Annotated in this window: 57 protein-coding genes, 2 tRNA genes and 1 pseudogene (2 of these 60 cut by a window edge); 23 read left to right on the forward strand and 37 right to left on the reverse strand. The window is 43.1% G+C overall.

The window, feature by feature from the left end:
• The 17 genes from rplN to I6E86_RS11925 form a co-directional block, all read right to left on the reverse strand.
• Nucleotides 1-194 carry the 5' portion of a 50S ribosomal protein L14 gene (gene rplN, locus I6E86_RS11845; RefSeq protein ID WP_010196702.1) on the reverse strand. 175 nt of this gene lie to the left of the window's left edge, so 194 of the gene's 369 nt are visible here — the first part of the coding sequence; it begins with the start codon at nucleotides 192-194; the stop codon falls past the left edge of the window.
• Between the two features lie 182 nt (nucleotides 195-376).
• The gene (gene rpsQ, locus I6E86_RS11850) at nucleotides 377-652 is read right to left on the reverse strand and encodes a 30S ribosomal protein S17 (protein WP_021813375.1); all 276 of its coding nucleotides are present in this window, start codon (nucleotides 650-652) and stop codon (nucleotides 377-379) included.
• Nucleotides 649-846, reverse strand: a complete 198-nt coding sequence (rpmC, locus tag I6E86_RS11855) for a 50S ribosomal protein L29 (protein WP_102094164.1) — start codon at nucleotides 844-846, stop codon at nucleotides 649-651. Before rpmC ends, rpsQ begins: the two co-directional genes overlap by 4 nt.
• Nucleotides 846-1,259 (reverse strand): 50S ribosomal protein L16, encoded by a 414-nt coding sequence (gene rplP / locus I6E86_RS11860; protein ID WP_010196693.1) that lies wholly within the window; start codon nucleotides 1,257-1,259, stop codon nucleotides 846-848. The genes rpmC and rplP overlap by 1 nt, the downstream gene beginning before the upstream one ends.
• A gap of 3 nt (nucleotides 1,260-1,262) precedes the next feature.
• Entirely contained in the window at nucleotides 1,263-1,991 is a 729-nt protein-coding gene (gene rpsC / locus I6E86_RS11865) for a 30S ribosomal protein S3 (protein ID WP_194365163.1), read from the reverse strand.
• A gap of 3 nt (nucleotides 1,992-1,994) precedes the next feature.
• A complete protein-coding gene (rplV, locus tag I6E86_RS11870; RefSeq protein WP_010196689.1) occupies nucleotides 1,995-2,324 on the reverse strand; it encodes a 50S ribosomal protein L22 in 330 nt (109 codons plus the stop codon).
• 10 nt (nucleotides 2,325-2,334) lie between these two features.
• Nucleotides 2,335-2,610 (reverse strand): 30S ribosomal protein S19, encoded by a 276-nt coding sequence (gene rpsS / locus I6E86_RS11875; RefSeq protein WP_194365162.1) that lies wholly within the window; start codon nucleotides 2,608-2,610, stop codon nucleotides 2,335-2,337.
• A gap of 12 nt (nucleotides 2,611-2,622) precedes the next feature.
• On the reverse strand, nucleotides 2,623-3,450 hold the full coding sequence (rplB, locus tag I6E86_RS11880) for a 50S ribosomal protein L2 (RefSeq protein ID WP_194365161.1): 828 nt from the start codon (nucleotides 3,448-3,450) through the stop codon (nucleotides 2,623-2,625).
• Between the two features lie 11 nt (nucleotides 3,451-3,461).
• Nucleotides 3,462-3,812 (reverse strand): 50S ribosomal protein L23, encoded by a 351-nt coding sequence (rplW, locus tag I6E86_RS11885; RefSeq protein WP_011279789.1) that lies wholly within the window; start codon nucleotides 3,810-3,812, stop codon nucleotides 3,462-3,464.
• Nucleotides 3,809-4,411 carry a 50S ribosomal protein L4 gene (rplD, locus tag I6E86_RS11890; RefSeq protein WP_197177625.1) on the reverse strand — a complete coding sequence of 201 codons (603 nt, stop codon included), beginning with the start codon at nucleotides 4,409-4,411 and terminating at the stop codon, nucleotides 3,809-3,811. The genes rplW and rplD overlap by 4 nt, the downstream gene beginning before the upstream one ends.
• Nucleotides 4,412-4,425: 14 nt before the next feature.
• Nucleotides 4,426-5,064 carry a 50S ribosomal protein L3 gene (rplC, locus tag I6E86_RS11895; RefSeq protein WP_194365159.1) on the reverse strand — a complete coding sequence of 213 codons (639 nt, stop codon included), beginning with the start codon at nucleotides 5,062-5,064 and terminating at the stop codon, nucleotides 4,426-4,428.
• Nucleotides 5,065-5,112: 48 nt separating this feature from the next.
• The gene (gene rpsJ / locus I6E86_RS11900) at nucleotides 5,113-5,424 is read right to left on the reverse strand and encodes a 30S ribosomal protein S10 (RefSeq protein ID WP_010196670.1); all 312 of its coding nucleotides are present in this window, start codon (nucleotides 5,422-5,424) and stop codon (nucleotides 5,113-5,115) included.
• Between the two features lie 407 nt (nucleotides 5,425-5,831).
• Nucleotides 5,832-7,436, reverse strand: a complete 1,605-nt coding sequence (locus tag I6E86_RS11905; protein WP_197177626.1) for an Rne/Rng family ribonuclease — start codon at nucleotides 7,434-7,436, stop codon at nucleotides 5,832-5,834.
• Nucleotides 7,437-7,553: 117 nt separating this feature from the next.
• On the reverse strand, nucleotides 7,554-8,243 hold the full coding sequence (locus tag I6E86_RS11910; RefSeq protein ID WP_197177627.1) for a Maf family protein: 690 nt from the start codon (nucleotides 8,241-8,243) through the stop codon (nucleotides 7,554-7,556).
• 71 nt (nucleotides 8,244-8,314) lie between these two features.
• Entirely contained in the window at nucleotides 8,315-8,800 is a 486-nt protein-coding gene (gene mreD, locus I6E86_RS11915; protein ID WP_197177628.1) for a rod shape-determining protein MreD, read from the reverse strand.
• A gap of 117 nt (nucleotides 8,801-8,917) precedes the next feature.
• Nucleotides 8,918-9,775 carry a rod shape-determining protein MreC gene (gene mreC, locus I6E86_RS11920; protein ID WP_197177629.1) on the reverse strand — a complete coding sequence of 286 codons (858 nt, stop codon included), beginning with the start codon at nucleotides 9,773-9,775 and terminating at the stop codon, nucleotides 8,918-8,920.
• A gap of 232 nt (nucleotides 9,776-10,007) precedes the next feature.
• Nucleotides 10,008-11,036, reverse strand: a complete 1,029-nt coding sequence (locus tag I6E86_RS11925) for a rod shape-determining protein (protein ID WP_194365154.1) — start codon at nucleotides 11,034-11,036, stop codon at nucleotides 10,008-10,010.
• Between the two features lie 637 nt (nucleotides 11,037-11,673).
• On the opposite strand from I6E86_RS11925, the gene gatC reads away from it, so the two are divergent.
• From gatC to I6E86_RS11975, 10 genes are all read left to right on the forward strand, one after another.
• Nucleotides 11,674-11,985 (forward strand): Asp-tRNA(Asn)/Glu-tRNA(Gln) amidotransferase subunit GatC, encoded by a 312-nt coding sequence (gatC, locus tag I6E86_RS11930; RefSeq protein ID WP_197177630.1) that lies wholly within the window; start codon nucleotides 11,674-11,676, stop codon nucleotides 11,983-11,985.
• Between the two features lie 116 nt (nucleotides 11,986-12,101).
• Complete coding sequence (gene gatA / locus I6E86_RS11935) at nucleotides 12,102-13,598, forward strand: Asp-tRNA(Asn)/Glu-tRNA(Gln) amidotransferase subunit GatA (RefSeq protein WP_197177631.1); 1,497 nt, start codon at nucleotides 12,102-12,104, stop codon at nucleotides 13,596-13,598.
• Nucleotides 13,598-15,124: an Asp-tRNA(Asn)/Glu-tRNA(Gln) amidotransferase subunit GatB gene (gene gatB / locus I6E86_RS11940; RefSeq protein WP_197177632.1), complete on the forward strand. Its 1,527-nt coding sequence runs from the start codon at nucleotides 13,598-13,600 to the stop codon at nucleotides 15,122-15,124. Before gatA ends, gatB begins: the two co-directional genes overlap by 1 nt.
• 114 nt (nucleotides 15,125-15,238) lie before the next feature.
• Nucleotides 15,239-15,315: transfer RNA gene (locus tag I6E86_RS11945), tRNA-Pro, on the forward strand.
• A 161-nt stretch (nucleotides 15,316-15,476) separates the two neighbouring features.
• Nucleotides 15,477-16,715, forward strand: a complete 1,239-nt coding sequence (locus I6E86_RS11950) for a tyrosine-type recombinase/integrase (RefSeq protein WP_197177633.1) — start codon at nucleotides 15,477-15,479, stop codon at nucleotides 16,713-16,715.
• Between the two features lie 117 nt (nucleotides 16,716-16,832).
• Nucleotides 16,833-17,615 carry a hypothetical protein gene (locus tag I6E86_RS11955; protein ID WP_197177634.1) on the forward strand — a complete coding sequence of 261 codons (783 nt, stop codon included), beginning with the start codon at nucleotides 16,833-16,835 and terminating at the stop codon, nucleotides 17,613-17,615.
• A 148-nt stretch (nucleotides 17,616-17,763) separates the two neighbouring features.
• Nucleotides 17,764-18,054 (forward strand): helix-turn-helix transcriptional regulator, encoded by a 291-nt coding sequence (locus tag I6E86_RS11960; RefSeq protein ID WP_197177635.1) that lies wholly within the window; start codon nucleotides 17,764-17,766, stop codon nucleotides 18,052-18,054.
• Between the two features lie 3 nt (nucleotides 18,055-18,057).
• The gene (locus tag I6E86_RS11965; RefSeq protein ID WP_197177636.1) at nucleotides 18,058-18,309 is read left to right on the forward strand and encodes a helix-turn-helix domain-containing protein; all 252 of its coding nucleotides are present in this window, start codon (nucleotides 18,058-18,060) and stop codon (nucleotides 18,307-18,309) included.
• 267 nt (nucleotides 18,310-18,576) lie between these two features.
• Nucleotides 18,577-18,951, forward strand: a complete 375-nt coding sequence (locus I6E86_RS11970) for a hypothetical protein (protein ID WP_197177637.1) — start codon at nucleotides 18,577-18,579, stop codon at nucleotides 18,949-18,951.
• Nucleotides 18,952-19,057: 106 nt separating this feature from the next.
• Complete coding sequence (locus tag I6E86_RS11975) at nucleotides 19,058-21,505, forward strand: DUF927 domain-containing protein (RefSeq protein WP_197177638.1); 2,448 nt, start codon at nucleotides 19,058-19,060, stop codon at nucleotides 21,503-21,505.
• 725 nt (nucleotides 21,506-22,230) lie between these two features.
• Here the strand turns inward: I6E86_RS11975 and I6E86_RS11980 are convergent.
• A pseudogene (locus I6E86_RS11980) lies at nucleotides 22,231-24,171 on the reverse strand (UvrB domain 3-containing protein); the annotation flags it as partial.
• Between the two features lie 264 nt (nucleotides 24,172-24,435).
• Between I6E86_RS11980 and I6E86_RS11985 the strand changes: the two are divergent.
• Genes I6E86_RS11985 through I6E86_RS11995 form a run of 3 tightly spaced genes read left to right on the forward strand, consistent with a single transcriptional unit; the run spans nucleotide 24,436 to nucleotide 28,637 of the window.
• Nucleotides 24,436-25,665 carry an ABC-three component system protein gene (locus I6E86_RS11985; RefSeq protein ID WP_197177639.1) on the forward strand — a complete coding sequence of 410 codons (1,230 nt, stop codon included), beginning with the start codon at nucleotides 24,436-24,438 and terminating at the stop codon, nucleotides 25,663-25,665.
• Nucleotides 25,658-26,329: an ABC-three component system middle component 1 gene (locus I6E86_RS11990; RefSeq protein WP_197177640.1), complete on the forward strand. Its 672-nt coding sequence runs from the start codon at nucleotides 25,658-25,660 to the stop codon at nucleotides 26,327-26,329. The genes I6E86_RS11985 and I6E86_RS11990 overlap by 8 nt, the downstream gene beginning before the upstream one ends.
• A complete protein-coding gene (locus I6E86_RS11995; protein WP_197177641.1) occupies nucleotides 26,304-28,637 on the forward strand; it encodes an AAA family ATPase in 2,334 nt (777 codons plus the stop codon). Before I6E86_RS11990 ends, I6E86_RS11995 begins: the two co-directional genes overlap by 26 nt.
• A gap of 12 nt (nucleotides 28,638-28,649) precedes the next feature.
• Here I6E86_RS11995 and I6E86_RS12000 read toward each other — a convergent pair whose 3' ends face one another.
• On the reverse strand, nucleotides 28,650-29,021 hold the full coding sequence (locus I6E86_RS12000; RefSeq protein WP_197177699.1) for a type I restriction enzyme endonuclease domain-containing protein: 372 nt from the start codon (nucleotides 29,019-29,021) through the stop codon (nucleotides 28,650-28,652).
• A 123-nt stretch (nucleotides 29,022-29,144) separates the two neighbouring features.
• Here I6E86_RS12000 and I6E86_RS12005 point away from each other — a divergent pair, with 123 nt between their 5' ends.
• From I6E86_RS12005 to I6E86_RS12025, 5 genes are all read left to right on the forward strand, one after another.
• Nucleotides 29,145-29,438, forward strand: a complete 294-nt coding sequence (locus tag I6E86_RS12005; RefSeq protein ID WP_197177642.1) for a contact-dependent growth inhibition system immunity protein — start codon at nucleotides 29,145-29,147, stop codon at nucleotides 29,436-29,438.
• A 372-nt stretch (nucleotides 29,439-29,810) separates the two neighbouring features.
• On the forward strand, nucleotides 29,811-30,131 hold the full coding sequence (locus I6E86_RS12010; RefSeq protein WP_197177643.1) for a hypothetical protein: 321 nt from the start codon (nucleotides 29,811-29,813) through the stop codon (nucleotides 30,129-30,131).
• Between the two features lie 63 nt (nucleotides 30,132-30,194).
• On the forward strand, nucleotides 30,195-30,584 hold the full coding sequence (locus I6E86_RS12015; protein ID WP_197177644.1) for a hypothetical protein: 390 nt from the start codon (nucleotides 30,195-30,197) through the stop codon (nucleotides 30,582-30,584).
• A gap of 133 nt (nucleotides 30,585-30,717) precedes the next feature.
• A complete protein-coding gene (locus I6E86_RS12020) occupies nucleotides 30,718-30,897 on the forward strand; it encodes a hypothetical protein (RefSeq protein ID WP_197177645.1) in 180 nt (59 codons plus the stop codon).
• A 102-nt stretch (nucleotides 30,898-30,999) separates the two neighbouring features.
• Complete coding sequence (locus I6E86_RS12025) at nucleotides 31,000-31,959, forward strand: DUF1853 family protein (protein ID WP_197177646.1); 960 nt, start codon at nucleotides 31,000-31,002, stop codon at nucleotides 31,957-31,959.
• A 102-nt stretch (nucleotides 31,960-32,061) separates the two neighbouring features.
• Here the strand turns inward: I6E86_RS12025 and I6E86_RS12030 are convergent, their stop codons facing one another.
• From I6E86_RS12030 to I6E86_RS12060, 7 genes are all read right to left on the reverse strand, one after another.
• Nucleotides 32,062-32,592, reverse strand: coding sequence for a DUF2726 domain-containing protein (locus tag I6E86_RS12030; protein ID WP_197177647.1), 531 nt, complete (start codon nucleotides 32,590-32,592; stop codon nucleotides 32,062-32,064).
• Between the two features lie 311 nt (nucleotides 32,593-32,903).
• Nucleotides 32,904-34,127, reverse strand: a complete 1,224-nt coding sequence (locus I6E86_RS12035; RefSeq protein ID WP_197177648.1) for an SPOR and LysM peptidoglycan-binding domain-containing protein — start codon at nucleotides 34,125-34,127, stop codon at nucleotides 32,904-32,906.
• Nucleotides 34,128-34,389: 262 nt separating this feature from the next.
• On the reverse strand, nucleotides 34,390-35,748 hold the full coding sequence (gene folC, locus I6E86_RS12040) for a bifunctional tetrahydrofolate synthase/dihydrofolate synthase (RefSeq protein ID WP_197177649.1): 1,359 nt from the start codon (nucleotides 35,746-35,748) through the stop codon (nucleotides 34,390-34,392).
• A 200-nt stretch (nucleotides 35,749-35,948) separates the two neighbouring features.
• On the reverse strand, nucleotides 35,949-36,893 hold the full coding sequence (gene accD, locus I6E86_RS12045) for an acetyl-CoA carboxylase, carboxyltransferase subunit beta (RefSeq protein WP_197177700.1): 945 nt from the start codon (nucleotides 36,891-36,893) through the stop codon (nucleotides 35,949-35,951).
• 348 nt (nucleotides 36,894-37,241) lie between these two features.
• Nucleotides 37,242-38,066: a tryptophan synthase subunit alpha gene (trpA, locus tag I6E86_RS12050; protein WP_197177650.1), complete on the reverse strand. Its 825-nt coding sequence runs from the start codon at nucleotides 38,064-38,066 to the stop codon at nucleotides 37,242-37,244.
• 127 nt (nucleotides 38,067-38,193) lie between these two features.
• On the reverse strand, nucleotides 38,194-39,468 hold the full coding sequence (gene trpB / locus I6E86_RS12055) for a tryptophan synthase subunit beta (protein ID WP_227680645.1): 1,275 nt from the start codon (nucleotides 39,466-39,468) through the stop codon (nucleotides 38,194-38,196).
• A gap of 160 nt (nucleotides 39,469-39,628) precedes the next feature.
• Nucleotides 39,629-40,330, reverse strand: coding sequence for a phosphoribosylanthranilate isomerase (locus tag I6E86_RS12060; protein WP_320158539.1), 702 nt, complete (start codon nucleotides 40,328-40,330; stop codon nucleotides 39,629-39,631).
• Nucleotides 40,331-40,501: 171 nt separating this feature from the next.
• Between I6E86_RS12060 and I6E86_RS12065 the strand changes: the two genes are divergently transcribed.
• Entirely contained in the window at nucleotides 40,502-42,130 is a 1,629-nt protein-coding gene (locus tag I6E86_RS12065) for a cryptochrome/photolyase family protein (protein ID WP_197177652.1), read from the forward strand.
• Between the two features lie 21 nt (nucleotides 42,131-42,151).
• On the opposite strand, the gene I6E86_RS12070 is transcribed toward I6E86_RS12065, so the two are convergent.
• The gene (locus tag I6E86_RS12070; protein ID WP_197177653.1) at nucleotides 42,152-42,886 is read right to left on the reverse strand and encodes a DUF4230 domain-containing protein; all 735 of its coding nucleotides are present in this window, start codon (nucleotides 42,884-42,886) and stop codon (nucleotides 42,152-42,154) included.
• Nucleotides 42,887-43,468: 582 nt separating this feature from the next.
• On the opposite strand from I6E86_RS12070, the gene I6E86_RS12075 reads away from it, so the two are divergent.
• The gene (locus I6E86_RS12075) at nucleotides 43,469-45,187 is read left to right on the forward strand and encodes a proline--tRNA ligase (protein WP_197177654.1); all 1,719 of its coding nucleotides are present in this window, start codon (nucleotides 43,469-43,471) and stop codon (nucleotides 45,185-45,187) included.
• An 85-nt stretch (nucleotides 45,188-45,272) separates the two neighbouring features.
• Here the strand turns inward: I6E86_RS12075 and I6E86_RS12080 are convergent, their stop codons facing one another.
• The 5 genes from I6E86_RS12080 to I6E86_RS12100 form a co-directional block, all read right to left on the reverse strand.
• Complete coding sequence (locus I6E86_RS12080) at nucleotides 45,273-45,671, reverse strand: lysozyme inhibitor LprI family protein (protein ID WP_197177655.1); 399 nt, start codon at nucleotides 45,669-45,671, stop codon at nucleotides 45,273-45,275.
• Nucleotides 45,672-45,747: 76 nt separating this feature from the next.
• Nucleotides 45,748-46,620: an NADPH-dependent 7-cyano-7-deazaguanine reductase QueF gene (gene queF / locus I6E86_RS12085; RefSeq protein WP_197177656.1), complete on the reverse strand. Its 873-nt coding sequence runs from the start codon at nucleotides 46,618-46,620 to the stop codon at nucleotides 45,748-45,750.
• 252 nt (nucleotides 46,621-46,872) lie between these two features.
• A complete protein-coding gene (locus tag I6E86_RS12090) occupies nucleotides 46,873-47,646 on the reverse strand; it encodes an ABC transporter permease (RefSeq protein ID WP_197177702.1) in 774 nt (257 codons plus the stop codon).
• 29 nt (nucleotides 47,647-47,675) lie between these two features.
• Nucleotides 47,676-48,638 carry an ABC transporter ATP-binding protein gene (locus tag I6E86_RS12095; RefSeq protein WP_197177657.1) on the reverse strand — a complete coding sequence of 321 codons (963 nt, stop codon included), beginning with the start codon at nucleotides 48,636-48,638 and terminating at the stop codon, nucleotides 47,676-47,678.
• A gap of 317 nt (nucleotides 48,639-48,955) precedes the next feature.
• Nucleotides 48,956-49,600, reverse strand: coding sequence for a c-type cytochrome (locus I6E86_RS12100; RefSeq protein WP_227680646.1), 645 nt, complete (start codon nucleotides 49,598-49,600; stop codon nucleotides 48,956-48,958).
• Nucleotides 49,601-49,972: 372 nt separating this feature from the next.
• Here I6E86_RS12100 and I6E86_RS12105 point away from each other — a divergent pair.
• A tRNA-Arg gene (locus I6E86_RS12105) sits at nucleotides 49,973-50,049 on the forward strand.
• 227 nt (nucleotides 50,050-50,276) lie between these two features.
• On the opposite strand, the gene I6E86_RS12110 is transcribed toward I6E86_RS12105, so the two are convergent.
• Nucleotides 50,277-50,639 (reverse strand): hypothetical protein, encoded by a 363-nt coding sequence (locus I6E86_RS12110; RefSeq protein WP_197177659.1) that lies wholly within the window; start codon nucleotides 50,637-50,639, stop codon nucleotides 50,277-50,279.
• A 35-nt stretch (nucleotides 50,640-50,674) separates the two neighbouring features.
• Between I6E86_RS12110 and I6E86_RS12115 the strand changes: the two genes are divergently transcribed.
• Nucleotides 50,675-51,475 carry an SIR2 family NAD-dependent protein deacylase gene (locus tag I6E86_RS12115; RefSeq protein WP_197177660.1) on the forward strand — a complete coding sequence of 267 codons (801 nt, stop codon included), beginning with the start codon at nucleotides 50,675-50,677 and terminating at the stop codon, nucleotides 51,473-51,475.
• A gap of 87 nt (nucleotides 51,476-51,562) precedes the next feature.
• Here I6E86_RS12115 and I6E86_RS12120 read toward each other — a convergent pair whose 3' ends face one another.
• The 4 genes from I6E86_RS12120 to I6E86_RS12135 all read right to left on the reverse strand — a co-directional run bounded on the left by I6E86_RS12120 (nucleotide 51,563) and on the right by I6E86_RS12135 (nucleotide 55,329).
• The gene (locus I6E86_RS12120; protein ID WP_197177661.1) at nucleotides 51,563-52,561 is read right to left on the reverse strand and encodes an adenosine deaminase; all 999 of its coding nucleotides are present in this window, start codon (nucleotides 52,559-52,561) and stop codon (nucleotides 51,563-51,565) included.
• Between the two features lie 204 nt (nucleotides 52,562-52,765).
• The gene (locus I6E86_RS12125) at nucleotides 52,766-53,290 is read right to left on the reverse strand and encodes a TPM domain-containing protein (RefSeq protein ID WP_197177662.1); all 525 of its coding nucleotides are present in this window, start codon (nucleotides 53,288-53,290) and stop codon (nucleotides 52,766-52,768) included.
• 90 nt (nucleotides 53,291-53,380) lie between these two features.
• On the reverse strand, nucleotides 53,381-54,574 hold the full coding sequence (locus tag I6E86_RS12130) for a TPM domain-containing protein (RefSeq protein ID WP_197177663.1): 1,194 nt from the start codon (nucleotides 54,572-54,574) through the stop codon (nucleotides 53,381-53,383).
• Between the two features lie 125 nt (nucleotides 54,575-54,699).
• On the reverse strand, nucleotides 54,700-55,329 hold the full coding sequence (locus I6E86_RS12135) for a LemA family protein (RefSeq protein ID WP_194365122.1): 630 nt from the start codon (nucleotides 55,327-55,329) through the stop codon (nucleotides 54,700-54,702).
• A gap of 1,023 nt (nucleotides 55,330-56,352) precedes the next feature.
• Here I6E86_RS12135 and I6E86_RS12140 point away from each other — a divergent pair.
• Nucleotides 56,353-57,671: the 5' portion of an alanine/glycine:cation symporter family protein gene (locus tag I6E86_RS12140; RefSeq protein WP_197177664.1), read on the forward strand. It continues 229 nt past the right edge of the window; 1,319 of the gene's 1,548 nt are visible here — the first part of the coding sequence; the start codon lies at nucleotides 56,353-56,355; the stop codon falls past the right edge of the window.

Below are 57,671 nucleotides of genomic sequence, written 5' to 3' on the forward strand. Positions count from 1 at the left end.
GTACGTACAACTACTGCATTCATCACGTCGCCTTTTTTAACACGACCACGCGGAATGGCTTCTTTAACCGTTACTTTAATAATGTCGCCAACTGATGCATAACGACGATGAGAACCACCCAGTACTTTAATGCACTGAACTCTTCTTGCACCGCTATTGTCTGCAACTTCCAGCATTGACTCAACCTGAATCATAGCGTTACTCCACACGTATGAGCAATAAAAACCAGTTGCTGCCGCTAGCACAGTATGAGTAGACGGCATTTTAATATAAATAACCGCGACTTACTCTTAATGTGAGTGATATACGCTCGGCGCAATCAGCATCCTTAAAAAGGCGGCTATTTTAACAGCTTCTGGCTTTTAATGCAATTTACTTAGATTTTTTCTACTTTTTCAACCACATCAACCAAAGTCCAAGACTTGGTTTTTGAGATTGGACGCGTTTCTTTGATACGGACAAGATCGCCTTGTTGGCAAACATTATTCTCATCATGTGCTTTGATTTTTGTAGAACGACGAAGCTGCTTGCCATACAAAGGATGACGAACCAGACGCTCAATCAAAACTGTGATGGACTTGTCCATCTTGTCGCTAACAACTCGACCTGTCAATACGCTAGCATTGGTAGCTGTTTGATTGTTATCGCTCATGAGTCGCCTCGTTGTTTCTCGTTAATCAAAGTCTGAAGCTGAGCAATCGTGCGACGATTGTCACGTACTTCATGGGTATTACCCAACTGACCAGTTGCTTTAGCCATACGAATACGGAAAGCATCAAGTTGCTTTTCATCAAGTAACTGGGTCAGTTCTTCTAATGATTTATCACGTAATTCACTGATCTTCATTACATTATCGTCCGCTTAACAATGGTAGTTTTAAAGGGCAGTTTTGCTGCAGCAAGCGTGAAAGCTTCACGTGCAAGCTCTTCTGGTACCCCTTCAATTTCATATAGCACTTTACCAGGTTTGATTTCGCATACCCAATACTCTACAGGACCTTTACCTTTACCCATACGTACTTCTAGAGGCTTGTTGGTAATAGGCTTGTCTGGGAATACACGAATCCAAATCTTACCGCCACGCTTAATTTTACGAGTGATGGTACGACGTGCTGCTTCGATTTGACGGGCTGTCATACGACCGCGCGTCAATGATTTTAGACCAATTTGTCCGAATGCAACGGTGCTTCCACGATGAGCTAGCCCAGTGTTACGACCTTTGTGCATTTTACGAAACTTGGTACGTTTTGGCTGTAACATAGTTTAACCTCTGTCTGAGTTTCGACGGTTTCCGTTTCCGCGACCACGGCGTTTTGGCGCACGAGCCTGCTCTTCTTTGACCGGATTATAAACGCTGTTCATACCGTCAAGAATCTCTCCGCGGAAAATCCAAACTTTAACACCGATAGTGCCGTAAGTTGTCTCTGCACGAATTGACGCATAGTCAATATCAGCACGGAGTGTATGCAGTGGCACACGACCTTCACGGTACCATTCAGTACGAGCAATCTCAGCGCCGCCAAGACGGCCAGACAGCTCAACTTTAATACCTTTAGCACCAGAGCGCATGCTGTTTTGTACCGCGCGCTTCATCGCACGACGGAACATAACACGACGCTCAAGCTGACTGCTGATACCGTCTGCTACCAAACGTGCATCAAGATCAGGTGACGTGATTTCTTCAATGTTGACCTGAGCAGGTACGCCCATAATTTTGGTCAACTCTTTTTGAAGTCTTTCGATATCTTCGCCTTTTTTACCGATAACGATACCAGGACGCGCAGTGGCGATGGTAATCTTAGCAGCGCCAGTAGGACGCTCGATCATGATGTTGCTGATCATAGCGTTGTCTAGCTTTTTGCGTAGATATTCACGAACACGAATGTCATTGATTAGGTATTCTGAGTATTGTTTAGGGCTAGCATACCAGTTTGCGTTATGCTTTTTTACAACACCAAGACGAATTCCGATTGGATGTACTTTTTGACCCATAACTTATTCTCCTACCTTTATAGTGATGTGACAAGTACGCTTACTGATACGATCAGCGCGGCCTTTGGCACGTGGTAGGATACGTTTTAGCGTAATGCCTTCATCAACGTAGATAGTTGATACTTTAAGCGTATCGATATCTAAACCGTTGTTGTTTTCGGCATTGGCGATGGCTGAGTTAAGACATTTCTTAACAAACACAGCGCCTTTCTTATTGCTATACGTTAGGATATCCAAAGCACGCTCAATAGATTTGCCACGAACTTCATCAGCAACGAGTCTAACTTTTTGTGCCGATATGGCGGCACCGCGTAATTTTGCAGTTACTTCCATGGTAAGCACCTTATCTCTTAGCTTTTTTGTCAATGCCGTGACCACGATACGTACGAGTCGGGGCAAATTCACCTAGTTTATGACCAACCATCTGTTCGCTCACGATAACCGGTACATGAGTACGGCCGTTGTGAACAGATAAAGTTAGGCCAACCATTTGTGGCAGGATCATCGAGCGGCGCGACCAAGTTTTAATTGGCTTGCGTGAGTTGGTTTCTAATGCATTCTCAACTTTAGCAAACAAGTGCGCGTCTATGAATGGACCTTTTTTCAATGAACGAGGCATGAAATTCTTCCTTTATTTCTTCTTGGCGCGGCGGCGGATGATCATGTTGTCAGTGCGCTTATTGCTACGCGTTTTAAGTCCTTTAGACTTCTGACCCCAAGGGCTAGTTGGATGGCGACCTTTGTTACGACCTTCACCACCACCATGTGGGTGATCAACCGGGTTCATAGCGACACCACGAACTGAAGGACGAACACCACGCCAACGTGAAGCACCGGCTTTACCAAGTGATTTCAAGTTGTTTTCAGTGTTAGAAACTTCACCAATAACAGCACGGCAATTCACGTGTACACGGCGAGTTTCGCCAGAACGTAAACGTAGAATAGCATAAATACCGTCACGACCTAATAACTGAACACTAGCACCCGCTGCGCGAGCCATCTGTGCACCTTTACCGATTTTAAGTTCGATATTGTGAATCACAGTACCCAATGGGATATTTTTTAGTGGTAAACAGTTACCTGGACGAATTGGAGATGCTTCGCCTGACATTACTGTATCGCCAACTGCTTGTTTTTTAGCAGCGATGATGTAACGACGTTCGCCATCAGCGTACTTAAGTAATGCAATATGTGCAGTACGGTTAGGATCGTATTCAATACGCTCTACCGTTGCTGGAATATTGTCTTTAGTACGTTTGAAATCGATAATACGATAATGCTGCTTATGACCACCGCCAATGTGACGAGTAGTGATACGGCCATTATTGTTACGACCACCGGTCTTACTTTTTGATTCTAGAAGTGCTGCAAACGGACGACCTTTATAAAGGTGTGGATGCACTACTTTTTCAACAAAACGACGGCCTGGTGATGTTGGCTTTGCTCTTACGATAGGCATGAGTGTAATCCTTATTCGTTATTCGCTGTTTCACTAGTAGAAGCAGTCGTATTAGCGACCTCTTCACCAGCATCAGCCATTTGTACATCTTGACCAGCTTTTAAGGTAACATAGGCTTTTTTGTAGTCATTACGACGGCCGATACTTTTACCAAAACGCTTTGTCTTACCTTTAACATTCAAAGTGTTTACTTTTAAAACTTCAACACCTTCAAACATCATCTCAACTGCTTTTTTAACTTCAAGCTTAGTAGCCTTAGAGTCAATTTTAAATACCTGCACACCAAGTGAGTCGCCAAGCATTTGAGATTTCTCTGAGAATACAGGTCCTCTTAGGATCTGATAAAGTCTTGCGTTATTCATGCTAGTGCTTCCTCAAATTGTTTCGCAGCTTCAACTGACATGATTACTTTATCAAAAGCAATCAAGCTCACTGGATCCACTTCACTTGTACCAAGTACATTGACATGTGGGATGTTGCGAGCAGCTAAGTATAAGTTTTCGTCAACTTCTTTAGTGACGATCAAGGCACGAGGTGCACCAAGCTCATTTAACTTTGCAATCAGCTCTTTGGTCTTTGGACCAGAAACGCTTAGCTCTTCAACCAAAATTAGACGCTCTTGGCGAATCAATTCGGCTAGGATGCACTGCATTGCACCGCGATACATCTTACGGTTAACTTTCTGTGACCAATCTTGTGGTTTAGCCGCGAATGCACGACCGCCCCCACGCCAGATTGGGCTACGAATAGAGCCCGCACGAGCGCGACCAGTACCTTTTTGGCGCCATGGCTTAATACCACCGCCAGAAACTTCGGCACGGGTTTTTTGTGCGCGTGTACCTTGGCGAGCACCAGCTAAATAAGCGGTGACGACTTGATGCACTAGTGCTTCGTTGAATTCACGACCAAATGCCGTATCAGAAAGCTCAACCGCAGCACCTGTAACTGTTTTTAAATCCACGTTAATCCCCTTGCTTAGGCTTTGACTGACGGACGTACGATAACATCGCCACCGGTGGCACCTGGGATAGCACCCTTGATGACAAGTAACCCTTTTTCGGCATCAACCGAAATCACTTCTAGGCCTTGAACAGTAACACGTTTGTTACCCATCTGACCCGCCATCTTTTTGCCTTTGAATACTTTACCTGGTGACTGGTTTTGACCAGTTGAACCATGTGCACGATGAGACACTGAGTTACCATGAGTAGCATCTTGCATACTAAAGTTGTGACGCTTTACAGGACCTTGGAAACCTTTACCTTTACTGTTTCCTGTCACATCAACCATCTGACCTTGTTCGAACAAGTCAGCTAGAATCTCGCCACCAATCTCACGACCTTCAAGATCGCTTTCGTTGGCACGAAATTCCCAAACACCACGACCAGCGGCAACGCCAGCTTTAGCGAAGTGACCTTTTTGAGCTGCTGTTACGCGGCTGTCACGACGGGTACCTGTGGTAACTTGGATGGCTTGATAGCCATCTACATCAGTATTTTTTACTTGAGTAATGCGGTTAGCACTGATCTCAACCACTGTTACAGGGATAGAAGCACCTGTTTCAGTGAAGACACGGGTCATGCCGCATTTTTTACCGACTAAACCGATCGCCATTTTAGACCTCTTTATATCTTATATTAATGGGTTGGGTGTTTATGTGCATTAACCCAAAGCAATTTGAACGTCAACACCCGCCGCCAAGTCAAGCTTCATTAGCGCATCCACAGTTTTGTCGGTAGGTTGCACGATGTCAACCATACGCTTATGGGTACGAATTTCGTACTGATCACGAGCGTCTTTGTTTACGTGTGGTGAAGTTAGAACGTTGAAGCGCTCAATGCGAGTCGGCAACGGTACAGGACCACAAACTTGCGCACCGGTGCGCTTTGCAGTATCAACGATCTCTTGTGCAGATTGATCAATCAGACGATGATCAAAAGACTTAAGACGGATACGGATTCTCTGGTTAGCCATGCCAGCAAGCTCCTAATATGTGCTTTCGTCATTCTTGCGTTGCAAGATCATGATCAAAAGCAGTTTGGTTAAATATTCACTTAAAGCGGCCTTCTGTTCTTAACCAGAATGAGTTCTTTATCCGAACTTGTAGCGTGCCAAAAGCAAAATAGTTTAAAGCCCCGCCGACCCTCCTATAATTGGAAAGCAGCAAAGGCATAATGAAATAGTGCCAGAAACGATGCTCTGGCTGTCATAGCGCCAGCTTTTTTATTCAGCTGCGCATATATAATTCAGTGGTGTATATTATACATAGTATTCTACCGATTGCAAGGGCAATATCTAGAACGACTAAAGATATCAAGTAATTAAGGTAACTTCTTAGATAAGCTAACCTTATAAAAACCGACTTATTCTATTTAATAAAATCAATCTAGCACAATATCATACTGCTCTTGCGTATAAAGGTTTTCTACGTCGAAGGTAATGACTCTGCCAAGCAAATACTCTAAGTCTGCCACTGTGTCAGATTCTGAGGTTAGCAGTAAATCAATGACAGCGGCATGTGCCACGACAGTGAACTTTTTGGGAGAGTTATAAGTACGAGCGCAGCGCATGATCTCACGAAATATCTCAAAGCAGACGGTTTCGGCCGTTTTAACAAAGCCGCGTCCTTGACAGGTTGAACAAGGCTCACAGAGCTGCTGGCCCAGTGACTCTCGGGTACGCTTACGGGTCATCTCTACCAAGCCAAGCTCACTAACCTGCGTAATCTTGGTTTTTGCATAGTCTTGGGTGAGCTGCGACTGTAGACTCTCTAACACATCATCTTTGTGCTGCTGCTCTAACATATCGATAAAATCTAGAATAATAATGCCGCCCAGATTACGCAGACGTAGCTGACGGGCAATGGCATGTGTGGCTTCTAGATTGGTTTTGTAGACCGTGTCTTCTAGCGATCGGCCGCCTACAAAAGAGCCGGTATTGACATCAATCGTGGTCATTGCTTCGGTCTGATCGATAATCAGGTAACCACCCGACTTTAGATCAACGCGGCGTTTTAACGCATCACGTAAATCATCCTCAACACGGTGCACATCAAAGAGAGACTGTTCTGCAGTATAGTGCACGATTCGATCATAGACAAAAGGCACGAATTCTTTGGCAAAGGATCTGACTTGCTCATAGATTTGCGCATTATCAACGATCACCTTTTCGGTATCGGCATGAACCAAGTCACGAATAGAGCGCAGCGGTAGAGCCAGCTCTTGATAGATAAGCTCTGAGCTTTGGTGATGAGTGATCTCTTGACGACGGGCACAGATGGTACGCCACAGCTGTAGTAGGTAATAGATGTCTTCTTCGAGCTTATCGACAGGGACACGCTCAGCGGCGGTACGAGCGATCAGCCCGCCTTTTAGGTTGACGGTCTGCATCAAGCTGCTAAGCTCTGTTTTTAAGCGGGTACGCTCTTCTTCACCATCGATACGTTGCGAGATACCGATATGTTCGCTCGATGGCAAATATACCAGATAGCGTGATGGTAGCGAGATATTGGTCGTTAAACGCGCGCCTTTACTGCCCAACTGGTCTTTGGTCACTTGTACCAAGATACGCTGACTCTCATGCAAACGGTGCTGAATCAGTGTCTTGGACACAGGGATGATCTCAGAACTTTGCGTGCTGACGACTGGCGGCATCATTGCCAAGCTCTCATCAGCTGTCGCTAGGATAGCGTCGCCACTATCAATGTCCTTATTAGCACCTTTGGCAGCTTTGTTTTTATTTTCTGCCACTGGACGAGGTAGTCTCTGCATATCATTGACGTGCAAAAACGCTGTCCGTGACTGACCGATATCAACAAAAGCTGCTTGCATACCTGGAAGGACACGAACGACTGTGCCCAAATAAATATTGCCGACCAACCCCAGCTTGTGATGTCGCTCAATATAGATCTCGCCCAAAATACCGTTGTCTAAAACAGCAACGCGGGATTCCATTGGACTAATATTAATCAGCAGCTCTTCGGACATAGTTTTCTCTTATCTCTTAGCTTTTTATTAGACGTTCATCGTCTATTAGAGTGACAGTGTAACAAATGCGCTTGGCTCTTGCCCATCAGCCTACCGTGTCATTATGTGCATATCTCACTATAACGAGTTTACTGACTTTTCACTGTCTGGGGTTATGTCTTTGATAAGCGCCAGTGTCTGCGCCAGTGGTAATCCAACCACATTGGTATAGCTACCATTGATACGACTAACCCAAGCAGCGCCTAAACCTTGAATCCCATAACCACCCGCTTTGTCAGCTGGCTCTCCACTGTCCCAGTAGTCGCTCATCATCGCTTGTGTCAATGCGATAAAAGTCACTGAAGTGCGCTCAAGAATGTGCTGTTGGTCAATCATTTGAAAAACTGAATCACATTCTGAGGCGTTATCTGATGTACTGCCTGATGTGCAGTCTAACGCTACTAGAGTCGCTTGTACGGCTGTCCATACTTCGTGTTCGGTATCAGACATCTGCTGCCACATCGTATAGGCATGCTCACGATCGGTTGGTTTGACCAATACCGTCTTACCATCTGCCAGTACACCAATAGTATCAGAGGTCAAAATCATGCAAGATGTCGCGCCATCTTGATTGCTGTTTGTGGTCTGATTTAATTGCTGTATAGCAGCATTGGCTTTGGTAGCGACCATGCGCTCGATATAGTCTGTTGGTGATTCATCATTGTGCCATGTCTCATCAACATCGACGCTCAAGATGGTAAAATCTAGCTGCACTCTTTCTAATAGCTCACGGCGGCGTGGCGAACCAGATGCTAGGATAACCTTCATGACGACTCTCTCAATAAATAAATATAGGGTACCGGTACTCGCTAGCTATGGTGCTAATGATAGCTGAGTGATTAACGCGCAAACTTGCGTAAGAACAGCAATATGATTGGCCAGCTGATGATACTGATGATCAATGAAAACGCAGACTTTGTCACAAAAATATTTTGTACAAACATCTGTAGCATCCACAGCGTTAGCTGAAAAACGACCAATCCTAGACTGGCGATAAACCAAGCACTGCCCGTACTGAGCTGCCTGACATAGACACTCGTGATTTTGACAACCAGTGCAACCACAACAGCCGCAAAGGCTTGCTGCCCTAGGTGAGTGTCCATCAACAAATCAGCGATAAGCCCAATGGTAAATGCGGTAAAAATACCGACATAGCGCGGTTGAAACAGTAACCAAAAAATCAGCACCATAATCATGACCATAGGGCGCAGCACAGCCATACTTGGGCTGAGTGGATAGACACTGAGTGATGACGCAATAATAAAGCTCAAGGCAATCACGACAATCAATAGTCCTGTTGCATTCTCAGAATCAGGATACGACATGAGTACTTACCTTAGCGAGTGTGGTGACTGATAGTTTGATTGGTTAGGGATTTACAGGTATTACGATTTGGTGAGCAGATGACTCGGTATTGACCAGCGAGGCGTTATGCAATGAGATTAAGGCACAATTGATGTGTTGTCTTGCTCTAAAAGCTTATCTTGAAGTATCAACACATAAGCATTATCAACGAAGTTTGCTGCTGGCGTGACTTCGATGCTTCTGAAATTGTCAGCTTGCCCATCTCTAACATGAGCGATGCGACCGACGCGATAGCCTGCTGGAATACGGCCGCCTAGCCCTGAGGATACAAGCTCATCACCCACACGCACATCGGAGGTCTTAAAAACATAGTTTAGACTCAAGGATGTTGGAATACCTTCTCCTGTGACAATGGCTCGCTGACCTGTGCGTTTGACCGTAACCGCAACCGACTGCTGCTCATCCGTAATCAGTAGCAAACGGCTGGTATTAGGGTAGACATTGATGATCTGACCCAAAACGCCATTTTCATCAATCACAGTCTGTCCAACTTGCACACCGTCTTGCGCACCTTTGTTTAGCACCACAATCTGGCGGAGCAAATTGGTGTCTGTACCAATGACTTGAGCCAAATTAAGATCAAACTGCTCAGGCTTGGTGGTCGATAAGATACCTTGCAGGCGGGCGTTTTGTGCCAAGATATAGTCTTGCTGTTGCAGCTTGGCGTGCGCATGAATCAGCTGCGACTTTAATTGCATGTTTTCGCGGCGCAGTGCTTCTTTTGACTGCAAGCTACCACTCGCCCAGTGCTTGGCATAGCTCGGTAAGAGCGACAACTCATAGATGGGCTGCATAGCGGCATGACTGGTGCTACGTATAGGATTGAACCACTCTGAATTTTTGCTATCAAACCACATCAGTATTAAGGCTGCTATCAAGACGATGGCAGTCTTACGAAGTGATAATGCTTGGCGCGCAAAAATACTTGGAGTCATAAGGTGTCTAATTTAAAAGATCTAAAATGAGCAATAGCACTTATTTATAGCATGAGTGTTTATCGAGGACATTGGGTTCTAGCATGGATTAATGCAATTAAAGGCAGCACAATCGGCTACCTTTAATTTTATATCTTTATAAGCACATGACATTGCGAGCGACGGATCGATACTGCAAAGTCTACAGCAATAACAAAGTCGTGATAAGCAAACACCATTTAAGCGAAACTGATTAGACAAAAATCATGTTTAAGCTTTTGTTATTGATGAAATCAAGCGCAATACCACCACCGCGGCTGACGCAGGTCAATGGGTCTTCTGCCACAGTCACTGGTAGGCCAGTCTCTTGTGAGATAAGCTTATCTAGGTCACGCAATAATGCGCCACCACCAGTCAGTACAATACCGCGCTCAGCGATGTCTGACGACAACTCTGGCGGCGTTTGCTCAAGTGCTACTTTTACCGCACTCACGATGCCGCTTAATGGATCGGCCAAGGCTTTTTGCACTTCTTCTGAATTAACAGTGAATGTCTTTGGCACACCTTCTGCCATACTGCGACCACGAACTTCAACTTCTAGTTGGCTGTCTTCATTCAATGCAGAGCCGACTTCTTTTTTGATGCGCTCTGCCGTCGTTTCACCGATGACACAACCGTGGGTACGGCGTACATGCGTGATAATGGCTTCATCAAACATGTCGCCACCAATGCGAATCGACTCAGCGTAGACACAGCCCGACAGTGCGATAACCGCAATCTCAGTCGTACCACCACCGATATCGACTACCATAGAACCACTGGCCTCATGAACTGGCAAGCCTGCGCCAATCGCTGCCGCCATTGGCTCTTCTAATAGCAGCACTTTACTTGCGCCTGCTGATGAGACCGCTTCACGAATCGCTTTACGCTCAACCAACGTAGACTTGCATGGTACACAAACCACCACATTAGGCTGTGCCATAAAACGCTTGGCTTTTACTTTTGCAATAAAATGCTTCAGCATTTTTTGCGTGACTTCAAAATCTGCAATCACGCCGTCTTTTAACGGGCGAATCGCGGTGATGTTGGCAGGCGTACGACCCAGCATCTGCTTGGCATCAATACCGACAGCTGCGACGGTCGGGTTTTGAGTACGGTTGCTTCGCAATGCGACTACCGTAGGCTCGTCAAGCACGACGCCTTTATTAGGAATAAAAATGAGGGTGTTCGCAGTACCGAGGTCGATAGCGATATTATTTGATAAAAATCCAAACAGGTTCATGACTAATATATCCAGCGTCTTACGAATGAGGCGAATGAGATTGACTAAAGTGTTACTCGTCAGTGTTTAGCAGGTCGTCGTTAGACATCAACGATCACGAAAATAACGCATCGCAACCAGTCAAACCTAAGCAATAATGATGAAATGAAAAAACTGAGCTAAATTATACCGATTTAGCTCAAAAAAAACATAGGTATTTGCATCAGTAAGTAAGGATTTTTGTCTGAGACGATAAAAGTTGTTACAAAGTTTGAAATAGTAGGGACTATCATTCAACTCAATGGAACATCATTTAATTCTATAACTAACAAGGCTCTACAAGCAGATAATGGTTTTACTTAGTAGCAGGTGCATACTGTAACGTATTTTAGAACCTAATTGGGGCGCAATTGAAAATCAATCATGAATTATAGGGTCAGTTTTGCAAATCTTTGTGCATTTCTGCTTATTGACTGATACTTTGCACCACTAATATGTATTGGTTGATATTGTGCATCAATCAAGCGTCATGTTCTGTAAACTTGGGTCAGATGCTTTATAATAAGCCAACTCTGTAGCCAATTTTGTTTTAAGGCTCATGTATTTTCGTTTTCGCCATTCATTACTCTAACAAAAACTGTCCTTAACTGGAGAAACCATGTCTCAGCAACCAGCAGCGTCTGATCATGTCAGCCGTGAAGAAATCCTAGAAGTGGCCAACCTTGCACGCTTAGGTGTCGATGAAAGTACTGCCGACAGTTATGCCGATGATATCAGTAAAGTATTAAAACTCATGCATACGCTATCCAATGTCGATACTACAGACATCAAGCCACTAGCGAATATCCATGAAGCTTGCCAAGAACTGCGTGTTGACGTGGCCGAACACAATATCAATCGCGAGCGTAATCAGTCAGTTGCCCCAGCGGTTGAAGAAGGCTTGTATCTCGTACCGCAAGTAATCGAATAGCGACTTATTATACAGTCGCCTATTTTAAGTGATCGCTTATTAAATAGCCAATGAACGCTATTGTGACCTCTATCTCATTTTACTTTTGTTATTCACATTTTGACGGACGACACCTTATGTCTGAACTTCATCTATTAAGTACCCAGCAGCTTATTACGGGCTTACAAGACAAACAATTTAGCAGCGCGGAATTAACCGAACACTATATTAAGCGTATCGATGCGCTAGACAGCAAGATTAACAGCTTTATCACTCATACCTCTGAGACTGCACGCGCACAAGCAAAAGCAGCAGATGAGATGCGTGCACAGGGCGATCAACGTCCCCTACTCGGCGTCCCTATGGCACACAAAGACATCTTTTGTACCCAAGGCGTGCTAACCACTTGTGGCTCAAAGATGCTGCATAACTTTGTGTCGCCTTATGACGCGACTATCGTTTCTAACATCGATAAAGCAGGCATGATTAGCTTGGGTAAGCTCAATATGGATGAGTTTGCGATGGGCTCAGACAACAGTAGCTCATACTACGGCACAGTACAAAACCCTTGGAACCTAGAACGTGTCCCTGGTGGCTCATCAGGTGGTAGTGCTGCCGCTGTTGCCGCTGGCTTCGTCCCTGTCGCGACTGGTAGTGATACGGGTGGCTCTATTCGTCAACCTGCTTCATTCTGCGGCTTAACGGGTATTAAGCCTACTTATGGCCGAGTGTCACGCTTTGGTATGATTGCCTACGCTTCAAGTCTGGATCAAGCTGGTAGCATGGGACGCAGTGCTAAAGATTGTGCTTATTTGCTACAGCCAATGATTGGTCATGATCCACGCGATGCGACTTCTATCAAATATGACATGCCTGACTACGTACAAGACATCAATGATGCAGAAGCCGCTGCTGGTGACAAACCTTTTGCTGGCTTGCGTATCGGTGTGGCTAAAGAATACTTCGGTACAGGGCTTGATAGCGAAGTTGAACAAGCAGCACGTGCCGCTCTGAAGAAGTACGAAGAGCTGGGCGCGACCATTGTAGAAGTGAACATCACTGATCCTGAAATCACGCTTGCTACTTACTATATGCTAGCCCCTGCAGAAGCATCATCTAATCTGTCACGTTTCGATGGCGTACGCTTTGGCTATCGCTGTGAGAACCCAACGGATCTGATTGATCTATACACGCGTTCACGTTCTGAAGGGTTTGGTCCTGAAGTACAGCGTCGTATCTTAACCGGCACTTATGCGCTCTCGGCAGGCTACTTCGATGCTTACTATACTAAGGCACAGAAAATCCGCCGCTTAATCGTAAAAGACTTCGATGAAGCATTTGCGAGCTGTGATGTGATTGCCAGTCCAACTGCACCAACTGCTGCCTATAAATTAAGCGACAACCTTGATCCTGCGACCATGTACTTAGGCGATGTTTATACCATCGCGGTCAACTTAGCGGGTCTGCCTGCGCTTAGCCAACCAGTCGGTTTGACCTCAGACGGTCTACCAATTGGCTTGCAATTAATCGGTAAGCACTGGCAAGAGAGTCAACTGCTCACGACCGCGCATCTGTTCCAGCAGCATACGGATCATCATCTACAGCACTCTGCCATCGCAAAGGAGACGGTATAATGAGTACAGCTACTACTGATAACAATGCCGTCCGCGAGCATGCCGTGCGTAAAGAACTGTTCGTTGATGGTTATGAAGTCGTCATCGGCATCGAGATTCACTGCCAGCTTAATACTGAAAGTAAGATATTCTCAAGTGCACCGACTGACTTCGGTCACGAGCCAAACAGCCAAGCTAGCATCGTCGATTTGGGCTTGCCTGGTGTGTTGCCAGTGCTAAATGCTGGCGTGGTCGATCGCGCGTTAAAGTTCGGCATTGGTGTCAATGCTGAATTGGGTCTGTTTAATACATTTGATCGCAAAAACTACTTTTACCCTGACCTGCCGAAAGGCTATCAAATCACTCAGATGGCCAACCCTATCGTGGGTGAAGGTTACATCGATGTCGTAGTCAATGAAGGAGAAAAGAACGAATATCCTAAACGTATGGGTATCACCCGCGCGCATTTGGAAGAAGATGCTGGTAAATCTGTGCATGATGCCGTCGATGGTATGACGGGCGTCGATCTCAATCGTGCTGGTACACCGCTGATTGAAATCGTCTCTGAGCCTGATATGCGCTCTGCTCATGAAGCACTTGCCTACATCAAAGCGATTCATCAGTTGGTCACTTGGCTGGGTATCTCAGATGCCATCATGGCAGAAGGGTCGTTCCGCTGTGATTGTAACGTCTCTGTGCGCAGACCAGGTGATGAGCTTGGTACACGTACCGAGCTTAAAAACTTAAACTCGTTCCGCTTTATCGAACGTGCCATCAACCGTGAAATCGAGCGTCAAATCGATATCTTAGAGGACGGTGGCAAAGTTGTCCAAGCGACGATGCTATATGATCCAGAGCGCGATGAAACTCGTGTGATGCGTACCAAAGAAGACGCCAACGACTATCGCTATTTCCCTGATCCTGATCTGCTACCTGTCCGTATCGAGCAGCATACGGTCGATGCGATTAAAGCGGCCATGCCTGAGCTACCTGTAGCCCGTCGTGCACGTTTCGAAGAAGCGCTTGGTCTGTCAGAATATGATGCTCGTATCCTCACTGGTAGTCGTCAAATTGCCGATTACTTCGAAGATGTGGTCGCTGAAGTGGGACAATCAGATGCCAAAATGGCAGGCAACTGGGTCATGGGTGATTTGCTCGGCGCTCTGAATAAAGATGACAAAGACATCATCGACTCCCCTATCAGCGCCAAGCAATTGTCGGGTATGCTAAAACGTATCAAAGACGATACGCTATCTGGCAAACTGGCCAAGAAAGTCTTTAGTGCTCTATACGAGCGCGAAGGCGGCGATGCTGATGATGCAGCCGATAAGATCATTGAAGAAAAAGGCCTCAAGCAAGAAACTGACACTGGTGCTATCAAAGCCATCGTTGAAGACGTCATTGGGAAAAACCAAGCGATGGTTGATGAGTATCGCGGCGGTAAAGAAAAAGCCTTTAATGGTCTAGTCGGTCAAGTCATGAAAGCCAGTCGCGGTAGTGCCAATCCGCAGCAAGTGAACCAAATCCTAAAAGAATTATTGGGTTAAGGTAAGCTACTGGTTGGTTCAGCTGACTGTAATAGGCAAAATAATGTGATAGATTTTGGCTACTATAAATAGCCCTTGCAATATGCATAATTTTGCGTAAAATAGTCAGTCACTCGGGGCGTAGCGCAGTCTGGTAGCGCACTACACTGGGGGTGTAGTGGTCGCAGGTTCAAATCCTGCCGTTCCGACCAAACATAATATTAGGGCTGACCGTCATTGACCGTCAGCCCTTTATTTTTATAGCTTATAGATAAACCCTCCTCCATGACCCACCGCCTTAATACGTGGCTATCCGTGTAAAAACGCGGTATATTCTACGGTATATTTTATTCCTTCATGGAAATATACCGTCATGTCTTTAACCGATAGTCAAATCAAACGTCTTAAGCCTTCTGAGGCTTGTACACCCAGCCGACCTGACAAATATAGCGACGGTAATAACCTTCGCCTATGGGTTCGTCATACTGGTAGCAAGGTGTGGGTAAGCGACTATAAATACGCAGACAAGCGCCAAAGCCTGACTATTGGTAAATATCCTTCTATGGGTTTAGCCGATGCTCGACAGCACAACCAACAAATAAAGGATTTAATAGGACAAGGTATTAATCCTAAGCAAGAAAAAAAGCGCTTGCTGTCTGATACTGACTGTACGAAATCCTTCGATGCCATAGCGCAACGCTGGCATGATGCTCGTAAAGCACATATTGCTCATACCACCTACAGCCGTGACTACTCACAGTACCAACGAGATATAAAGCCCGCCATTGGTCACTTAAACATAGATGATATAAACGCGCCTGATATTTTAGCTATAGGTAAATCTATAGAAGCAAGAGGTGCTACCGACATGGCGCGGCGGGCAATACGTCAAACAGGGCAGATATTCAAACAAGCAATACGTGAAGGCTTAATAACTCATAATCCAGCCAATGACCTAACCGAAGCGTTACAACCACATAAGGTTAAACATCACAGCCGTATAACTAGCCAGCAATTACCGAAACTACTACAAGATATAGAAGACTATGACGGCGACATCTTAGTGAAATCAGGCTTATGGTTTCTATGCTATACGTTTGTAAGAACTCAAGAGCTTAGACAGATGGAATGGGCAGAGATTGATTACAAAGCTAACGTATGGCGCATACCAGCCGACAAAATGAAAATGGATAGACCGCACTTAGTACCGCTTGCCCCGCAAACAATGGCAATATTAGAAAAAATCAAGGCGCTGGGGTTTTCGGACAAATATGTATTCTTTAATCCATCAACCCGTAAGCCATATAGTACTAATGCTTTTATCACTGCCTTATGGCGCATGGGCTATAAGGGACGAATGACAGGTCATGGCTTCCGTGGGCTTGCCAGCACTACCCTACATGAGCAAGAGTTCATGCACGAAGCTATAGAGCTACAGCTAGCACATGAGAAAGAGAACAAGATAAGTAAAGCTTACAACGGGGCACAACACCTCCCCTATAGAACGAACATGATGTGTCACTGGGCAAAATTTATCGACGACGCTTATGCTGGCAAAATGGATAACTTGATCCGTGCAGACTTTAAACAACAAACACAAAAGCATGGCTAATATCATGCCGTAACGACCATGCAAGGCTAGGACTAATTAACCGAACGATAGCTATTCACACCCTTACGCTGTCACCGCCTTGCACCTATTTTCACTCAAGGGTGTTTGGTTGTGATTATGAGTAATGAAGCTGAAAAATTTACTATGGATGATGTTAATAAAAGTCTATATGTAACGATGAAGCTGAATCTCCGTTATCCGATAAATGAAATAGTAGCGTGGTCAATCTTTGGTGATACAACATCTTTAGAGCCTAACACACTGCTTTATTCAAACTATTCTGAGGGGATTGTAAAGAATATTTCAATCAATAAAGCACATATAGAACTAATGAACAATATTGAACAAGATATAAAACAATATATATCTAAGAATATTCATAACGTTGACTTCTCAACAGTAGATAGCGCTGATGAGGGTATCAATGATCTTTTAGATGACTTTCTTCCAAAAAAGCACAAAGAACTCGCTCTTTTATCATTTGAAAAAAATAGTATTTTTAAGGGCTATCCGATTTGGTGGGCATCTTTAGTAATAGCATATAGAGAAATGGCAATATTCGCTTTTAGTAATGAAAATTATTACGTAGCTATACAGCTGAGTGAATTTTGCAGAGAGTGCCAAGCACAGATGGTCTTTAAAAATGTAGTGTTTATTGATCAGTATAAAAAGAAATTCTCTGGAATGAATAAAAAAGCATCTGACACAAGATGGCAGCCACACAGAGAAGAAAAAAAGAAGCGTAAAAAGAAATATCTTAAAATAATGAAAGATAAAGAATTTAGTACTTATACTGATGCAGCTACATATATTAAGCAGTATATTGATACAGATAAAAAACCTTCGTTTCCAACTGTATTTCGTCTATTGAGTGAAGCTGATAAGGGGAATTTCTCATAATAGATTGTCGTATGCATGCATCGAATACTCTATGCACGTATCAATCATTCTATGCACGCATAAGTATTCTCCTATTTCAATCCAACCAATAAGATGACCCATACAAGCTATTACACACCGTAGTGGCGCATAGTATGGAGTCATTAATATGACAGACCACATAAATATAGACAATCCAGTTATCGCTTTCACTGATAACACATCTAGCAGCACCGAACCAACAATCACTTCTATTAAGCATTTGCCAACACAAGGCATGAGCCGTGCCACCCAACTATTACCTTTTCTACCGTTTGGTAGCAGTACTTTATGGGCATGGTCACGCAACGGGCTTTTCCCAGCTCCTGTGAAGCTCTCACCTACTATGACTGCATGGCGTAATTCTGATGTGATCGATTGGCTAAACAACCCAGCCTCTGCTATTAGTAGTGAGGTGTAAGCCATGAATAACTCACCAAAAAATAAGCAACCAACTCATAGTCAGATAATAATGAGTCATATGCTGGCAGGTCAAACTTTATCAAACATGCAAGCCTACCATTTATATAGCATGACTAGCTCTCTACGTCGCATAAGTGAATTGCGTGCCGCAGGAGTTCCTATAAGAGATAAAGTAATCAAACAGAATGGAAAGAGATTTAAACGATATTGGATAGATCAGCCGACCACTAATAATGACGAGGTGACAGTATGAGTCAGTCTTTGAAAATCTTAGAATCCCATCTCCTCACACGCCATGGTCAAATGCTGTCAGTAGCAAACGACCACATTCAAGACTATTCCAACGATTGTGACAGGCTAGCCGATACACTGAATCTCATTAAAGTTGATGATCCAGAATCAAAGGCTATGATAATAGCTATAAGATCTGCCTTATTCGTTATCAGCGAACACGCAAGCGATTTAAGCGCGGATATCATAGTACAACTTATCTCACTGCCTGCAGTGGAGATATCAAGCCATGAGTAGGAATGACAATAAAACCAAGCTAGAAGCTCTTAGCGGCTTACCTGATAACGCCTTGTCTATCAGTCAAACTAGCCAGCATAAAATAATCGACACGACCACTGATAACGACAGAGAAGTCGTTGTCTTATCAGCACATGATCTATCAGATATTGCCTGTGATATCGAAGGCGTGGTCACTGTATTGAATGATATTGGGCATCTGCTAGCGCTTGTTCACTACGCCAAGATACCACCACATACCGTTGTAACCATGTCACGTTTAACAAATGACTCTGTCAATACATGGATAAATCTATTAAATGCCAGATTAGAGAAAACCAATCAAACCTTAGCATTGACTCGTTACGGCAAAGAGGTACCACGGTGAGAAGCTACCCACCAAAGCAAAGCCGTAAGCACGCCAAGCGTAAGAGCTACTATAAAAAGTACAGAGCCACACGCCAGCCGAATCAGTCGCAAGCAAGGGGGACTAGATGACCACCACACCACAAACGATGGACAATAAAAAAGCCCATGCGGACAACATGGGCGCTAATACTCTCTTACAAGGTTGCAAGCCAGCTACAGAGGAACAACTGGCAAACGATCCATTCTTAACCAAGCTATGCAGCATGATAGAACCTGAACAACTGCTATTTGTTACAGGTGATACTACTATATATCATGGTGATGATATTGGCAAAACCGAAGCGACAGCTGGCACGATAGCACTAGCAATTACCAACAAACAAGGCGATACAGTAGGCGCGGTATTCCACACACCAAACAGCAAAGCAAAGCCTATTGTCATTGATCCTACAGGTTATGGCGCTATCGTCATTGGTGACACTAACAAAGCCAATGAGGTGATAGCACTTGATAACCTAGATGATGGTATTGATATTTATATGCATCTAATGGCTAGTGATAAAACGATCATCATTAGCCCTCACAAAACAAAACAATGCCTTAAAAAGATGGTGCAGCACTGGAGCAGCGGTTCACTTGTTACCGTACCGATGACACTTGATGACAAAGGCATGATGAACCAGCTGGCAGGTGTGAGGGCGCGAGCATTGGTTACTGTGGCTCATATCGTCACTATGCTACAAGATGACAGCTATGAAGCCATACTGGCAGCTGATGACACCCAGCTAATCAACTTACAAGATACTGCCTATTATCCTGAATGGCGCGATGACCCCCAGCTGAATGAACCGATGACCTACAGTGATGGGCGTTTTGAGCTATACCACGATGGGCTATTTTTCGTGAAGTATAACGATGATGACCCATCAAACATTACTTTTAAGTTTAAGGCGTTTGTGTGTTCACCCATTGAGATTATCGCTAAGACACGGGACATAAGCAGCGGTACATGGGGGCGGTTATTACAGTGGCGTGATGATGATAACGAGCTGCATAAATGGGCAATGCCGTTATCTTTATTGCAAGGTGATGCCCGTGAATACCGCAAAGAATTAGCCAGTCAAGGCTTGAACATTACTACCAACCCCAAACAGCGCAGCTACTTAGACGCTTACTTACAAGATTATCCAATCTACAAACGCGCGCGGTGTGTCGATAGACTAGGCTGGGACGGTGAGCAATATATCTTACCTAATGGCGCTATCGGTGGTGATGGTAAAGAACTTATTGTCTATCAGTCTGCAAATAGCATTAACAGCACCCTAGCCCAGCAAGGGACATTAGCCCAATGGCGTGATGAGTTATGCAGACCACTAGCAGAGCAAAGCCGTTTTGTTTTCTCTATTGCTTGCGCATTTGCTGGTCAATTACTCGCGCTATTAGAATCTGACGGGGGTGGTTTTCACCTTTTAGGCTCATCAAGCATGGGTAAATCTTTATCGCTTAAGTTGGCTGCTAGTGTATGGGGTAATCCTGATAAGTATGTTAAGACATGGCGCAGCACTGATAACGCACTTGAGGGCACAGCAAGCGAGCATAACGACAGCTTCTTGCCTCTCGATGAGATGAGCGAATGTGCCCCCAAAATAGTAGGAAAAGCCGTTTATATGCTAGGTAATGGTCAAGGTAAAGGACGTAGCACGACTACAGGACACAACCGCATAGCCAAAGAATGGCGCATTATTTTTTTATCCAATGGTGAAGAGTCGCTGCAAAACATCATGGCGCAAGCAGGACAGAAAACCAATGCAGGTATTGAGGTTCGGGTAGCACATATAGATGCTGATGCTGGCAAAGGTTTAAAGACTTTTGATAGTTTGGTATTGGCACCCACGGGCTCAGCCCAAGCCGATAAGATCAACGAGCTATCACACGCTTATCATGGTGTGGCTGGCATAGCATGGCTTGAACATATCACCACTGACAAGGCAGCGACCACAGCCACCGCTAGAGGGCTTGTCACTGATTTTATGAGCCAATACACAGACCTTGCTCCACAAGCGCATAGAGTGGCTAAACGGTTCGCTATTGTGGCTGCCGCTGGCGAGATGGCAACTCAGGCAGACATCACAGGCTGGCAAGTAGGGCAAGCAACCACAGCCGTGATGACGTGCTTAGATAATTGGCTTGATAACTATGGGCGTGATGGTGAGCATGAGCAGCGCCAAATCATCAAACATATTCAGTCGTTTATTGAACAGCATGGGGCAAGTCGCTTTCAGACTTGTTTCCAGACCACCAGCACCCGCCCCAACTTTGAGGAAAGAACACCCAACCGTGTGGGCTATCGCAACGAGGACACAGGGGACTATTATTTTTCTAAAGAAACTTTCAACAGCGTATGTGAGCCATTTAGTAAAAGAAAAGTATTGCAGGTGTTAGATGAAGCAGGCTTGTTACTTTCAAATCAGGGTGACCGTAAAATTTATAAAACCCCTAATACTCTATTTAGTGGTAAGGTTCGCCCGTCTGTTTACGCGGTTACTGCTAACATACTTTGTTGTAAACCTTAAAAACCGATGGGACAGACGGGACAGCTATTACACAGTAAGGGGTAGAGCTGTCCCGAAAGCAAAAACGGAAACGGTACAAACGGGACAGGGTGTTATGTTGTAACAATCCTGTCCCGTTCTGTCCCGTAGTGAAAAACATAAACGGGACGGTTGAAAGCTAATAACTATGGGGGCTGTCCCGCTTGTCCCGTCTGTCCCATACAAAAAACTAGGTTACAGCAAAAATAATCAAAGGTAGGCGTTTATCGTCTGCCTTTTTTACTGTTTGTACTCTAATGGTATTAGTGAAAAATATTGGAAGCAAAAATAGCAAAAACATAAAAAAGTGGAAGCAAAAAGACCCTAAAATAAACTGCTTCCAACATAAAAAAATCACGCTTAGACCAATCATATAGGGCTGTTTGGCTTGGAAGCAAAAAATCTTGTGGAAGCAAAAAAAATCATAGAAATGGAAGCAGTTTCATTTGATAATTATGTCGATATTACGCCAACTAGCCAGCATGTCCGTACTATTAATCTTGCTGTGAAGTGATATTATTCGCTACAAAATATTGGAACCAAAACAGCCAAATTGTGGAAATTTGGAACCAAAACACGCCTGTTTTCTCTTTGGTTCCAACATAAAAAATCGCGCTTAGCCCAGTCATGGAAAGTGATTCAGCTCGGAACCAGAAATAATTTTGGAACCAAAAAAAAGCTGGAAAAATGGAACCACATTGGTACGATTATAGCGAGAGAACGCTTCTTAAAACCAATCTGAGATATGACATCGTTGCCTCAGCACCCAGCTTCGTATCAAGCATCAATCGAATGAACTGCTTAAACTGATTCGGGTTAGATAGTAGATGCATGGTCATGGCTTCAAACGTACCTTTGGCATCAAACATAGCGTCCTCGGCAGCGTTTGGATAGCCGCCCAGCATAATCTGATCAACACTGTTATTGGTGAACTGCTTGACCACAATCTCGTTCTCCGTGACCTTATCCCAAATAGTATTCATAAAATTCACTTTGTCTTTATCGGTAAAGTCCTCACCAGCAAAAACCTCGTTTAATCTATCAATAACCTGAGACAGTAGCGCTTCTTGTTTATCCTTGGGTGTTGCTGTACCCGCTCCACTGCCACCATCTAATTGATATTCAGACTTGCCCTCTTGTAGCTTTAAGTCCTGCTGGTGCAGCTTTGAGACGCGGTAATGACTCATAACGATGTTACTTAGATCGACGTCTTCTTCATTATCCACGCTTTCACGTAGTAGAGGCTGTAGGTTACGCGCGTATAGGCTTAGTTTCTCTAACTCTTTGTCGTCATAGTCCACAATTTGCGACATAAACTCATATTGGCGGGTAAATGTGCCTAAATCCTTTTTAAATATTTCCAGCGCATCCTGATCGGCCTTAAACCCTTTGTAGTCATTCTCAGCATTGGTCATCAGTACCACATCGCCCGTTGCTTTGGTACGCTCAAGCATCACTTTGGCGTGCTGTGCTTGCTCACGTGCCAGCTTGTATTTCTTCTGCCAACGCTCAACCGCTGGCTTGCAGATATTGCTGATGGCGGCGTTAGACTTGTTCTTACTATAAAACGCCTCAACGAATTGTTCTACCTCATGCCATAAAAAAATACCGCTAGCACGCAGCTTTTCATAAAGGTCAAACACCTGATCAGGGTCAGACACATCCGCTAAGGTTGCGGTCTCATAGTATGGCTGGAAGGCTTCAAAAATATCGTCAGGATCATTGAAGAAGTCGAGAACAAACGTACCGCTCTCTGCTTTGCCCTTATATGTACGGTTCAGCCGTGAAAGCGTCTGTACACAGTCCACGCCCGTCAGTTTCTTATCCACGTACATGGCGCACAGTTTGGGTTGGTCAAAGCCTGTCTGGAACTTATTAGCCACTAACATCACTTGATAGTCATCACTGTCAAAGGCTTTACGTAGATCACGGCCTTTTAGCCCGATATTCATATTATTCTCGGTGAACTTCTCACCAAGTAATGCGCCGCTATCAGGATCATTATCGTTAAAGGTGACTTCACCTGAGAACGCGACCATGGCATTGATGTTTCTATAACCGTAATCAGCAATATAGTTATCAAAGGCGATCTTATAGCGTACCGCCTCTTTACGTGAGCCTGTCACTACCATCGCTTTGGCTTGCCCGCCCAATAAGCCTTTAATATTGTCATTAAAGTGCTCAATGATGATCTTAACCTTCTGGGCGATATTGTGCTCATGGAGTCGCACCCAGTTATTAAGCTTAATTTTGGCGCGGCGAGCATCGACCTCATCATCAGCGGCGGCCAGCTTTTGCTTGAGCTGATAGACTACTTTATAGTTGGTATAGTTTTTAAGTACATCTAGGATAAAACCTTCTTCAATCGCTTGGCGCATAGAATAGACATGATAAGCGGCTGGCAGGTTATCTTTAGAGGCTGGCAAGTCAGGGTTAGGCAGACGTCCGAACAGCTCGATGGTTTTCGGTTTAGGCGTGGCGGTAAAGGCATAGTAGCTGAGGTTTGGACTGCTACGGCGGGCGGCTAACGTAGCGTCCAGTATGTCTTCGCTAGATAGCGGTGCATCATTCTCAGTATTGCTGTTCTCTATATCACCTGAGACCAACACTTCTTTAAGCTGGCGTGCGGTAGAGCCTGTTTGTGAGGTACCAAAAAGAAAAGGAATATATTAAGAGAAACTGGCTGAAGTAGCAAGAATCGATAGAAGCTATATGGGAAGTATTGAGCACAGTGAACAGAAATTAAGCTGGAAAAGGCGTTTGAGATCTGTGATAAGTTAGATATTACATTAATATACAGGATTTGATTTAAAGCAGAGCTTTTCATTAGAGATGTCTTAAGATAAATATAGTGTTATTATCCTAACTTTGGCAAACTATTGTAAATACTTAGATAACAAAGGAGATATTATTTGAACGAAGAAGAAGAAGAACTATATCCTCCTAGCGCTATTTCCTCTTGGAGCGGATTTGTATATCAAGGGAAAATCGCTCTTTATCATTGTTTAAAACTGTTACTTCAGGATGAACTTGATTTCGATCTACAATTGGATAGTACAGAAGATTTTGCAATTTACAGAGATGGGTTACTTATAAGTGCCCATCAAGTTAAAGCGAAAGTTGGGAAGTATAGAAGTAATTATACATCAGCTCTAGAAAAAGCGAGTAATATAGAAGGTGATAGAATTAGAGGCACTACTCGATACATACATGTTTCGGTTGAAATAAATGATACTTGTGACTTCGTTGCACCTAATGAAGAAGTTGTAAGTTTTTATGATTATGGTACCAATAAATATTGTGGGCTAGGAGACATCGAGGACCTTATCAAACAACTAATTATAGAACTATGTCAGAAAGAAGAAGTTCTGTTATCTGAAGTCCTTGTGAACACAAACTACTGTCTAGTATCAGAAATAATAAGCACACAAGCAATAGAGATCCATAGAAGGAATCAGGTGGATGGCTTATCTGAAGACGAAGCAGCATATACTTATACAATTAAGTCTAGCGATGTTCTATCAAATATACTTAACAATAGCCCATACACAGATATCGAATATTTTGCTTTAGAGTTGAAAAATGATTTATACAAGCATTTAGAAATAAAACTAGATTCAGCTCTCCCTACTATGTCAGAAGCCCAATATAGTAGAGCTAAAAATTTATTCTTCCATATATATCAGTTAGAATTAGACGAATTAAAGCATCTTTGCCAATTAATAAAACCTTCGGAAAAGTTTTCAAAAATACAAAAAATGGATATCAGCAGATACTCATCCTTAATTCAAAAAATTTTTATAGATCCAAATTTTAATGGGATACCACATTATACAGATAAATGCCATAATTTTTATTTACCTACAGCAATATCGCTAAATGATTCTGACGAGAGCTTAGACTGTATTAACCAGATTAAGCAAGAAACTAAAAACAATAAAACTTTGTTATTTTTACTATTTGAATATGGAAACCTCATAGCTGCACAGATAACCAGTTCCTTTGTAGTAGAATCAAAAATAACCGATGTTAGTGAGTCAGGCAATGGAAATACTCTTTCAGAAAAAGAAAATAACATTACTAAAGAACTAAACATAAGTGTTATAACATTGGAAGAAGCAGAGGGGAAAATAAATGCTTAAAAAAATAATAGAAGAAGCACTGATTGAAAATAAATTCTCCCTAAAACACCAAATAGAAGATAGTTCGTACTATATTCTCGAAAAAGATGAATCTGTTAGGTTTTCAGTCATACACGAAATATCAGACATACCATATCCTAGTGAGCTAAATACTGAAATCACCAAAAATGCACCTGAAGAATTTCTAAAACATCCAGCATTTAAAAAAAATTGTGATTTAATTTGTATATTAAAAATAGGGAGTCTATCGGAATTTAAAGAAAATGAAGGGAAGATCTTTGCTATAGAAGAAGACCCATATCAATATAAAAAATATATTCTCTATTACAGCGAAGTAGAGAAAGAAATGATTAAAGATAAATGCTATAAAGATATTATAAGAATAATCTCTGATAAGAATCAATTCAGAGCATATAAAATTGATCCTCTTCAGTCTTCGATATACAGTCTAGCAGCAAAAATATTTATTAAATTACCATTTTTAGAGTTGCCTCACGAGAAAAAGGATTTGGTACCACTAAAGTTACAAGCAAAGGAAATAGTAGATGAAGTTGGGCTTTCATCTTTATACGAAAAAATTCAAAATTCTTTATGTAACGGACAAGATGAAGATATTTTTATTAAGGAGCTAATTCAGAATGAATTGGAAAATATCACGGATTGAAATATCTAGCTTTAAAGCTTTCAAACATATAGTACTAAACGTAGATGGTAAATCCCTTCTAACTTTAGATGGACCTAACGGTTTTGGGAAAACTAGTATTTTTGATGCTATAGAGTTATTGTTAACTGGTCGCATAGCTCGAATAGAAAGGTTGTTTAATAAATTGATACCGGGTCAACAGGTAATCTATGAGGACAATCTATATTGGAATACACGCTCATTAAATTCAGATCTTTGCATTAAAATTGAATTCATAGATAAAGAGAAATCTTTTGTACTAGCAAGAAAAGCTAGTTACAACATATTAGAGAACAAAAGAAATAATAAAGCTAATAACTTTTCTTACTTTCTACTATATAAACTTGATAATTTCGAATCTGAAGAATATACATCAGAAAATATATGTTCAGATACTTTTATTTCAAAAAATTTCGGAGAAAGTATTAAAGAAAACTACTCACTTCTTAATTATTTAGAGCAAGGTCAGAATGAGTATTTATTCTCTACAGGAATTCACGAAAGGAAAGACCAACTAGAGAGCTTAATAAGAACTACGGAAGTCAATGAAGAAATAGAAAAATGCAAGTTAGTAGAAAGGAAAATAACAAGATTTATAAATCAGCCTGATAGAATACAAAAGAAAAATGATTTGGAAGAAAAAATTAGAGTCCTTCATACAGCTTCAAATATAGATTTAGATAGCAGTAATTACGAAAAAATAAGCACTACAGATAGTCAGCCTACTTGGGACAAAGAAGATTTCATTAATACTTACTCTAGAGAATTCTATACTGAATGTCTAACTAAAATACAAGAAATTATAGACTTATACCCACTTAAGCAATCAATAATTTCCAGAATCTATAATAATAAAATTGATAAATTCTTAACTCAAGAAAGGGAAACTATTAGAGCCTTAGTGCAACTAGGTAAAAATACTAAAAAAATATTACATTTCGATGAACAAATAAAAATAATTGATTCATTGAACTCTGATATATCTACTCTTCAGAAAGATACAAACTCCATTAGTCAATCCGATATTGAAATTATTGAATTTGAAAGCCCACTTATAATCGAAGAAATCAAAAAAGATATACGGCAACGAGATACTTTCCTTCAGAATATTAATAAAAAATCTGCTTTAGCTTCTGAAATAATAGGGTTAAAGGAAGATTTGATGGGCAAAAAATCCATATTAACTCCTGATGACAGTTTTTGCCCATTATGTGGAACTGACTGGGATTCTCATGAAAGACTATTATCAGCTCTAGAAAACAAGAACAAAGAACTATCCAGTAACTTAGATAACGAAGGAAGCCTTCTTCTTTTAATTCGTAGGTCGATAACAGAAAACATAGCTATCTTGCTAGAAGAAGTAAATAGAACTTACGTTACTGTTAGCTTTGGTTACGATCGAGCATTACATCAAGTTTTACTTAAAAATAGAGAACGAATAGGACAAATAGAAGCTCTAGCTTCGCGTCTTGAACAAATCAACATACATTATTATGATGGTTTCACTATGGATGAAAAAGAGATAGATAGACGTTTAGAGATTTTAGAAAGATCCATTCTAGCTCAAAAGAAAGAGGAAAAAAACCCACTACCAGAAAACTGGGAATCTACTATCAAATCAGCATTCAAAAAACCTGAGGATTTCTATATATTAGAGAGAAGCGCTTTAGAAATGAAAAAGAATTACATTTCTTTCAAAGAGAATGAGTCTAAAAATAATGCTCTTATAAAAATAAAAGATGAACTCTCTAGGTATGAACAAGAAAACCTTGCTGCTAGTACAGTCAAAGAAAATACTACCAAACTCAAAGAGTCATTAGTCAAAATTGAAAAAAACTATGCTGACCAAACAATTTCTGAAATTGAACTCATTTTCCATATTTATAGTGGGAGATTAATACAAAACTATCAACGTGGTCTTGGTTTATTTATTGAGAGCAAAGAAGGTAAACAATTAAGGTTTACAACTGCTGAAAAATCTGAGCATGACTCTATTCTTTCTATGAGCTCTGGGCAGATTTCAGCAATTAGCTTAGCATTCTTTTTTGCACTCAACAAAGTTTATGCTAAGACTTCTATGATATTAATTGATGATCCTTCTCAATCTTTAGATGAAATAAATATCGCATCTCTTACAGATTTATTGCGCTGTGAGCTGAGAGACAGACAACTTATAGTTTCTTCTCATGAAGAAGATATTTCTACTTACATGAGATATCGTTTTTCTAGAGCTGGACTTAGCTCTAAAACAATCAATATGCAGAATCATACAAGAAAAGAGCCAATATAAAACATAGCTAAGCTATCTAGAATCTCTAGATAGCTTAGCTCTAATATCATCGCGCTTGTTCCAGTCAGTGAATTTAGCCCTCTCATCTATGAGCTTTTTCACTTCTCTGGACAGCTCAATCAGCTTAGTTTTTGGATAAGTAAAGCCATACTTATGTGACAGTAGAATGTCATAAAACGCTTTCTCTTCAAAGTCGATACCCATTTCAATCCGTAGCTCATTATACAACTTAATGACCTCATCAGAGAAGTCGCCTATGACTTCGGCGCGCAATATGTCTTGCTCGTTACGGTCGTCATACTTCTCAACGAGCACATTCGTTGTCTTACTAAAATCAATACACTTAACCTTAGGTGCATTTTTTGCGTGTGAAAAAACCTTAATTCAAATTAGAAAATACAGACACTGATGCACACATCAATGATTAGGCAGTACTATAAAGTAAAGACATAAATGTATAAGCGTGGCAAAAATGACGATTACAAAAATAATGTTCGGAGAGATATTATGATTAATACATTTATATATTTGATGAATGCTTACTTCTATCAAGATTGGCGGGCAGAGTACTCCGATTCTAGAGCTAATGATAAAGACGTACTCGTACGTTTTGCGAGTAAGGAAAATATAGAGATATTAAACAGCTTAGTTCAAGACCTTGAATATATACTAGAGAATAATCTTGCAGAGAGAATTTTTGCAAGTAACAGCTTTGATTTCGATCCCTTACTAAATGGTTATTCTAGTGAGCAAGCATTGGTTGAGTCAGCTTATAAAGCTCTTACTACTGAAATAAATTAATGCTTTATTATTATCGTTTTACTTTGTGAAGTTTCTGATTGAACAGGTACTACAATCTGTAGTGACTTTTGCATAATGCGGTATATTTTGCGGTATATTTTTTATTATAAAAACACCAAACCTTTAATATCATTGTACACAGCCAATGCTTTACTTCCTGCCGTTCCGACCAAACATGGCAGTAACAGAGAAAAGCCAATCATTGTTTTCAATGGTTGGCTTTTTTTTGTGCTAAATTTGGCTGATGATTAAAGAAAGAAATAGTAAAATTTGAGCAGGACTAGGATTCATTACTCAAAAGCCAGCCACACACCTTTAGGCTGGTACTGACTTGCAACTACTATAATTTAAGGGTGTGTAAAGGTGTAAATTATGGTTAATTCTAGAGAGGATTTTTCAAATACTGACCTTCAAAAAATTCTCGAACAAGCCGAACGAATAGAGTTTGAAAGATTGCAACATAGAGCAACTATACCCACAGTATTTATAAAAGAATTACTAGATAGCCCACCTAACTTCTTACTAAGTCGTAATTTTTTTGACGTAGGTTATAAAGATAGGAAGAGAATATCAATCATTCATGAGCTAATAGAAAAGATAGAGAATATTGCTATTGAAGACTGCAAAGAACTTTTAGAAGAACAGGGTTATCGTGTAGATTTCGAGAAAGAAGAATCTATTATGTATAGATGATTATCTGCTCATATTATGCTCAGTAACAAAGATATTTATTTAGAGTCAAAGGAGCTTAAATGCTTGAACTTTCATAAACTATGTGACTGTATCAATTTAAAAGCTTTTGCTAGACTTTATTTTGAGAACCAACAATATGAAGCTAGTTTTTACTGTATCAACTTAGTTGGCTATGTTTTTGGTGCAGGAACAAATGAAGTTAGAGGTGATAACGATTTTCAAAAAAAACTATCAAAGTCCAACAAGACAAAAGCAAATAAAAGATGGTCAAAACACAATCAAACCAGACCTGAAAAAAAGAAACTATACCTAGAAATTATGGATCAACAGAACTTCACTACTTTTTCTGAAACAGCCGAATATATTAAACAGCACATTGAAACAGATAAAAAACCATCTTATGACACTATCAAACGATGGTTAAGCCAAGCCAACAAAGGCGATTTTTCATAACCTATTATACTGTGGTATGCAGGCATACAACACACTATGCATGCATAAGTATTTAGCTATAACCACACAACCTATAATATAAATCCATGAACCGTTACGCACCGTTGTGTAACGGCATAACATGGAGCTAAACATGACACAGCAAGATCATACCTCACATAATTTAGAGCAGCAGCCACCGCATAACGCGCCTAGCAACTTATCAAAATGGCTACTCCCGATACTTAGAATAGTACTCAGCATTCTATTACCCTACCTGCTATCACCACCTGATATCAGCATTCATATCCATCACATTAATATCATGTTTTAAAGCCAAAAAACTGAGCACTACCCTAGCCGATACTCGTGTCCTATAGACTTTTATAGAGCGAGCCGTTAGGGTAAATGCTACATCTTCACACTGGTTTATCCTATGTCCGAGCCTATCAATCAGCCTACATTTAATCGCCTCATAGATGATGCACCTTGGGAGCGTTACCGCCGTCCCTATGTGCGTGATTTGGCTTATGCGCTTGCTTGTCCCAATGTTTTGACGCAGTGGTTAGACTTTGCACCGCATGAGAATACACATGCTATTTCAGTGCATAGCGCTCACTTTTGGCAGTCGCAATTCAAGGCGTATGAGCAGCGGTTAACAGAGCTGGATACTACTAATGACTATCAAGCGCTGACTCGCTATTTACTCAAGCGCCCAAGTCCCAATCGATTAGGATTTCACTTTGAAGGGTTGCTGTCATTTTGGTTAGAAGATGGGTTTGCGCGCAAGCTGCATCCGTATGAGACACTTGCGAATAATGTGCAGCTATATAATGGCAAGCAGACCGTTGGTGAGCTTGATTTGATTTTGTATAATCATGATGAGAATCTGGTCGAGCATTGGGAGCTGGCCATCAAGTTTTTTATGGGGTCAGCGCCGTTTGAGCCTGTGAACTGGGTGGGGATTAATGCCAATGACAATCTACAGCGCAAGATGACGCACATGCAGACCAAGCAATTTCGGACAGTATGGGTAGATACCAAGGATAAAGGTCAGGTTAAAATTGATAAGCGTTATGGCATCATAAAAGGGCGATTTTTTCTGCCAATAGATACCAATAACTTTAGCTACCCTACTTGGCTAACACCAAGCTTTCCACTACATGAATGGTGCGATAAGAAAGACGAGGCAGGTCTTGTAACCATCGATATGACGACGTTGCGAGCCGCGCATTATATTGAATGGTTCACCAAGCGCGGCTTTTACGATGAGCGACATGATTATGATGGTCAGCAGCAGTCAGCATGGTCGGATGATGAGCTGATGCTTAGAACAGGATTATATTTTGTGGGTGATAGGCCGATTGTCATTTATCCAAGGCAGCCAAACGAATAGCTGTATTCAACTCGAACAATCGAATGAGTCATCGCTGGTTGCCCTAATCCGTTAAGCGAGGTACGTAGCTAACAAAGATTTAGCAATACTTACCTCACTTGATTAATACCTCTCAATGACATGCATCAGCTCATCTCTGAGTATCTCAGCACTCGGCATACGCTCAGCATGGAAACGCACCATCGCAATACCTGCACTGGCAAGCGCCTTATCCTTTTTATCATCGGCTTTTTGGCGCGCTTTACTGCTATGCGTCCAGTCATCCAGCTCTATAGCCACCAGCGTGTTCTGAGCATCGACATCTACGATCACATAATCAACGCTCTGGCGACAGATACGATTGAACCAAAAGTTACGCTCTGAGGTCTCACTGCTGTTGGCCTCGATGATTCGTGATAGCTGAACTTGGACAAATATATGATACTCAGGCAGTGCCTTTTTTAACTTATCAAAAAATATGACTTCAGTATCAGTCATGATGGGCATGGGCGCAAATGGCCAAATAGCCAACTCATCACCGCGTACCGGTTTTGGATCAGGCTCGGCGGCTGGCGGCTTTGCTAGCAGCTTGGGTAATATTATTACCCCTAAAAACCCAACGGCCAATATTAAAAATATAACACCAAATGACATGGTTTTACCTTATACGATATGAGAGTGATTGGCCGAGTGTTATAACTTCTATTCGTATCATGACTTCTATCAGTATCATGAATCCTAGAAGCTTCATAATTTCGTTGAGCCATTAACTGGCCAATCACAACAGGTCAGCCTCTACAGGCCGACAGGTTATAAAAATAGATAATAAAAATCGTGCTTATCCTAACCAAGTACGCGCCAATCAGCAAACCTAAAAACAAAAAACACGACATTAATTGTCGTGTTTTCATAAAAGGTATCAATGCGCGTTCTAATTCTATAAAACGCTCACTCAAGCTTCTGTATTAACGCCAGTATAATACCCACGCACTGGTCGTATTTACTTTCGGGTCGCTATTGATCTTGTCTTTTAGTGCCAATGCGGCGACTTTTCCGCGTTCAGGCCCGACCACTACACGGACACCGCGGCTGGTTGCACTGGTTTTCACCTGATAGCCTGCCGATTTGAATTTCTTTGCCAACTCATCAGCTTTGGCTTGATTGTCAGCTAGCGCAACTTGTACCCCAAAGCTACCTTTGGCATCCGTCTCTTTAACTTCCTTACGCGCGGCACTGAGCTTTTGCTGGGCATCACGCTTTGCATCGGCAGATTTCTTTGCGAGGGCTTCTTCTTGTTGGCGCTTCTTCTCACGCGCTTGCTCGGCAGCGACTGCTTCACGCTCTAGGCGCTGTACTTGAGCACGTGACGGAATCGTTATACTTTGCCCCAATTGTAATGATGCTGACGGAGAGATATCATTGGCTTGTGCCAACACTTCGACAGGTACATTATATTGTCTTGCTAACTTAATGAGCCCATCACCTCTTTTTACTTCATAATCAGAAGGTGATTTTGGTGGCTCGTTTTTGGCCTGAGCCGCTTCGGCAGCTTCTCGCTTTTGTTCTACCAGTGCTTGTGCTTCAGCCTGCTTTTTGGCCTCTGCTTGCCTCTTTACTTTGGCTTGCTCGTTTGCTTCAGCGGCTTTTTTACTATCCGCTAATTTTTTAGCAGCGGCTTCTGCTTTGATCGTAGCTTGTCGCTTTGCTTCTTGTTGCGCTTGAGCCGCTTTTTGCTTTTCAGCATCACTAGACTTCTTGGCATCGATAGCCGATACATTATCAGTACGAGGCTGAACGGTTAGGTCTTTATTGATATCTTTTGCAGTATCTGTGCTGTCTTCTACGTCAGGTGTGCGACTTGCCACATATTGTTGGCTCTCGGCACGGGCTTTTGCCAACGCCTCCGCTTCTGCCATCTCTTGCTCTGTCAAAAACTCTTTTGCCCGTTTTTCTTGCTCTGCCACACGCGCGGCACGCTCTTTCTGTTTTTGCGCAAGGATGCGCTTTTCTGTTTCGATATCAGTCGTCAACGGCTGTGACGCTGCTTGCTCTACATCTGGCTTATCTACCATCACTGATTCAGGCTGCGGTGTATCACTCTCACCAATCTGTTGCACCATGGCATATAGCATGACGCTACCGCCTATAATCATCCCAATGCCCAATAAGGCTTGTCTCGAAAAGTTCATCCGTTTACGTCTCTTAGTTGGTAATAAGGTTGACCCGGCAGCGCCGAAAATCTCTCAAAGCAACACGATAAATTGCTTTATTCAGACTCTCTTAACGCCAATTACGGTTATCAAGGGTTAGATATGTGCTGACTTTTTATGCGCCCAATTTCTAGACTCAATCTTATAAATCATTTTGATTATAAAGCATATTTTTCTTGCTGTCTGCTATCAGGCGACGACTAAGGTTAACACTAAACACGTCTTACTTTAACTCATATGATCAGAGCTGTAGCGCAGCCAATGCCTCACCAATCGTGTGAAACGAACCACACACGACGATTAAGTCTTGTGGTTCGCTAGCTTCTATTACTGCATTCGTTGCCGACTTTAGGCCATCAAACGCATGTATAGCATCACTATCAATATAATTGACCAAGATGCTCTGTAGTTGCTGGGTACTTGCCGCACGTGGATAATCAATCTCCGCGATGAACCACTCGCTAATGGGCAAACCTGCCTCAGTCAAACGCTGTACCACCTTATCGATGTCTTTATCACCAAGCATAGAGAACAGCATTTTTATCTTTGGCGGGGTGACAGTCGCTGAGCTATTTTGATTCAGTTGACTGTCTACATGCTGCTGCCAAAAAGGTAATAGCTGTGCTAATAAGAACTCAACGCCTTTCTCATTGTGTGCCACATCAAATAGCCAATGACGACTTTGACTCTCACGATAGTCAAAACGCCCTGCCAGCTTGACCCTGTTTAGTGCTTGCTCGATGGCATGGATATCGACATTCAGTGGACTGGCGAGTACTGCTGATAGCGCATTGGCGGTATTGGTTAGTGATAGCGCTGGACGTGGTAATTGCAATGTCACCGCTGCATTACTATATTGCCAAGTATCTGAGCTGATATCACGATAGCTAAAGTCACGCCCTATCTGATAGCAAGTCGCTTGCTGAGTATCAATGGCGTGCTGCACGCTGACTGGCATCTCGCTTGACCCATAGACTACAGAAATCCCATCGCGTAATATACCTGCTTTTTCGCGGCCGATGTCTTCAACATTATCACCTAACCAGTCGACATGATCGATGCCTATATTGGTAATCACTGCCATGTCAGGATCAATGATATTGACCACATCTAGGCGTCCGCCTAATCCCACTTCTAATACCCATACATCGCAGTCTGCTTCAGCAAATATCAACAAGGCTGCGAGCGTTGTCATCTCAAAGAATGACAAGGTCAAATCACATTGTAAGCGAGCTGCTTCTACTTTACTAAATGCAGCAATCAGAGTCTGGTCACTGACCATCTCGCCATTCACACGTACGCGCTCATTGAAGGCACTGAGATGTGGCGATTGGTACAGTGCCGTCTTATATCCTGCGGCTTTACACATTTTGGCGATGACGGCGGTTGTAGAGCCTTTGCCATTAGTGCCTGCCACGGTAAATACATAAGCGTCATCTTTGGCTGATTGCACCACTCCTAATGCCTCTGCGACAGGCAACACGCGTGACAATCCCATATCGATCGCCGATACATGAATCTGCTGCATATAGTCTAGCCACTCAGTCAGGCTAGATTCGTTATTAGGGCTACTAGGGTTGGGTGCTAAAAGGTCAGACATGAATAGAACCTATATAAAATTTAATAAGAGATAAAAATATATGTGTTAGCTAAAACCAAAAATAGCACTTATCGTGCAATGACGATAAATGCTATTAGAGGGTCTTGCATATGTAGTAGATGTTAGCACGCGGCTAAGCCGTTATGCACTCAATAAATGACTCGATATACTGAGTAACTTACCTTATCGAGCATCTCACTTTACTGAGCATCTACGTTTGGTACGCGGCATAGTTTTGCAAGCAAACGATAGATCGTATCAATTAGCTGATGACGGTGCACCACTTCATCTACTACGCCGTGCTCTAACAAAAACTCTGCACGCTGGAATGGCTCTTCTAGCGTCTCGCGTACAGTCTGCTCAATCACTCGCTTACCCGCAAAGCCAATCATGGCTTTTGGTTCTGCTAAATGAATATCACCAAGCATCGCGAGTGACGCAGTTACGCCACCATAGACAGGGTTGGTCAATACCACAATATAAGGAATACCAGCGATTCTTAAACGCTCAATCGCGGCAGCAGTCCTTGCCATTTGCATCAATGACAATAGGCCCTCTTGCATACGCGCACCGCCAGAAGCGGCAAAGCATACTAAAGGTATCTTTTGTTCTAGGGCTTTTTCGGCGGCTTGCACAAAACGGTCACCAACGACTGACCCCATTGATCCGCCCATAAAGCGGAAATCAAAGGCACAAGCAACGATATCAAGATTACGCAGTTTGCCATACATAGCAATCAGCGCCTCAGACTCGCCTGTTTTTTCTTGTGCTTCACTCATACGTGCAGGATATGGCTTACTATCCACAAATCCGAGTGGGTCTTTTGCCGTGAACTCTTGCCCTGTCTCGCCTTCTACTTGATCAAGCAACCAATTCAAACGCTCACGAGCGCTCATCGGTAGATGGTGATCACAGTGTGGACAAACATAGCAGTTAAAGATAAGCGCGGTATTGGTAATCATCGAATGACAGTTGCTACACTTAGTCGACGGCTCGGTCTCTACCGCTGTCAGTTGTGCAGTTAATTGCTGCTTGATACCTGGTATCGGACGATTGAACCATGACTGTCCCGCATTGCTGTTTGGCGCGGTGGTAGCAGTCGTGTTATCGGGTGTTGTTATTGTATCAGTCATATTATTTGCCATCATAAAAGGCTTACTGACAAGTTGGCTCATTCGCTTGTCATTGAAAGTGTCATAGTGGTCTGCGCTAAGCGTTACATCCAGTCATAACATGAGCCATCATACAGCGCGATTACGTGTTTAGCTTTTCACTTACGCACCGATAGGTTGACTGTGTGCTTATCGATAGCCGCTCGTAACAAATAGCAGCTACTAGACCCTATGTAATAGTCGTATTAGTTTACACTCGTAAACTAAATTTAGCAAAGTCATTTGATATTGTCTTCGGTCGGCACTGATAGCCATGTAAGCTTATAAATCAAAGATGACCACATTTGGTCATCTTACTATCTATATACTAAAGTTCCACTGCTATGCACTTAAACTGTCTAAAGCACTGCGCAGCTCATCCATTTTTTCCATGATTTTTTGCTGAGCATTTGCAACAGCAGCCGCGTCGTTGGCATCGATATCGGCAAAGTTCTGTACCAACGCACTACCGACGATTACGCCATCTGCATGAGTACCAATTGCCTTGGCTGATGCGCCATCACGGATACCAAAACCAACGCATACTGGCAGGTCTGTCTCTGCTTTAATTGCTTTAACTTGAGTTGCCACAGCATCAGTATCTAGCGTCGCTGAACCAGTCACACCTTTTAGTGATACATAATAAATATAGCCACCACAATGGGTCAATACTTGCTCACGGCGCTCAGGCAAAGTGGTCGGTGATAGCAAGAAAATCTCATTCATCGAATGATCTGTCAAATGCTGAGTAAAGCTACCCGCCTCTGCTGGTGGTAAATCCACCATCAATAAACCATCGACGCCTGACTGTTCGCATAGCGTCACAAAGTTATCATAGCCGATGATTTCAACAGGATTGAGATAGCCCATCAAGATGATTGGCGTCTGCGCGTCCTGCTGACGGAACTCTGCAACCATTTTTAGCGCATCACGAGTACTTGTACCGGCGGCTAATGCGCGCTCGCCTGCCAAAGCAACCACAGGACCATCTGCCATTGGATCAGAGAACGGTAGACCGACTTCGATCATATCTGCGCCATGTTTCACTAAGTCATGTAGCAAGCCGACTGTCGTGGTCGGATTGGGATCGCCTGCCATCACATAAGGAATCAGGGCTTTTTTATTTTGTGCTTTTAAGGTTTCAAAAGTGCTTTCAATTCTGGTCATAATGGTCTCTTAATTATTATAAACTGGCTTGTTTGACCTTTTATTTAATAATCTATATTGAACAATAAAAGGTCAAACAATTTTTCCTATAAAGAATAATCTAGTAACTTATTGCAAATGCTCGTTACTACATCTCAATCCCTTCTGCCTTCATCACTGAATGCAAATCTTTGTCACCGCGACCTGACATGTTGACGATGATCGTCTGATCAGGTGTCATGGTTTTAGCCAGTTTCAATGCATAAGCGACGGCATGAGCAGTCTCAAGCGCAGGGATGATGCCTTCTTTGCGCGTGGCCTCATGGAAGCCTTCTAGCGCCTCTTTATCCGTACAGCCGACATATTCAACGCGCTTCATGTCTTTTAAGAAGCTGTGCTCAGGGCCAACACCAGGATAATCAAGACCTGCTGAGATAGAATGTGTCTCTTGAATCTGACCATCATCATCTGCCATTAGGTAAGTACGGTTACCGTGCAGTACGCCGATACGACCAGCTGCTAGTGGCGCTGAATGGCGACCTGTTTCGATACCATCGCCTGTTGCCTCGACACCGTACATCTTAACGTCAGTATCATTTAGGAAGTCAAAGAACAAACCAATCGCGTTTGAGCCGCCACCGACACACGCAACCAAGGCATCTGGCATTTTTCCTGTTTTTTCTAAATGCTGAATGCGTGCTTCTTTACCGATAATCGCTTGGAAATCACGAACCAATAGCGGATAAGGATGCGGACCTGCAACCGTACCAATAATATAATACGTGCTATCGACGTTGGTGACCCAGTCACGCATCGCTTCGTTCATCGCATCTTTGAGTGTGCGTGAGCCAGAAGTGACTGGCACAACTGTTGCACCAAGTAAGCGCATACGATAGACGTTCATCTTTTGACGTTCGACATCGTCCGCACCCATATAAACGATACATTCTAGCCCTAAGCGTGCCGCAATCGTTGCCGTGGCTACGCCATGCTGTCCTGCGCCAGTCTCAGCGATGATACGTTTTTTGCCACACATTTTGGCAAGCAGTGCCTGACCAATGGTGTTATTTACTTTATGCGCACCTGTATGGTTTAGGTCTTCACGCTTAAAGTAAATTTGCGCACCACCAATCTCATCGCTCAAGCGTTTAGCATGATACAGCGGCGTTGGACGACCGACATAATTGACCAAATCATTATGATACTCTTCCCAGAACGCAGGATCTGCTTTGACTTTAGTATAAAGCGCCTCTAACTCCTCTAGAGCAGCCATTAGCGTCTCAGAGACAAAACGACCCCCATGTACACCGAAATGACCACGTGCATCAGGATACTGGTTAAAATCCTGTACATTTTCAGGATTGGTAAAAGTATTGATAGATTGTGCAGTGGCAGATAAATCTTTGTTTGCGACATGACTCATGATAATTCCTACTGTAATAAGTGGTATTTTTTAGATAACTTTAGATAACTAGAGAGAAAATAATAAAAGGGATAACAACGTAATAAGATTCAAGCAGAAAAATCGGAATAACGAACAACTAAGCAGATTATGTATAGCAAGCAACTTGATACAAACCCACTTAGATGGCGTCAGTGACCGTAGCGTTTTGCCATCGATCGCGCTTGACCGCTTTCATAAAGGCACGCATTTTGGCAGCGTCTTTTTTACCTTTATCAACTTCAATACCACCGCTCACATCGACACCATAAATAGGCAAATCTAATGTCGCGGCAACATTGTCGGCATCGAGTCCACCAGCCAAAACGATCGGCAATGCGCTGTCATGTGGAATGAGACTCCAGTCAAAACGCTGCCCTGTACCGCCGTATGCATCTTGATGATAAGCATCCAGCAAAATACTACTGGCACCTGCGGTCGCAAATTGGTTAATTTGGGCGCGAACGCTATCGAGGGTATCTTGCTCTGTATTGATACGTAACGCTTTGATCCAGCGTTTATTGACCATACCTGCCAGCTTTTGGCACTGCTCAGGTGTTTCATCACCATGGAACTGGATAATATCAAAAGCAACGTTGTTTGCTAATTTGCTCAGCTCATCTTCAGGCATATTGACCACCAACGCCACCACGCTGACAAAAGCGGGCACAGCAGCGCTCAGGGTTTGCGCCTGCTCTATCGTGACTGCACGTGGACTTGGTGGATAAAACACCAAACCCACTGCATCTGCACCTAGCTGTGCCGCAGTCTGTATGTCACTAAGCTGAGTAAACCCGCAAAACTTAACGTGCATTTTGTGACCTTGCGTTTCATGGTACTGAATATGACACCGATTATAGCGGCATCAGATAGGTTCAAGCTAAAGATAAATCGTTAGATGTGATGAGGTTTTGTTAACCAAACGGCAAAGCCATTGCATCCAAAAACTTATCCTAGCATACTTTTATCCTTAGTTTTGTTTATGATTGCGATTGATTAATATAGGGATACTTTGATGTCTAAGACTGCACAGACAGCCGCTACTGATACTGATACTGATACTAACGACAATGCTACTAGCAAAAATCCACCGCATTACTTGATGTGGTTTCGCCGTGACCTACGTATCCATGACAATACCGCTTTAGCAGCGCTTTGCGAACGTGCAAAAGAGGACAACGCCTCAGTATCTGCCGTATTCTTTTTGACGCCTAAGCAGTGGCAAACGCATGACACCTCCCTTGTACAAGTCGATCATATTGCCCGCACGTTACCTATCTTAGCAAAGACATTGCAAGAAAAACTAAACATCACCTTGATCGTTCAAGTTTTTCCAAACTTCTCAGACTGTATCGATGCTCTAACCACCTTGTGTCAGGATAATGGTATTAGCTGCGTTATGGCCAACCATGAGTACGAAGGCAATGAGATTGATCGTGATGAGCAATTAAGCAAACAACTGGCAAAAGACGATATCGAGTTTGTCCGCTGGCATGACCAGTGCATTTTGCCGCCGCAAAGCATCACGACTAATGATGGCGATAGTATGTATAAGGTCTTTACGCCGTTTTATAAAAAGTGGCGACATACGTTAGACGTCAGCACTATTCAAATGCATGAAGCACCTGCAGTGGATAGTGATTATAAAATCGAACTAAAATCATCGCAAACGTTTGCCAATACAATCGACGATATCAAATCACTAAATGAAAAAATGCTCAGTGACTACCAGCAGACATTAGAAAAGAACGACTCTCTGCAACATATCGATATGACAATTCAGCTTAACCAAGCAAGAGACACTTATCCTGCAGGTGAGTCTGCCGCTTGCCAGCGCCTAGCAGCATTCGTCGATGATGATATCAACGACTATGATGTGAGCCGCGATGTACCGCACCTACATGCCACCAGTCAGCTATCGGCTTATCTGACTATAGGATCTATCAGCCCTAGACTTTGCTACCTACAAGCAAATGAAGCGCAAGAAGTTCTACATGGCAATGATGGCGACAATGAAGACATCAATCGCTGGATAAGCGAGCTTGCATGGCGAGACTTTTATCGGCACGTGCTGGTCGAAAAGCCAAACCTGATTCGTCATAAAGCGTATAAAGAAGAGACTGATACCAAGATTAATTGGTCGTATAACACTGATGATTTTGAAGCATGGTGCACAGGCATGACAGGTGTGCCGCTCGTAGATGCGGCGATGCGTTGTTTAAATGCGACAGGGTTTATGCACAATCGCTTGCGTATGGTGACTGCGATGTTTTTGACGAAGGATTTATTGATTGATTGGCGCTTGGGTGAGAGTTACTTTATGCAGCAGCTCATAGATGGCGATTTTGCGTCCAATAACGGCGGCTGGCAGTGGAGTGCTTCAACAGGTACAGACTCAGCACCCTACTTCCGTATTATGAACCCCTTTAGCCAAGCTAATACACATGATCCTAAAGCTCTGTTTATTAAGACGTGGCTACCAGAATTAAAAGATATTCCTAATAGCATCTTGCATAGTGAGGATAAGATACGTAAAGAACTGGCAAAGGGTGGTAAATTTAACGATGTTGATTACCCTCTGCCAATAGTTGAGCATAAAGTGGCTCGTCAACTGACTATTGCCGAATTTAAAAAAGAGGCTTAATTTTAGAAAACAACTAGCAGACTAGCCATTAGTAGTGACTGGCAATTGACATGCGCCTGCACCTTGTGTGGTCACCGTAACGACCGCACCTGTCAGTGCAAACAATTGTTGCAACTGTGTCTGTGCATTTTGTAATGCCATCGTCATCACACCACCGCGACAAGCGCGCTCTAGCACTTCTTTTTTGGCCATGCTCTGTGCTTGGTCAAATATCTTGGGGTCAACTTGCATCATGCCAAATGCCCCTGTCTGCCAATCATAAATCTCGATATCGTCTAGATATACTGAGAATATCTCTGAGGGCGGCAAAGTAATATTGATTTGCGGCATAGCCGTGTTACTCAATGCTCTTGGTTCACCTTCTGTTGTCTCATCAGGTTGAACCGCTGGCACCACTTGTACCATCTCTGGCGTCAATGCACTCAGATCTACCCCTGCTTCTACGCGGCCATGCGCGATGAATAGCCCTTTTTGCTCATCTTGCCACAGCTTTTGCCAACTACCATTGCGCTCACTGGTGATAACCGTATCAACACTGAATGAGACCGTTTCTAAACGATTCAAATTTTGGATTTGTGTGACCACACCTTCACGGGTAATGGTTTCTATCGGCGCTTCTTCTGGTTTGTTTTGCGCACTATAAATAGCAAATACAATGGCAGCTAGGCCAATAAGCAAAACCACCCACGACATCTTAGCGATCGGGGTTTTGGTAGGCTGGCGAGTTGCATTATTATTCATATCAGGACTATTCATAGAAGCTACCCTTATGTTGTATCGTTTTTTATGAGCTATTATAAAACTAGAGTCCGCAAAACCAAAATCGACGTCTAAAACTTAAATGTGACTGCCGAGCTATAACTTCAAGTAATCGCTACCAATCTTCTACATAACGATTTATTAAGTTAAGTTACCGCTGAAATATAGCGCTTTTTTGTCGTAAATTTATATAAACGTCTCCGTTATTTGAGCCTTATTTTCGCCGTTACGTAACGTTCGGTCTGAAAAAACAAAAAGTCATTGCGTCTTAGGCCAACTTTACCTAACATAGTCAGATTGTATGCATAAAATGTCAGTGTAAATGCGTTTGTCGGACTTTTGATCTGAATACTTCGCATTTCGACATGATGATATCTCAATTCAAATCTACCCCTCTTTCATAAGGGTGGTTTTTGCTGATATGCTTTTTATATAAGCATGTTCGTCACTAGGAAATTCCCTAGATTCTTGCTAAGTAATAAAGGTAAGTTTGCCGCGGCAGTGAAACGATTGGCCGTACGCTCAACATCCTACTATTTCTTCTTATTTTTTTATCGTTGATAAGGTTCCGCTTTATTTATGAAAGCCAGTCAATTTTTATTTGCCACACTAAAAGAAACCCCAAGTGACGCCGATATCGCCTCAAGCCAATTGATGGTGCGCGCGGGTCTTATCCGTAAAATCGCTTCTGGATTGTATATTTGGTTGCCCATGGGTCTACGCGTCTTACAAAAGGTCGAACGTATTGTTCGCGAAGAGATGCAAAACATTGGCGCACAAGAAGTGCTCATGCCCATGACCCAGCCTGCTGAGCTTTGGCAAACGACCGGACGCTTCGACGATTATGGCCCTGAATTATTAAGATTCAAAGACCGTCATGATCGCGATTTTGTACTGGGTCCTACGCACGAAGAAGTGATTACCAACCTAGCACAAGGTGAGCTGCGCAGTTATAAACAGTTGCCAATTACGTTCTTCCAAATTCAAAACAAATTCCGTGACGAGATTCGCCCACGTTTTGGAGTGATGCGCGCCCGTGAATTTACGATGAAAGATGCCTATTCGTTCCATGTTGACCAAGCGTCTTTGGCCAAGACTTACGATGACATGTATGAGGCGTATACGCGCATCTTTACCCGTTTGGGTCTAGATTTCCGTGCAGTACAAGCTGACACGGGTTCTATTGGCGGTTTTGCTTCCCATGAATTTCATGTGCTCGCAGACAGCGGCGAAGATGACATTGCATTCTCAGATGCCTCTGACTATGCCGCCAACGTTGAACTTGCCGAATCGGTAAGCACAGCAGAGCGTCAAGCGCCGAGCGTGGCACGTGAAGATGTGCTAACAGAGAATATGACCACTTGTAAAATGGTGGCCGAACATTTGGACATGCCACTCACGAACACAGTTAAAACTCTGATTGTGCATGGTCATACCGAAGACGATCAACCACAGCTGATTGCTATTGTATTGCGCGGTGACCATCAGCTAAACACCATCAAAGCTGAAAAAATCGAAGAAGCCAACGTGCCACTGACATTAGCGTCTGATGAAGAATTAAAAGCTGCCGGTTTGCACAAAGGTTATATTGGCGTTGATTTAGACATGCCAGTTTTCGTTGATCGCTCAGCTGCCACGTTGTCAGATTTTGTGGCTGGTGCCAATACAGTCAACCATCACACCATTGGTATGAACTGGGTACGAGATGCCAGCATCACACGTATTGTTGATGTGCGCAACGTGCAAGAAGGCGACCCTTCTCCTGATGGCAAAGGCTTGCTAAGAATCAAGCGTGGTATCGAAGTGGGTCATATATTCCAGCTAGGTGATAAATACTCACAAGCGCTCAACTGCCGCGTTTCAGGCGAAGACGGCAAACCTGTGACCTTAATGATGGGTTGCTATGGTATTGGTGTGAGCCGTATCATTGCAGCGGCTATCGAGCAGAACAATGATGAAAATGGCATCATGTGGCCACAAACGCCGCATACCGCAGACTCAATTTCGCCTTTTGAAGTCGCTATCATACCCATGAAGTCAAAAGAAGATACTGTCATGCAAACGGCCATGGCACTATACGAAGAGCTAAAAGCTCAAGGTGTCAATGTGCTGCTAGACGATCGTAACGAGCGCCCTGGTGTAAAGTTTGCCGATCTTGAACTGATTGGTATACCGCATCGTATCGTCGTGTCTGATCGCAACTTGGCGGAAGACAAGTATGAATACGTGAATCGCCGCGATACCGAAAAGCAGTTATTAAGCCGCGAAGAAGTACTGGCCACTGTGATGAACAAATAGCATTACCAGTAAAAGCAGCCATATAAAAAGCGCCTATCTCAAATAATGAGGTAGGCGCTTTTTATTTATGGCTAACTGCAAATTGCTATTTGATATGATATTTCTTAGCAATTACCTTACTACGTTTCTGTGTCTCATTAGCTGTACACACATCAGCACCAATCATGGCGTATACCACAGAGTTGTTCATTTCCCCATCATAATCAAAGTCGCATTGATGATTACGAGCCTTTAGCCAGAGTATTTGCTCTTTATCAAGCTGCTGCTTTTGAGTGGGTGATAGCGTACGATAAGCCGTCATATAAACTTTATTTAGCCTGTTTTTTTCTACTATAACGGCCTCTTTGGCACAGTCGTATGACTGCTCCATGTACAGGCTTTCACAAACATACTCATTATCAGCTGCTGCCTGCGCTGATAACATCGTAGAAAGCGATAGCACAGTTACGCCTACTACCGTTACAACATGCGTTCTCAATTTCATACTGGTATCCTTACCTTAGATGAATAAAGTTGATTGATTATAGGGTGTCACCGTGACTCATAACGTCGATATTTACTTACTGACGAATTAAACGGCTTGGCTGTGGCAGTAAGTTTATATCACTCACACGGCAAGGGTTGATATCGATACCGCCGCGGCGCGTATACCAAGCCCGCACTATCAAGGCACTTGGCTCATAATGCTGGCTCAAATCAGCAAATATCTGCTCAACACACTGCTCATGAAAGCCATTATGCTGACGAAAACTCAGTACATAGCGTAGCATTGCAGCGTGATTAACAGGCGCTGTACTAGTGATGGTAACAGAGAGTGTGCCCCAATCAGGCTGATTGGTGACCGGACAATTACTGCGCAATAAATTAGAATAAAAAGTCACTGGGGCACGGTTACTAACCTCTGCTGTGCCATCATATTTATCTGTTTTATTACCATTCAATAGAGAGGCATCAGGGTGAGCCACTAGCGCAACTTTTTCTGCGCTGTCTGTTAAAGCGTTGTCGATACACACACCCTCAGGCTGGGTAATCAGCAACCTTGATTGGCTGTCTTCTAATGCAAATAGCTCAACCGTTACCTCTGCTTGTACGCAAGCAGAGAGATCTTTTGCAACCAATTGTTGTACGATATCCCAACTGGCAAATTCTGTAAAATTAAAGCTATTTAAATACAGTTTCAATGATTTAGACTCAACAATATAAGGCGCGCTTGCTGGAATACTAAAACGTGCCATCGCCACCTGCGAGATACCTTGCAGATTGAGCCAAGATACCTCAAACGCGTGCCACCAGTCGACACCTACAGCCAGCTTGTCATCTTGCCAACCTATGGCATCGCGACCAATACTACGGGCAATGGGATATAACGTTTGCGGGCTATATTCAGTCGGATAATCTGTGGTTTGCTCGCCTAAAATACCGTGTATGCTCATAAATTGCCTTCTAAACTATAGAATATATTCAAATAATAAAGGGGTTATTTTACAGCAATAACACGCTGGTCGATAATGAATTTAGCTTAAGCAAGCATCAGCATTTAACTGCCAATCCGCTTATTAAAGACAGTATTTCCATAGCCTGTCTAGACTGGCTAGCCGAATCAACCCCCAAAGAGGTGCCATAAAAAAGCCCAACAGTGTCAGGCTTTGATAGTAAAACGGTTTGTTTGTTTATAACAATTTTGGTTACAAGCGCACGCGTGAACCGTTGCTGAGTAAGCGATAAGCAATGGTATAAAATATCGCACAGAACACAAAAATAGCAGCCATTGAATACCAAACATTGACATCAGAATAGCCCAAAATGCCGTAACGGAATGAGTTGACCATATAGACGATAGGATTCAATAGAGAGATGTTTTGCCAAAATGGTGATAGGTTTTCCATTGAGTAAAACACGCCACCAAGATAGGTCAGTGGCGTCAATACAAAGCTTGGAATGATAGAGATATCATCAAATGAGCGCGCAAACACCGCATTGATAAAGCCGCCCAGCGAAAACAAGATAGAGGTGCCAAGTACCGTAAATATGGTCACGAATACATGCTCAATACCGAGGTCAGTAAAAAATAGCGCAACGATTGAAACGATAACCCCAATGGCCAGTCCACGGAAGATACCGCCGCTGATATAGCCCATCAGAATCGCATGCTTGGATACTGGAGAGACCAGTAACTCTTCGATACTGGATGTGAACTTAGCACTGAAGAAGCTCGACACGACGTTTGAATAACTGTTGGTAATGATCGACATCATAATCAGGCCAGGTACGATAAACTGCATGTACGGCACCCCGCCCATCTCACCCACCCGCGAACCGATCATCTTACCAAAGATGACAAAGTACAAGCTCATCGTGATGACTGGTGGCAGCAGTGTCTGTGGCCAAATTCGTATTATCCGGCGCCCCTCTTTTAATAAGATGGTGCGAAAAGCAATCCACTTTTTGCTCCATGACATGGTTTTATTAGGATCTATCATGTCCTGACTCATAATCCCGCCTCCTTCATACTGTCTGCACTTTGAATATTTTTATCTACTAAGCGCATAAACAATTCTTCTAATCGATTGGCTTTGTTACGCATGCTGCCCACGGTAATACCCTGCTTCGATAACTGAGTAAAGACGTTATTCATTGACTCGCCTTCTGTCAAAGTTACCTCAATTGTCTGCTCATCAGGTTGCGCAATCCCTGTTACCCCATCCAAAACCAATTGATGAGTAAGCGGTGCTTCCAAATCAAAGACAAACGTCTCAACGGACAGCTGCGCGAGTAAATCTTTCATTTCTGTATTGATACGAATCTCACCATGATCTAAGATGGCGATGCGCTTACACAGTTGCTCAGCTTCTTCGAGGTAATGCGTCGTCAGAATAATGGTGGTGTTTTCCTCGATATTAATCTGCTGCATAAACTCCCACATAGAGCGGCGCAGCTCAATATCGACACCTGCTGTTGGCTCATCCAAAATCAATAATTTTGGCTTATGAATCAGCGCGCGGGCAATCATCAAACGGCGCTTCATACCACCAGATAGCTCGCGTGATTTACTGTCGCGCTTATCCCATAGTCCAAGTGCTGTTAATAACCGTTTTGCCCGAGGTTTGGCTTCTTTGGCTGGAATACCGAAATAACCCGCTTGGGTAATCAAGATATCTTCGACTTTTTCGAACATATTGAAATTAAACTCTTGTGGCACTATGCCAAGATATTGCTTGGCAATCGATGGGTTCTCTAATAGATCCGTCCCAAAAATATGCACGCTGCCTGTGGTCGGCTTGAATAACGAGCTGATAATACCAATCATGGTTGATTTACCAGCACCATTGGGACCGAGTAGCGCAAAGAACCCACCTTGAGGAACGGTTAAATCAACCCCTTTTAATGCCGAAAACCCATTGTCATAGGTCTTGGACAAGTTTTTTATCGTAAGTGCTGGCACATCAGACATGAAGACCTCTTTGTTTGTCATAAATATTTATAAAAAGCGATTTTGGAATAATAGGCCGTGTTGAACATTCGACTATCATTCTCATATAGGCAAAAGCCGTATAAGAATGTTCAACACACTCTACTATCTAAAGGAAACAATGTACTGTACTAAATGAACTAATCTCATAAAATGAGGCTACTCATGGCGAATTTCAACTGCCTTATATTCGAAGTACCATATTAATAATACTCATCATGAAAAAGCGCCTATCTCATCACTGAAATAGGCGCTTTATAGATAACTATCGTAAAAGCTTGGAAGATAATCAACAAAGATTAGCTTGCTTCTGCAACCATATAATCTACGGCATTTTGAACTTCTTCATCAGGGATATCCGCGCCACCTTTGGCAGGCATCGCATTAAAGCCGTTGATAGCATGAGTATAGAGAGTGTCTTTACCCTTTGCTATACGTGGACCCCAAGCACCTGCATCACCAAAGATAGGCGAGCCAAGCAGACCAGCTGCGTGACAAGTATGGCAGACCGCGTTGTATACATCCTTCCCTTCACGAGGCCCGTCACCAGCTGCTGGGCCAGATGAACGTGCTGTCACATCACAGACCTCATCGTCTTCAAAACAGATAGTCGCAACAGGTTGAATACGAGCGATCAAATTAGGATACAAAGCGATCAGCTTTTGTACTTGCGGCGTATCTTGTGGGATTGGTACTTCTTCAGCGGCAGGTGCTGCTGCTGCGGTTGCTTCTCCATCCTTTGCTACGGCGGCGTCATCAGCAGGTGCTTCGCCATCAGTCGTATCTGCGGCAGCTTGAGTCTCGTCACCTAGCATTTGAGGTGCGGCCTCTGCAGCTTCTTGGCCTTCTGCCACGTCTGATACAGTTACAGGAGTCTCTACAACATCTTCAGCTTGGCTCACCGCGATACTAGCGATTCCTAGAATGGCAGCTGCCGATAACATAACTACTTTTCTCATTCGTCACGTTCTCTTATTACGTATACAATGGCTTGCACAGCTCAGACATTCTGTCTGTCCTCGTTCGACGACCTCTAAGTCATCAATAGCAGACAGCCATCCCGCGTGCTAGCACACTTGCAATCGGTGATTATAAATATGAATTCTCCCCAACATTATAAGGGAAAAGGCAGGTAAATTGCCATGCTTGTTTAATAACTTGGCTGTTTTTTCTCAAAAAACATCAATCATGAGCGTCATTTATTGGCTTTATGGCTTTTATTTGGTAGACTAAGCGGTCTTAATTTATCGACACCTAGTACTTTTTATTTATGCTTCTCAGCATGGTTTTATCAGTACAGCATTCAGTCGTTATATGCGCTCGTAGCTCAGTTGGATAGAGTATCGGTCTCCGAAGCCGAGGGTCGTGGGTTCGATTCCCGCCGAGCGCACCAATCATTGTGTTTTACCACTTCCTAGCATTACCCCACATTGCCCATACTTATCAAACACACTTCAAAAGATTTGCAGCTTTTCTGTGCCTATATACTTCTAAATCTCTCACCTATAGTCGGTTCAGTATAATTTGGATACAAGGAAGCCGAGTGAAAGTACTACAAGTAGTAGACTGATCGAGACTGACACCTTACCCAATTTATAGAGGATTGACTATACAGCAAAATTACTCTGCGTCTTGCAAGTTTGCCATCAGCTGAGCGCGACTGGGTACACGGTGATAATTGATCACAGGCACGTCTCCTAACAGTCTCTGACCTGAAGCAATCTTTTTATCAATCGTAATCATTGCAATTTTTCTATTTTGCTGGCTGATAAGCAAATGATTCGATTTGCGTGCAACTTTATAATCGGGAAAATACTGCTTTAGTAAGACAGATGTCTTTTGCAAAGCATCATTAGATGTTGTGTTTTTTGACTTGGCACTACCGTGCTTTTCGCCTGCTTTTGCACCACGTGATTTTGCTACGAACCATAAAACTGCGATGACGACGAACAATATGACAAGCCAACAAATTCCATCTATCATAAGAAAAAATATCCATTATTTGCAAGGGTTGGCTCATGTTAGCAGAATTATCACCAGCGTTAATAGCAGAAGTAAAATTTGCGGCCACACTATTGGCATCGAAACAGCGTATTTGTATTTTGACGGGCGCTGGCATTTCAGCCGAAAGTGGCATTCCAACGTTTCGCGATAAGCAAACAGGATTATGGGAAAACTATGGTGTGGAGGATTTAGCAACACCTGAAGGATTTGCTCGTGATCCAAAGCTGGTATGGTCTTGGTATCAATGGCGCCGGCAGCTGGTTGCCGATAAATCACCCAATCCAGCACACCATGCGCTGGCTCAGTGGCAGTACCACGCTCAGTCTTCTAAGCAGCAGATTACTCTCATTACCCAAAACGTCGATGACTTGCATGAGCAAGCTGGTAGCTCGGTCACTCATCTGCATGGCCAACTTTCACGCAATCGCTGTAGTAGTTGTGAGACGCCCTATCAAGACCAATCAAGCGCTTCCTATGACACCCAAAACGTCTTAAATTTTGATAATACCTTGATTACCTGCTCACACTGCGATGGCTATATCAGACCAGATATTGTTTGGTTTGGAGAGGCACTGCCCGTACAGGCATGGGAGACAGCTGAAACAGCGGCCGCTGATTGTGAGGTATTTATCAGTATCGGCACATCGAGCCTCGTTTATCCTGCTGCAGGACTGGCGCAACTGGCCAAACAAAATGGCGCTCATATCATTGAAATAAACCCTGATCCAACCCCCAATAGCATCGTCGATATCACGCTATCACAGAAGGCTGGCATCGTCTTACCGCTGCTGATAGCAGACATTACGGCTTTATAAGTGTGGGTATCAAATAAATAATAAAAAAGGCTTAACGATTGATATAAATCGTTAAGCCTTATCTACTGCAGCGTCGCTCATGGAGACTTACTGTAATGCAAGATCCACTCTCGCTAAGTAAGCATCTTTTAGCTCATCGCTGATAAATGCTGATCTAAAAGAATTCTTTACTAGCGTGACGATGTCCTCTTCTGTCATTGGCAGATTTTCGCATAAATTGATGAAATTCTGATTCACATAACCTTTAAAGTACGCAGGGTCATCTGAGTTGACACTGATGTTTAGACCGTAGTCCAAAAGCTCTTTGATATTATGCTCTTTGTAAGTATCAAAGACTCTTAGCTCGATATTTGAGTTCGGGCAAACGGTCAGTGGCATCTGCTCATCTTTGAGCCTTTGCATCAGCTCTGGGCTCTTTATAGACTGTACACCATGATCGATTCTATTGATGTTCAACAAGTCTAATGCTTCATAGATGTATGAAAAATCAGCTTCTTCGCCTGCATGAGCGACCAACTTAAAGCCTTCTTCTTCGGCTTTCTTAAATACTTCTTTGAATTTCGATGGTGGATTACCCAATTCTGATGAATCAAGACCCACACCGATGATGTCGTCTTTGTACGCCAATGCTTGCTCTAAGGTTTCAAACGCCTCTTCTTGTGATAAATGTCTTAGGAAACACATAATGAGGCAAGAGGTAATACCATACTTTTCTTTGGCATCGGCGAGTGCTTCTTTGATACCCGTGATGACAGCTTCGAAAGGCACGCCTCGGTCAGTATGTGTCTGTGGGTCAAAGAATATCTCTGTATGAATGACGTTGTCTTCTACACATTTGAGAATGTATTCCCACGTCAAATCATAAAAATCACTTTTGGTGAGTAGGACATTTGCGCCTGCATAATAAATGTCTAAAAACGTTTGTAGATTGGTGAAATTATACGCATTGCGTACGTCTTCTATATCTTTGTAAGGAATTTCTACCTTGTTTTTTTTGGCCAATCTGAACATCAGCTCAGGTTCTAAAGAGCCTTCAATGTGCAAGTGTAGTTCAGCTTTTGGTAACTTCTGTATTAAATCAATCATAGTATTCCAATAATAATTTTATCGAGACGAGTACTAGTAAATGTTACATAGCAGGATAATCAAGCTATGCATATATAAGGCGTTATCTGTCCCAGAGGCGTCATTTTAACACTAAAAGCATATCGCCTAAAACAAAACCCTTTGACTGCATAGATAATCTGTTTATAAAAGTAGCTTTCTTAATAAAACCGTACAAAGCGCAAACTACTTTAAAAATACTACCGTATCAGACAACTCATTGCCGGCTGGGTCATGCTCAAGATGATAATACTGACGCAATACCTGCCCAATTTCGTCTAGCAGTTCAGCCAAGCTTGCTTCTGTTTTTTTATTGGCAATACCTGATACTGCTTTTTCGCTCATGGCGCGCCAGACAGTTGGACTGACATGGTTACTGATGCCGCGGTCAGCAACTATCTCTAGTTGATGCTCGCAGATATTGACATAAACCAAGACACCTGTGTTTTCTTCAGTGTCCCAAACTCGGTATTCACTAAACAAATCAACGGCGCGCTCGCGGCAATCCATCTGATAAGCGTCTTGAATAGGTAGGTGGTTTTCTACGATTAAAAACACCTCACCGCGATGTCCAAGCTCAGCACGGGTCACCTCGTCTGTCAGGCGAGCTCTAGCATCTGCTGTCAGCCACTTGCTATGCAATAAAGGCACGAATAAGACCTGACGCCACCAGCGGGCAAAACTGGCTTTTGGAGCATTGTTTTCTGACATTTAATTGTTTCCTCACAGACATCATTTTTGCAGGTTGTTTTACTGCAGCTTCATTTGCTTGGTTTTTGCTAACTGGCTTGTAATAGGCATTTACCACGAGCCACCAGCACCGCCGCCACCGAAACCCCCACCGCCGCCGCCAAAGCCACCGCCTCCGAAACCACCACCACCAAAGCCGCCACCACTTCCGCCGCCCATACCAGGTAAGAAAATCATACCGCCGCGTCGTCTACCACCTTTACCGCCGCCACCTTTGCCACCGCCGCCGCCGCCGCGCGAGATCAGAAACATCCATATAAATATTGCCATAATCAACGTCATAAAGAACCCGCCGCCCAGTGCCAAAGAGCCAGCAAAAAACCCGCCTGCGGTAATAATAGAACCAAATACTCGGCCTAAGATGTTGGTAATAAAGCTACCAAAAATCATCGCCATGATGAATAAGAAAATAGGTGATGGTAGCTCATCTGAGCCTTGTTGTGCCGTGCGCTCTGCAGCTTGCGCATCAGCACGCGCCAACACTTCAGGATCAGCAGTTAGGCGCGTTTTGAGTGCATCGACACCAGCGATTATCCCTGCGCCATAGTCATTTTGCTTAAATAAAGGCGTGATATCTTCACGAATAATACGGTTGACCACCGCATCTGGTAGCACACCTTCTAACCCATAACCGGTTAGGATATACATTTCGCGATCGTTGACAGCGACGACGACCAATAATCCGTCATCGATTGCTTTATCACCCAATTCCCATTTTTCTGCAACCTGCAACGCATAGTCAAAGATTGGTACGCCATTGGTGGTTGGGACGATGACAACGGCTGCTTGCGCTAAGCCTTGCTGATAGAGGCTTCTGAGCTGTGTCTCTAGACGTAGCTTTTCTTGCGGATTTAAGATATTGGCCTGATCAACGACAGGCTCGTTGAGTATCAGCTTGTCGGCAGCGACACTCTCAGCACTGGATCTGATTGGTGGCTGAGCGGTCGTGTTTGAACCAGCGGTTGCTTCGTCACTGACACCGCTTTGATTGATAGCATCGTTGCCTAGTACTGCCTCATTAATGGCCTCATTATTCAACACCGCATCATTGATCGCTTCGTTGGACTCTCCTGCCTTGGCAATCGCCACCAAGTCTTCGACACTACGGTTTTGTAGATTCGGGGTATTGTCTGCCGCCACAGCAATATCATTACCATCTTCATTGGGCGCAGCATGCAGCACTGATGCGCCACTAACGCTCAGTGTGAACAGTAATGCTGATAGGATTGCTTTTGAATGATTCATCTACTCTCTACCACCTCAAATGACACGTTTACAAATTAATGGACATTAACCAACCGTCATTACGTTATCAGCTAAATAAACAGAACGGCATAGACCGCTCTGTTTTTGTATATCCCTAACACGCTCTACTTTGCCGCTTCTTTAGAATCACCAAAATCAACGCTAGGTGCAGTAGAGATGGCTTGTTCGTTCTCTACCGTAAAGTTGGGCTTGGTGTCTAAACCAAATACTTTTGCGGTGATATTGGTCGGGAACTGGCGTACGGTTGTATTGTAGCCTTGCACTTCTTGAATATAGCGATTGCGCGCTACTGCAATACGGTTTTCAGTGCCTTCTAACTGCGCCTGTAAGTCTTGAAATAGCGCATCCGATTTTAGTTCAGGATAACGCTCAGACACGGCCATTAGACGTGATAATGCGCCTGTCATTTGACCTTGAGCCTCGGCATAACGCTCCATCGCCTCTGGGTCATTGAGCAATTCAGGTGTCACAGTGATGCCGCCTGCACGTGAACGCGCTTCAGCCACTTGAGTGAAGACCTCTTGTTCTTGGTCAGCGTACTGCTGCACGACTTTGACCAAGTTTGGCACCAAGTCAGAGCGACGTTGATATTGGTTAACGACCTCTGACCACGAAGCTGTCACTTGCTCATCCTGTGCCTGAAGATTGTTATAGCCACAACCGCTCAGACCAACGGTAGACGTTGCTAATACTGCTGCGAGCAAAATAGGTTTTACAATTGATTGACGCGTCATCGTTAACTCTCCTAATAATGATAAATCACAAATATCTGGGAATACATTTTTAATCGTTTTTGAATTTGTCTCGTAGCATACATCTAGCATTCATCTAACTGTCATGTACGCTCTATACTTTAGATAGAAATACATACCTTTGGTCACTATTCAAAGACTGCTGCCTATATAGCTATTTCTACTATCATAGTGAGGTGCTATAGCCGACTATTTATCTTGCTAATAATGCCGACATAATCTTATGTTTACAATTGAACATTACCAAAAAACAACCTCAACCGCTCTAACAATAACGCATCTCTACAATGATAGATATGGAACAAAAATAAGACTGACTCACACAGCTTTACCAAATGTTGTGTAATCATAAACAATTAATCATAGGTTTGGCGCATCTTACCCAAGTATCGACAAAATTAAATACGAATATATCGACCGTCTATAAAGAAAATTCTAGTAATTAGTACAAAAATATGGCAAATTGCAGTTACGTAGCCGTACGGTTTGAATACATTTGGTAGTGGACTTATAGTTTGATTAGTATTAGCGAATGGCTGATTTAGATATAAAAACCTCAATTAGTGCTCAATTACTCGCCAATATCGTCAATACGCCCTACCAATAGTGTAGTCAATCGGAACAGCTCATAGCAAATTGAATACCATCATGATGCGTATTCAATCATATAACCGCCTGTTTTGTCCGCGGGTTAACTTATGACTCATCTCATTCATCACACGATGATAGGATACGGCAGTGACAAAGGTTGCAATACAAATCTAAATGCAGCTGATATTAATGTTGTGAGTGATACACGCTATGTAGATAGTTACTATCACGGATGAGCCAAGCGGATCACTACAGAAAATTACAGTCCATTCTTGGTGGCAAAGCACGCGTAAGGCTTCATTCATATGTAAGTCGGTGCAGATAATTTAACTGCTTAACTTAAATAAGTAAGTTAACCAGTTAGCTTACTCCTAGCAGACAGCGCCACCTTGAGACAGTACTAGGAATATAAATATGGAAGGTTTAGTTAACTTAGTAAACGGAATTATCTGGAGCCCAGCACTGATTTATCTCTGCTTGGGCGCTGGTCTGTTCTATTCCATTATGACGCGCTTTGTACAAGTACGTCTGTTCGGTGAGATGATCAAACTACTATTCACTGGTAAATCTAGTGCACAAGGTATTTCATCATTTCAGGCACTAGCCGTTTCCCTCGCAGGGCGTGTGGGTATGGGTAACATCGCTGGGGTAGCTGCGGCTATCGGCTTCGGTGGCCCAGGTGCGGTATTTTGGATGTGGGTTGTGGCCTTCTTGGGCGCATCTACTGCTTATGTCGAGTCTACCCTTGCACAGATCTACAAAGAAAAAGATGTAATCACTGGCGAATATCGCGGTGGCCCAGCTTATTACTTTGAGCGTGCCCTTGGTCAAAAGTGGTACGGCATCCTCTTCGCAATCGCTTCTATCTTATCCTGTGGTATGTTTTTACCGGGTGTACAGGCGAACGGTGTTATCAGTGCATTTGCACAGGTAATGGGCGAAGGTACGATCATGAACGTAGCAGGCCTAGAAGTTGGCTCTATGCGTTTGGTCGGTTTGGCTATCATCTTAGTCGTGCTAGGTATCATCATTTTCGGTGGCATCAAACGTATTGCAACCTTTACTGAGTTTGCCGTTCCGTTTATGGCAATTGGTTATATTGCTTTAGCCTTAATTATCATGTTCAGCAACTTTAGCTTGATTCCAGATGTATTTGGTATGATCGTTGGTGATGCATTCACTGCACAAGCAGGTTTTGGTGCGGCGATCGGTTGGGGTGTGAAACGTGGTATTTACTCTAACGAAGCAGGTCAAGGTACAGGCCCTCACGCTGCTGCTGCTGCTGAAGTTGAACATCCATCACAGCAAGGTCTAGTACAGGCATTCTCAGTATATGTTGATACATTACTGGTATGTTCTGCGACTGCATTCATGATTTTGTCTACTGGCATGTACAACATCCAAGGTACATTACCAGATGGTCAGTTCATCGTGCAGAACGTTGCCGCTGCTACTGAAATCAATGCTCCTGCCTTTACGCAAATGGCAATGGAATCTGTATATGGTACGTTTGGTAATGTGTTTATCGCCATCGCTGTATTCTTCTTTGCCTTTACAACCATTTTGGCTTACTACTACATCGCTGAAGTAAACGTGGCTTACTTGACACGCTTCCTCGGTCGCGGTGCAAACAAAACTGGTTTATTCTTAGTCAAGATCCTAATCATGGTGATGGTTGCCTATGGTGGCTTGAATTCAGCTGGTTATGTTTGGGCAATCGGTGATATCGGTGT

Origin of the sequence: Psychrobacter sp. SWN149 (assembly GCF_015864565.1) — a bacterium.
GTDB lineage: Bacteria > Pseudomonadota > Gammaproteobacteria > Pseudomonadales > Moraxellaceae > Psychrobacter.

Coding starts and splice junctions, on each gene's coding strand:
- trpA (WP_197177650.1), bottom strand. CDS start 38,066: ATGACCAGAATTGAAAGCACTTTTGAAACCTTAAAAGCACAAAATAAA.
- I6E86_RS12110 (WP_197177659.1), bottom strand. CDS start 50,639: ATGATAGATGGAATTTGTTGGCTTGTCATATTGTTCGTCGTCATCGCA.
- gatB (WP_197177632.1), top strand. CDS start 13,598: ATGAGTACAGCTACTACTGATAACAATGCCGTCCGCGAGCATGCCGTG.
- I6E86_RS11995 (WP_197177641.1), top strand. CDS start 26,304: ATGAATTGGAAAATATCACGGATTGAAATATCTAGCTTTAAAGCTTTC.
- I6E86_RS12035 (WP_197177648.1), bottom strand. CDS start 34,127: ATGAACTTTTCGAGACAAGCCTTATTGGGCATTGGGATGATTATAGGC.
- rpsQ (WP_021813375.1), bottom strand. CDS start 652: ATGAGCGATAACAATCAAACAGCTACCAATGCTAGCGTATTGACAGGT.
- I6E86_RS11910 (WP_197177627.1), bottom strand. CDS start 8,243: ATGAAGGTTATCCTAGCATCTGGTTCGCCACGCCGCCGTGAGCTATTA.
- I6E86_RS12020 (WP_197177645.1), top strand. CDS start 30,718: ATGACACAGCAAGATCATACCTCACATAATTTAGAGCAGCAGCCACCG.
- I6E86_RS12070 (WP_197177653.1), bottom strand. CDS start 42,886: ATGAATAGTCCTGATATGAATAATAATGCAACTCGCCAGCCTACCAAA.
- I6E86_RS11950 (WP_197177633.1), top strand. CDS start 15,477: ATGTCTTTAACCGATAGTCAAATCAAACGTCTTAAGCCTTCTGAGGCT.
- rplV (WP_010196689.1), bottom strand. CDS start 2,324: ATGGAAGTAACTGCAAAATTACGCGGTGCCGCCATATCGGCACAAAAA.
- I6E86_RS11925 (WP_194365154.1), bottom strand. CDS start 11,036: ATGAACCTGTTTGGATTTTTATCAAATAATATCGCTATCGACCTCGGT.
- I6E86_RS11975 (WP_197177638.1), top strand. CDS start 19,058: ATGACCACCACACCACAAACGATGGACAATAAAAAAGCCCATGCGGAC.
- I6E86_RS12115 (WP_197177660.1), top strand. CDS start 50,675: ATGTTAGCAGAATTATCACCAGCGTTAATAGCAGAAGTAAAATTTGCG.
- I6E86_RS12030 (WP_197177647.1), bottom strand. CDS start 32,592: ATGTCATTTGGTGTTATATTTTTAATATTGGCCGTTGGGTTTTTAGGG.
- rpsJ (WP_010196670.1), bottom strand. CDS start 5,424: ATGGCTAACCAGAGAATCCGTATCCGTCTTAAGTCTTTTGATCATCGT.
- I6E86_RS12005 (WP_197177642.1), top strand. CDS start 29,145: ATGATTAATACATTTATATATTTGATGAATGCTTACTTCTATCAAGAT.
- I6E86_RS12080 (WP_197177655.1), bottom strand. CDS start 45,671: ATGAAATTGAGAACGCATGTTGTAACGGTAGTAGGCGTAACTGTGCTA.
- rpsS (WP_194365162.1), bottom strand. CDS start 2,610: ATGCCTCGTTCATTGAAAAAAGGTCCATTCATAGACGCGCACTTGTTT.
- I6E86_RS11905 (WP_197177626.1), bottom strand. CDS start 7,436: ATGTCCGAAGAGCTGCTGATTAATATTAGTCCAATGGAATCCCGCGTT.
- I6E86_RS11960 (WP_197177635.1), top strand. CDS start 17,764: ATGACAGACCACATAAATATAGACAATCCAGTTATCGCTTTCACTGAT.
- rpmC (WP_102094164.1), bottom strand. CDS start 846: ATGAAGATCAGTGAATTACGTGATAAATCATTAGAAGAACTGACCCAG.
- I6E86_RS11955 (WP_197177634.1), top strand. CDS start 16,833: ATGAGTAATGAAGCTGAAAAATTTACTATGGATGATGTTAATAAAAGT.
- mreD (WP_197177628.1), bottom strand. CDS start 8,800: ATGTCGTATCCTGATTCTGAGAATGCAACAGGACTATTGATTGTCGTG.
- I6E86_RS12010 (WP_197177643.1), top strand. CDS start 29,811: ATGGTTAATTCTAGAGAGGATTTTTCAAATACTGACCTTCAAAAAATT.
- mreC (WP_197177629.1), bottom strand. CDS start 9,775: ATGACTCCAAGTATTTTTGCGCGCCAAGCATTATCACTTCGTAAGACT.
- I6E86_RS12100 (WP_227680646.1), bottom strand. CDS start 49,600: ATGTTATCGGCAGCTGCCATTCTAGGAATCGCTAGTATCGCGGTGAGC.
- rplW (WP_011279789.1), bottom strand. CDS start 3,812: ATGAATAACGCAAGACTTTATCAGATCCTAAGAGGACCTGTATTCTCA.
- folC (WP_197177649.1), bottom strand. CDS start 35,748: ATGTCTGACCTTTTAGCACCCAACCCTAGTAGCCCTAATAACGAATCT.
- trpB (WP_227680645.1), bottom strand. CDS start 39,468: ATGAGTCATGTCGCAAACAAAGATTTATCTGCCACTGCACAATCTATC.
- I6E86_RS12135 (WP_194365122.1), bottom strand. CDS start 55,329: ATGACGCGTCAATCAATTGTAAAACCTATTTTGCTCGCAGCAGTATTA.
- I6E86_RS12130 (WP_197177663.1), bottom strand. CDS start 54,574: ATGAATCATTCAAAAGCAATCCTATCAGCATTACTGTTCACACTGAGC.
- I6E86_RS11970 (WP_197177637.1), top strand. CDS start 18,577: ATGAGTAGGAATGACAATAAAACCAAGCTAGAAGCTCTTAGCGGCTTA.
- I6E86_RS11990 (WP_197177640.1), top strand. CDS start 25,658: ATGCTTAAAAAAATAATAGAAGAAGCACTGATTGAAAATAAATTCTCC.
- I6E86_RS11965 (WP_197177636.1), top strand. CDS start 18,058: ATGAATAACTCACCAAAAAATAAGCAACCAACTCATAGTCAGATAATA.
- I6E86_RS12125 (WP_197177662.1), bottom strand. CDS start 53,290: ATGTCAGAAAACAATGCTCCAAAAGCCAGTTTTGCCCGCTGGTGGCGT.
- queF (WP_197177656.1), bottom strand. CDS start 46,620: ATGAGCATACACGGTATTTTAGGCGAGCAAACCACAGATTATCCGACT.
- rpsC (WP_194365163.1), bottom strand. CDS start 1,991: ATGGGTCAAAAAGTACATCCAATCGGAATTCGTCTTGGTGTTGTAAAA.
- I6E86_RS12075 (WP_197177654.1), top strand. CDS start 43,469: ATGAAAGCCAGTCAATTTTTATTTGCCACACTAAAAGAAACCCCAAGT.
- I6E86_RS12065 (WP_197177652.1), top strand. CDS start 40,502: ATGTCTAAGACTGCACAGACAGCCGCTACTGATACTGATACTGATACT.
- rplC (WP_194365159.1), bottom strand. CDS start 5,064: ATGGCGATCGGTTTAGTCGGTAAAAAATGCGGCATGACCCGTGTCTTC.
- rplP (WP_010196693.1), bottom strand. CDS start 1,259: ATGTTACAGCCAAAACGTACCAAGTTTCGTAAAATGCACAAAGGTCGT.
- rplB (WP_194365161.1), bottom strand. CDS start 3,450: ATGCCTATCGTAAGAGCAAAGCCAACATCACCAGGCCGTCGTTTTGTT.
- I6E86_RS12095 (WP_197177657.1), bottom strand. CDS start 48,638: ATGTCTGATGTGCCAGCACTTACGATAAAAAACTTGTCCAAGACCTAT.
- I6E86_RS12120 (WP_197177661.1), bottom strand. CDS start 52,561: ATGATTGATTTAATACAGAAGTTACCAAAAGCTGAACTACACTTGCAC.
- I6E86_RS12025 (WP_197177646.1), top strand. CDS start 31,000: ATGTCCGAGCCTATCAATCAGCCTACATTTAATCGCCTCATAGATGAT.
- gatA (WP_197177631.1), top strand. CDS start 12,102: ATGTCTGAACTTCATCTATTAAGTACCCAGCAGCTTATTACGGGCTTA.
- gatC (WP_197177630.1), top strand. CDS start 11,674: ATGTCTCAGCAACCAGCAGCGTCTGATCATGTCAGCCGTGAAGAAATC.
- I6E86_RS12090 (WP_197177702.1), bottom strand. CDS start 47,646: ATGTCATGGAGCAAAAAGTGGATTGCTTTTCGCACCATCTTATTAAAA.
- accD (WP_197177700.1), bottom strand. CDS start 36,893: ATGGCAAATAATATGACTGATACAATAACAACACCCGATAACACGACT.